A 55451-nucleotide genomic window follows, 5' to 3' on the forward strand; every position below is an offset into this window, starting at 1 on the left:
CGATGAATTCCTTATCGGCGCTTTAGGTAGAAAGGGCGGAACGAGAAGTCTCCCACGGTCCGTACTGGCTAGAGTCGGAATCGAGCTGTTAGTCCCGCCCACCCCTTCAAGTCTAAACATACAAGCGAGCTTGCTCGCGATGAGGTCGTGACATTCAACATTGATGTTGGCTGTCCGGGCGCTATCGCGAGCAGGCTCGCTCCTGCAGGTTACATGTCCGGCACGAGCCTTGTGCGACTTATCTGTCAGTCAATTTGGCCGGAATAGGCGATGTATCAACGTCGCCAGATGGTTAAGATCCCTTCATCTTTTTCCATTCCCAGAGGTTTTCATGCGTTTTTCCGAACTGCTCAACGCTGTCCGCAGCCAGCCGATGGAGCTGTCTATCCCGGCCTCATGGGCCCAGGGGCGAGCCAGTTTCGGTGGCCTGGTGGCCGCTTTGCAGTACGAAGCCATGCGCGCCCGGGTTCCGGCGGATCGACCGGTGCGTTCGTTGGCAATCACCTTTGTCGGCCCGGTTGAGCCCGAGGTGCCGGTCAGTTTTGACGTCGAGGTGCTGCGCGAAGGCAAGGCCGTCAGCCAAGTGCTGGGCCGGGTGATGCAGAAGGGCCAGGTGGTGACGTTGATCCAGGGCAGCTTCGGCGCCTCGCGACCTTCGGAAGTGGCGGTGGCCGCTGAACCGGCACCTGAAATGAAGCACTGGGACGAATGCCAGGAATTGCCTTTCGTCGAAGGCGTCATTCCGGAGTTCATGCGGCATCTGGCGATGCGCTGGAGTGTCGGCGGGCTGCCGTTCAGCGGTAGCACATCCCGGCAAATGGGTGGCTGGGTACGTTTGCGCGGCGACGTAAAGGAAGAGGCTATCGGCGAGGCGCATATCCTGGCGCTGGTGGACGCCTGGCCGCCGGCCCTGATGCCGTTTTTGAAGAAGCCGGCGATGGGCAGCACGCTGACCTGGACCATCGAATTCGTGCAGCCGCTGCTGGAACTGAGCACCCTGGACTGGTGCAAATACCTCGTCGAAACCGAATACGCCGCCGATGGCTACGGGCATGCCGCCGCAAAAATGTGGAGCGCGGATGGCCGGTTGATCGCCATGAGCCGGCAGACCGTGACTGTGTTCGCCTGATCAGTGACGGCGGTGGCGCTCACGCCAGGCGCGCCACCAGCCGCCGCTGAGGAAGAACCGTGGAAACGTCAGGAACTGCTCGACCAACAGGCGTGATACCGCATCCTTGCGATCACTGAAGGGTTCGGAGGCTTGGGTCTCCAGGTTGTGGCCGTGGCGTTGCAAGGCCAGCGCCGCAATCACACCGATTACGCCGATGGCGATATTTGCCAGGCTCAGGCTGAACACCCCGGTCACAATCAGCAGAAATGCCACGATGAACAGCGGCACCGCGATCAGGTGCAGCACCAGATTGGTCGGGTGCTGATGATTGTTCGGGTAGGCTCGCCATTGCCAGGCGGGTAGGTTGGGGTGACGTTTGCCCATGATGCCGATCCTCGATCCATGTTGAACACATGTGATTAAGAATAGGCCCGGTCTATGCTGGCGGCGAATCAAGGCTGGCTATTGGCTTGATAGGTGCCATGACTGGAATAGATGGTGCCAGTTCTGAAGCCTTCGCGAGCAAGCCCGTTCCTACATTTTGACCGTATTCCAATGAAAGAACGCGGTCACCTGTGGGAGCGGGCTTGCCCGCGAAGAGGCCCTCAAAGTTTGAGCTGACCTATCGCCTTGCTTAATTCCCCGGCCAACGCCGCCAGCTCATTGCTGGTGATCGCCGAAGTCACCGTCTGCTGCACCGTGTTCTCGGTCACGTCACGGATGCTCACCACCGCCCGGTTCATCTCCTCCGCCACCTGGCTCTGCTGCTCGGCCGCCACCGCGATCTGCGTGTTGCTTTCACGCATCTGCGCCACCGCTCCGGTGATCTCGGCCAATGCCGCGCCGGCCTCTTGGGCCTGTTGTACGCAGTCGTCGGCCTTGAACGAGCTCTCTTGCATGAAGTCCACGGCGTCCCGTGTGCCGGCCTGTAACGCCGAAACCATGAGGGTGATCTCATCCGTGGAGGTCTGCACGCGTTTGGCGAGGTTGCGTACTTCATCGGCGACTACCGCGAAACCGCGACCCATCTCGCCGGCCCGGGCCGCTTCGATGGCGGCGTTCAGCGCCAACAGGTTGGTTTGCTCGGCGATGCTGTGAATCACGTTGACCACGCCGTTGATTTTCTGGCTGTCCTCGGCCAGGCGTTGAATCATCTCGGCAGTCTGCTGGACGCCGGTGGACAGTCCGGCAATCGACCGCTGCACCCGTGTCACAACCGCCTGCCCGCTGCCGGCCAGGGTATCGGCCGATTGCGAAAGGTCACGGGTGGCACCGGCGTGTTGAGCGATGTGATAGACCGTTGCGGTCATTTCATTGATCGCTGTGGCGGCCTGATCGGTTTCACTTTGCTGGCCCAGCATGCCGTGGCGCACTTCATTCATGCTGGCCGCCAGCCGTGCGGCGCCGATGTCCAGTTGCCGGGCGGTGCTGGCGACGGTGTTGACCACCCGTTGATAACCGGCCTGCATGGCGTTGAAGGCGTTGGCCATTTGCCCGACTTCGTCGCTGCAAGCCAATGGCACGCTGGCCGACAGGTCGCCGGTTTTCTCCACGTGCAACATGACGTCTTTCAAGGTGTTGAGCTGGCTGAGCAGGAAGCGGATCAATAACTGCGATGCACCGAGCATTGCCAGCATCAGGATGAACACCGCCGACGCGTAGTTGGTGAAGCGCTCGCTGAACACCTGGCTCAGGCTCGGACCATGGGCAATCACGGCGACCTGCTGGCCGTCGGCACGGGTAAACACTTCGGCACCCATCAGCGGATTGTCACCGAACAGCGGCATCACGTTGATCTCGACCCAGCCATTGGCGTCGGCCAGTTCTTGCACGGGTTGCTCATTGAGCGTGGGCGCCTGTCCTCGGCTGAACGCAAGCAAGTTGTCGGCGTGGGGCAACGTTTGCCCGGCGGGCCAGGCTTCGAGCAATTGCGCCTGAGCCTGGGCCGAAGCCTGGGCTGCGTGACTGCGGGCCTGTTGTTCGAGCTGCACGGCGTACAGCACCAGCAAAAGCGTGGTGATGAAGGCGACAGCGTTGACCGCCCAGAATTTGTATTTCAGCGAGATATTGCTAAGCCAGGCACCCATGGAGGTCTTCTCTGATAGCGGAAACAGTTTTGGCAAGGTGCCAGCATTGTGCCGCTACTCAGAAATTCGAACCTTGATACACGTCAATGTGGGAGCGGGCTTGCTCGCGAAAGCAGGGTATCAGTCGACATCAATGGTGTTTGATAGTCCCCCTTCGCGAGCAAGCCCGCTCCCACAAGGGGCAGTGTTTACAAGGCGATGGTGGGCAGCCGATAAAACGCTCGTGCGCAGGCTGTCGTGTGTGTCGCCAGATCCTCCTGGCTTTCCCCGCGATGCAGTGCTACTTCGCGCAGCACTTCGGTCAGGTACGCCGGCTCGTTTCGCCCGTTTTTCGGCTTGGGGCGCAGGCTGCGCGGCAGCAGATACGGTGCATCGCTTTCGAGCATCAGGCGTCCGCGCTTGATCTCCTTGACCAGTGGGTGCAAATGCGTTCCCCGGCGCTCGTCACAGATCCAGCCGGTAATGCCGATGTGCAAGTCCAGGTCGAGATAGCTGAACAGTGCCTTCTGCTCTCCAGTGAAGCAGTGCACTACGGCGGCCGGCAGTCGGTCGCGGAAGTCGCGCAGGATTTCCAGCAGACGCTGGCTGGCGTCGCGTTCGTGCAGAAAAACCGGCAGCTGCAATTCGACGGCCATGGCCAGGTGTTCTTCGAGGACCTTCTCCTGTTGCGGGCGCGGCGAGAAATCACGGTTGAAATCCAGCCCGCATTCGCCCACGGCCACCACATTCGGCTCCAAGAGCAAGCTGCGCAAACGTCGGGCGCTGTCGGCGTTCCAGTCGCTGGCGCAGTGAGGGTGAATACCGGCGGTGGCGAACAGTCGCTGGGCGCTTTCGTCCAGTTGCTGGCACAGCTCAAGGGCCTGTTCACTGCCCTCGACACTGGTGCCGGTCAGCACCAGTTGGCACACGCCGGCCGCGTAGGCGCGGTCAAGTACGGCCTGGTGTTTGTCGGCAAAACTGGCGTTGGTCAGGTTGACGCCGATATCGATGAGTTGCATGGTGCTACCTCGGCCCAAAGGCCGGAAAGCATATCAGAGCCGTGGATTTATAAGAAAAACCAAGAACTACAACGGGTTAACGCTGTCTCTTGAGCCGCGGACCAGACCTGGTTGGTAGTTTTGCCATCATTGTGCCAGTCTTTCGCACGTTGCCAGCGCCTTGGGCGCTCTGTTTTTGTCGCCGCGCTTGATGGTTTTCGTCATTGAAGCGGGCCTCATATTCTTTCCGGAGAGTGGATGATTCGTCCCTCGATTTTGCTACTGCTGTGTTGTTCGCTGCTACTGCCGATGACGGCGGTCGCGCGTCTGCCCGGGCCGTTGCAAGCCGTACCGGCCAGCAAGGTGCGCGACCTTGCGGAAATACGCAGCAGTCGTGTGCTGCGGGTGTTGGTCAACCAGAGCCGCAACAGTTCCGGTGAAGTCCAGGGGCAGGCGATCGGGGTCGAGTACCATCGCCTGAGAGCGTTCGAGCAATACCTCAACGGCCACGCCCGTGACGGTCAGGAAATCACCCTCAAGATCATTCCCAAGGCCAAGGATCAACTGCTTGGCGCATTGCAGCGGGGGGAGGGCGATCTGGTGGCGCCAGGCGAGTTGCTCGAGCTGCAACCCGGCTTCGCCGTCAGTACCAGTGAGCCGATTGCCAGCAACATCCCGTTGGTCCTGGTGGGCATCAAGGGCGAACGCCGCTACACCAGGCTTGAACAGCTTTCCGGCAAGACCCTGGCATTACCCGCAGGCAGTGCCGCCGGGGATGCCGTCAGCCAGATCAATCAAAAGCTCGCCTTGCACAAACTGCCACCGGTCACAATCGAATGGGTCGATCCGAGCCTTGCCGTCGAGGATGTACTGGAGATGGTGCAGGGCGGGATCTTCCACCTGACCATCGTCGAGCAACCGATCGCCGAACGCTGGGGCAAGATCCTGCCCAGGCTGCGTTTCGACAAACAGGTACTCGTCAGTGATCCGGGAGAGGAATTCTGGTTCGTGCGCCGTGATGCCTCGATGCTGCGGGCCAGCATTGATCGCTTCCTCACCGTCTACAAAAAACCATCGGATCAGGACGCCGCGTTCCTGCGGATCTATCGTCGTCTCTATCAAGTGCACTATCCACTGGCCAAGGCGGACCGACAGCGCCTGGAAAAACTTCGCCCAGTGTTGCAAAAACACGCCGACGCCCAGGGCATGGACTGGCTGAACCTGGCGGCGCTGGCCTTCAAGGAGTCATCCCTGCAACCCGCCGCCCGCAGTGGCGGTGGCCCCACCGGTCTGATGCAGATCACGCCTTCTGCGGCGCAGCGGGTGGGGGTCAACAATATTCAGGACCTTGATGGCAATGTGCAGGCCGGGGCCAAGTACCTGGCGATGATCCGGCGCAAATTCTTTGCCAGTCCGAAACTCAACGAGCGCGAACGCATGGCCTTCGTGCTGGCGGCCTACAACATCGGGCCGGAGCGGGTGCAAGGAATGCGCGCCGAAGCCCGCCGGCGAGGCTTGAATCCCAACCAGTGGTTCTTCCAGGTCGAACGCATTGCCATGGAGCAAGTGGGTATGGGGCCTGTCAGTTATGTTAATAGCGTGAACAAGTATTACTTGGCGTTCGACCGGGAGCGGGAGTCGTTGGAGCCCCAGGGGCAAAAGGTTGTCTCACGCAAATGATCAACAAATCTGATTGTTATGACGGGTTTTTTGCGCTTTTAGAATGTGAATTACTGATTAATATAGCGGCCAACCAACACACACTGACAAGGAATGAAACAGCATGAGCACACTGATCAATAAGGTACTGTCTACACGCGCTGGCTACGGCCTGACCGTTCTGCGCATCGTGGTCGGCATTATTTTCGCCGCTCACGGTTCGCAGAAGCTCTTCGGGGCATTCGGTGGCTATGGTCTGGCTGGAACCGCGCAGTACATGGAAAGCATCGGACTGACGCCGGGTTACCTGATGGCGGCACTGGCGGGCGGCACCGAATTCTTCGCCGGCCTGGCCCTGATCATCGGCTTGCTGGTTCGCCCGGCCGCACTGGGCCTGATCTTCCTGTCGCTGGTCGCGATTTTTTCGGTGCACATCAGCAACGGTCTGTTCATGGCCAACAACGGTTATGAGTTCGCCCTGGCGTTGCTCGGTGGCAGTATCGCGGTATTGATCGAAGGTGCGGGCAAGCTCTCGGCGGACCGTGCCATCGCCGGTTGACCGCTCTGGTTCAACGAAAAGGCCCGCATTGTGCGGGCCTTTTTTGTTGAGCGTCATTCTTGACACTGTCCAGTCAGCTTCTCTAGGATGTTGCTCATGCGCCGATTTAAACAGCTACTTGCGGGGCGCCAGGTGACTCATCCAGTTGCCGATAGAAGCCGGAACAGGCTTCGAAATACCGCTAAAGCGCTGGTTCGGTGTTGCCTCTCACCTGCCATGCAGACTTTTGAGGCAGAGACACGACACAATGAATGCACTAAACCCCGTTGTACGTCCCGCGCCGATCACGGCACACCTGACCCAGCGCAATCCAAAAATCCTGCTTGGCGGCAAACATCAGCCGACGCTCTTGCGTTATCTCGATGGCTGGCCACGTCGTACCGGCGGTCCCGCTGCCTTCCTGATCCAGTTTGTCGAAGACGGTGAGTCGCTCGCTCGTTTCGCCAACGACAGTTTCGATCTGGCAGTGATTCAGTCCCCCAGCCTTGAAGATGCGCCTGAAGTGATCCGGCAACTGACCCGCGTTGCCCGGCAAGGGCTGATTACCCGGCTTTAACGCTTACGGGTACTCGATTGCCACGATGTACACACACTGCTCACCCGTCGGTGTCTGGACCCGGACTTCGGCGTCCAGTGCCTTGCCGATCAATGCGCGGGCCAGGGGCGAGTCGATGCTGATCAGGCCCTGTTTGAGGTCCAGTTCATCCGGCCCGACAATGCGGTAGCGCGACTCTTTGCCGTCCTCGTCTTCGATCGTGACCCAGGCGCCGAAATAGACCTTGTTCGGATCGCTGGGTTTTTCGCTGACAACCTTGAGCGCTTCCAGGCGTTTGGTGAGAAAACGCACGCGGCTGTCGATCTCTCGCAGCATCTTTTTGCCATAGGTGTATTCGGCGTTCTCCGAGCGATCACCCTGGGCCGCGGCTTCGCTGACAGCCTGGGTAACCTGGGGCCGACGTACATGCCACAACTCATGGAACTCGGCGCGCATCCGCGCTTCACCCTCGGGGGTGATCAGCGCGGTGCCAGCGGTGCGGGGAGGGCGGTAACGGCTCATGACAGCTTCTTGTGGTGAGGATGGCAGGAGTCTATCAACCCTCGCGCAGAACTGTCAGCGGGCTGGCGTTCAATGCCCGACGGGTGCCGAACACCCCGGCACCACCAATGAGCACGGCGCCCACCAGTGGGAGCAACAACAGCCATGGATGTGGATGCCACGGCAGGTCAAAGGCGTAGCGGTAGAGCACCCAGCTCACCACTTCCGAACCCAGCGCCGCCAGCAGGCCACTGACTGCGCCCAGCAAACCGAACTCGATACGCCGGGCCTTGACCAGCAATTGCCGCTCCGCCCCCAGCGCACGCAGCAACGCACCCTGGCGAATGCGTTCATCCAGCGTCGCTTGCAGGCCGGAGAACAGCACCGCCATCCCCGCCGCCAACACGAACAACAACACGTACTCCACCGCCAGGGTCACCTGGGCGAGGATGCTGCGCAGTTGCTCCAGCAAGGCTTCGACTTGCAGGATGGTCACCGCCGGGAAGGCGCGGGACAGGTCGACAATCTGTTGGTCGTGACCGGCTGCCAGATAGAAACTGGTCAGGTAGGTCGCTGGCAGATCCTTGAGGGTGCCGGGCTGGAAGATCATGAAGAAGTTCGGCTGGAAGTTGTCCCAGTTGATCTCCCGCAGGCTGGTGACCTTCGCCTCGCGATTGACTCCGCCAACGCTGAATACCAGGTGGTCGCCGAGCTTTATTTTCAAACTCTCGGCGACCTTGCCCTCTACCGACACGCCGGGAACATCGTCCGGCATCTGTTGGTTCCACCAATTGCCGGCCGTGAGTTTGTTGCCCGACGGCAGGTCCGCGGCCCAGGTCAGGCTCAGGTCGCGCTGGATCGCCCGGTCCCCGGCCGATTCCTTGGTGACGATTTGCTGCACAGGCTCGCCGTTGATGCTGATCAAGCGTCCAGGCACCACCGGGTACAGCGGTGCCGATTGCGCCGATACGGTGATCAGGTGATCGGTGAAGGCCTGTTTGTCCGCTGGCAGGATGTTCAGCGCGAAGTAGTTTGGAGCGTTTTTCGGCAGCTGGTTCTGCCAGGTGTCCAGCAACTCGCCGCGCAGCAGCGCAATCAGCGCCATTGACAGCAGAATCAGGCCGAACGCCAGGGACTGGCCCGCGGCAGCGAGTGGATGACGCAGCAGTTGGCCCAGTCCCAGGCGCCAGGGCAAGGACGCACGAGCAAGCATGCGCCGCAGGCTCTTCAACAGCAGCAACAACAAACCGCCCAGCACCAACGCTGCAATCACGCCGCCGCCGAGCAGGGCAAAGGTCAGCACCAGGTCCAGGCTCAGGCGCCACATGATCAGGGCGAGGGCGCCCAGCGCTGCGCCGTAGACCATCCAGGTGCTGGAAGGGATCGGCAGCATATCCCGGCGCAGCACGCGCAATGGCGGAACCCGGCCCAGAGCCGCCAGTGGCGGCAAGGCGAATCCGGCCAACGCCACCAGTCCGGTGCCGATCCCGGCAATGGCCGGAAACAGCCCGCCCGGAGGCACGTCGGTCGGCAACAAGTCATGCAGCAGGGCAAACAATCCCAGCTGTGCGAGCCAGCCGAGGAGGGCGCCGCTGATGCTGGCCAGCAGCCCGAGCACAGTCAATTGCAGGCTGAACAGCACCATGGTTTCCCGGCGCGACAGCCCGAGGCAGCGCAGCAAGGCACTGGCATCGAACCGTCGGGTGGCGAAGCGGGTTGCCGACAGCGCCACCGCCACGCCGGACAGCAACACCGCCACCAGGCTGGCCATGTTCAGGTAGCGTTCGGCTTTGCCCAGGGCGCCACCGATCTGTCGATTACCGTCGCGGGCGTCCTGCAAGCGCTGGTTGGCGGCAAGCCCCGGTTTGATCAGTTGCCGATACGTCTCGAGTGCCTGAGCGCTGCCTCGCCATAATTCGCGATAGCTGACCCTGCTGCCGGGCTGCACCACGCCGGTGGCTGCAAGGTCGTCGAGGTTGATCAGCACCCGCGGTGTCAGGCTGTAGAAATTGCCGGCTCGATCGGGTTCGTAAGTCAGCACCCGCGCCAGTTTCAGGGTTTTCATGCCGACATCGATGCTGTCGCCGATCTTCAGGTCCAGGGCGGTCAGCAGGCGTGCCTCGACCCAGGCTTCACCGGGTTGCGGTCCGCCACCGACTATTTGCGTGGCAAAGGGGGCGGGCGCGCTTTTCAATTCGCCGCGTAGCGGGTAGGTGTCATCGGCCGCCTTGATGCTGGACAGCTGAATGCTGTTGTCGGTGGCGATGACGCTGGAGAACTCCACCACTTGAGCGTGTTCCAGACCCAGTTCGGTGCCGCTTCTTATCTGTTCGGGGCGCGCAGGCGAACTGCCTTCGAGCAGCAGGTCGGCACCGAGGAATTCGGTAGCGCGCAGCATCATGGCGCCGTTCAGGCGCGCGCCAAAGTAACCGATGGCGGTGCTGGCGGCCACGGCCACCAGCAAGGCGAAAAACAACACGCGCAATTCACCGGCGCGGGCATCGCGCAGTAATTGGCGGATGGCGAGACTGAACAGGCGCAACAGCGGCAGGCGTGCCATCAAGGCTCCAGAGGGGCGACCAGCAGGCCGGCTTCAAGACGGATCAGGCGCCGGCAGCGATGGGCCAGGCGTTCATCGTGAGTCACCAGCACCAGGGTCGTGCCGCGCTCCTGGTTGAGCTCGAACAGCAAGTCGCTGATGCGCTCGCCGGTGTGGCTGTCGAGGTTGCCGGTCGGTTCGTCGGCGAACAGCACATCGGGCTCGGCGGCAAACGCTCGGGCAATCGCCACGCGTTGTTGCTCGCCTCCGGAGAGCTGGCGCGGCGAGTGAGTCAGGCGTTGGCCCAGCCCCACCCGTTGCAGCAATTGGGTGGCGCGTTCGCGGGCGTCTTTGCGGCCATCGAGCTCCAGTGGCAGCATGACGTTTTCCAGGGCATTGAGACTGTCGAGCAGCTGAAACGATTGAAAGACAAAACCCACGTGCTCGGCGCGGATGCGCGCACGCTGGTCTTCATCGAGGTTGCTCAGGCCTTGCCCGGCGAGTGTGACTTCGCCGCTGCTCGGCAGGTCGAGGCCGGCAAGCAGGCCCAGCAAGGTGGACTTGCCGGAGCCGGAAGCGCCGACGATGGCCAGGCTGTCGCCCTTGTTCAGTTCCAGGCTGAGTTGGTGCAGGATGGTCAGTTCACCTTCCGCGCTGGGAACCACTTTGCTAAGGTCCTTCGCGATGAGAATGCTTGCGCCCATGGAGAGTCCGATGCGTGTCTGGTTTTTGAGTGCTGGCCTGGCCTTGATGTGCATGGCCCAAAACGCAGCGGCGGGTACAGTCCTGATCGTTGGCGATAGTATCAGCGCCGGTTTCGGGCTGGATACCCGGCTGGGGTGGGTGTCGCTGCTTGAGCAACGGCTCAGGCACGAAGGTTTCGACGACAAAGTGATCAATGCGTCCATCAGTGGCGACACCAGTGCCGGAGGCCAGGCGCGCCTGCCCGCGCTGCTTGCAGAGCATAAACCGGAACTGGTGATCCTCGAGTTGGGCGGCAATGATGGTCTGCGCGGGATGTTGCCAACTCAATTGCAACAAAATCTTGCTTCGATGATCGACAGCTCCCGGGCCAGCGGTGCCAAGGTGTTGCTGCTCGGCATGCAATTGCCACCCAATTATGGTGCGCGTTACACCAAGGCGTTCGCCGAGGTCTACAGCAACCTGGCCGAAGAGAAAAAGATCCCGCTGGTGCCGTTTTTCCTCGATGGCGTAGGCGGTCATCCGGACTTGATGCAGGCTGACGGCATACACCCGGCGGCCGGGGCTCAGGACAAGTTGCTGGAAAATGTCTGGCCTACTCTAAAACCACTGTTATGACACTTTTCTAGAAGCAGGCTTTCGGCTAAGGTGGCGCCCCCGATTTGGAGCCCCCGATGCCGCGTCCCGCCTGGTCACTATTTGCCTATCAACTGATCGAGCCTGACGAACAGCTGGATCTGTTCGCCTGCCAGGAAGTGCGGGTGCATCTGGTGACCCGTCAGCTGGAGTTGGGCGGTTCGGCGGACCGGACCCTGTGCGGCAGTCTGTTGCCGGCGCAACCTCGCTGGTCGAGTGTTGATCGCCGTGTGTTTCAGGACCAGCGGCTGTGTTCGTTGTGCCGGGCCATTCTTGAGTCGCAGAAGCGGGGGACGTCGCCGATCTGGCCTGAATTGCGGTTTGAGCTTTGATCTGTCAAGAGTCGTGGCGGCCTTCGAGCCGACCTGTCTTTTGTTGGCCGTGTACATATCCGTTGCTGCGGTAACGGCGGCTTATGGTTTCGCCCTTGCGGCCCCTTGCTAAGGCTCGGGGTTCCTTCGCTCCGGTATTCATCAGGGCGCATCGCCTCCGGTCTGCTTCGCGACGACCTCCTCTCGATGTGTTCGACTTCGTCGAACGGCGCTGCGCGCCTGCCCCCTGATGAACACCTCCGCTCAGCCTTCCGAGGGGGCGGGTGGATCAAGATCAAGAGCTGCAGGCGAGCTAACGCTCGGCCTGATGAGTGGTGAAGAGCGTGGGGGTACGCGGCCCTGCTTTTGCTCTGCTCTTCTGTGGGAGCGAGCTTGCTCGCGATGGACGTCAACGATAACGCGTGCTGCCTGAATGCCCGCGTTGTCCTGGCGTTTTTCGCGAGCAAGCTCGCTCCTACAGGGAAACGCGTTCAGTTGTAATCAGCCCGGCCAGCAGGCCGCCGCTTTTGCTTTTGATCTTCTTGCCCCGGAGCGAGGCACCGAACGTCAGGGGCAAAAGCCCTTGGTTACTGGGGGCTTTTCCAGGTAGCCCGCCATAAGGGCGGAACCCTCAAAAATCCACACCGCCTGCCCTACAGCCTTCGCGAGCAAGCCCGCTCCCACACGGGATCGAGGATAATCTCAATATCGCCTTGCACTGCCTGTAATCGGGCGATCTCCCCGAAATAACGGACTGCAGTGTACAATCGCGTTCTTATACTCTCAGTTGATCATGCATAGGATTTTCCGGATGTTGTCGCGCTTTCCTGCCGTCACCCGCTGCCTGACTCTTGCCGCCCTCTTTGTGGCCGGTCCAGTCGCAGCATTGGAGCTTCCCCTGCCACCGCCCGGTGAGGACATCATCGGCCAGGTGCAGGTGATCAAGGCCAAGTACGAAGATACCTTCGCCGACCTTGGTACCGCCTACGATCTGGGCTACACGGAAATGGTCGCGGCCAACCCGGGTGTCGATGCCTGGTTGCCAGGCGCCGGTACGGAAATCATTCTGCCGACTCGCTTCATCCTGCCACCAGGTCCGCGTGAAGGCATCGTGATCAACCTGGCCGAGTACCGCCTCTACTACTACCCGAAAGGCAAGAACGTGGTGTACACGTTCCCGCTGGGTATCGGTCGTGAAGGCTGGGGCTCGCCGATTGCCCACACCAGCATCACCGCCAAGACACCGAACCCTACCTGGACGCCTCCGGCTTCGATCAAGGCCGAGCACGCAGCAGACGGTGATCCGCTGCCCAACGTCGTGCCGGCCGGCCCTGACAACCCGCTGGGGCCGTTCAAGTTCACCCTGGGCACACCGGGCTACCTGATCCACGGTTCGAACAAGAAGTTCGGTATCGGCATGCGCACCAGCCACGGTTGCTTCCGCATGTTCAACAACAACGTGCTGGAAATGGCGGGCATGGTGCCGGTCGGAACGTCGGTGCGGATCATCAACGACCCGTACAAGTTTGGTCTGAGTGGCGGCAAGGTCTATCTGGAGGCGCATACGCCGCTGGACGACAAGGGCAACCCGTCGGTGGTCGACAAGCACACCGCAGTCATCAATGCGATGCTCAAGCGTGAAGACATCACCAACAACCTGCGTATGAACTGGGATGTGGTGCGTGATGTGGTCGCCGCTGAAGACGGCCTGCCGGTTGAGATCGCTGTGCCGGGCAACGGCGTTGCACCGATGGTATCGAGCATGCCGATCGACCCGCTGCAGTAATGCTGGCAAAGAGCCCGTCGGCGCGGACAGCGTCGACGGGTTTTTTATTGCCTGGAGAAACGCCAGGCAATAAAAAAGCCGACCCAAAAAATGGGTCGGCTTGATAACAATCCCGAAGGATTATTACTTGCGGCTAGCTTTGTCCAGCATGCGCAGAGCACGCTCGTTAGCTTCGTCAGCAGTCTGTTGTGCTTTTTGAGCAGCAGCCAGAGCTTCATCAGCTTTACGGTAAGCTTCGTCTGCACGAGCCTGGGAGCGAGCAGCTGCGTCTTCAGTAGCGGTCAGACGTGCTTCGGTTTCTTTCGATGCGCTGCTGCAACCGGTAGCCAGAACTGCGGCCAGAGCCAGAGCAGAGAATTTCAGAACGTTGTTCATCGTGTTCCCCTTCAAGGACTTTCTATTAAGTAGCTATCTCCTCCGATTGAGGAAAGAGCCGGCGTACATACTACCCATTACTTGTAGTAAGTAAAACTGACGTGACGCAAGAAGCAAAAAAAATTGTAGGCGTTGATTCTTTTTCGAGCAACTTTTAACTGAATTGTTTAAAAAATATCCAGCTACAAGGCCCGTAGCTGAGCGAGCCAATGAGAAAAAGTTCCTGTGGTACAGCGCTGTTTTTCAGTCTGGCTAAAGTCCGCCTACATGGAATCGTCTACACTTTTGTTCGGCTTTTGTGTGGCGCCTCTCAATATCTTTCTCGATGTTCAGGTGACTTTAACAACGGGCGCTCGTCTTAAGTCTCAACATCCGGCAATGTACAGGCTATCGACCCGGAGTGATCTTCGGTCGAGCCAATCCTGCGTGACCCGGAGCAGCACCCGCCAACCCGCACGATGACGAGCGCACCTTGAGCATTTCTGCCAATGGTGCCTACTATTTGTACGTGCTCGGTAGCGCGAGATCGGTGCAGCTCTTCTCGGTGTCCACTCAGGCACGGGGTGGCGTAGATGTTCCTTCGCCGGAAAAACATCGGTAAGGTAGGGGTCGGAATTCCAGACCCGCGAGGAGTAGTGATGAGCGAGGCGTTGTCCATCCACCATGACCAGGCTGGTCATCAGTTCGAGACCAATGTGGACGGTCATCGTGCCTATCTGACCTATATGGATCTGGGGAAACAGACCCTGGATATCTATCGCACCTTCGTGCCCAACGCATTGCGTGGTCGCGGTATTGCGGCAGCCTTGACCGAGAAGGCGCTGGAGTACGCTGACGAAATGGGCTACACCGTCATTCCATCGTGCTCCTACGTCGAGCGCTACATGGAGCGTCACCAGCGGCATGCGGCCAAGCTGAGTCAGTGACCTTCAACAAAACGAACACATAAAAAAACGCCGGGTTCAGCCCGGCGTTTTTTTTTGTGTGTGCTTTTTGCGCCGCCAAACAGGCGATCAGCTGCGATCGCGTTTAGGCAGCACATCCTTGAGCTTGGCATGCATGCTGCGCAAGGTGTTTTCGGTGGCGGTCCAGTCGATGCAGGCGTCGGTGATCGACACGCCGTATTGCAGGTCGGCGAGGTCTTTCGGGATCGCCTGGGCGCCCCAGTTCAAGTGGCTTTCAACCATCAGGCCGATGATCGACTTGTTGCCTTCGAGGATCTGGTTGGCGACGTTCTCCATCACCAGCGGTTGCAGGGCCGGATCCTTGTTGGAGTTGGCGTGGCTGCAATCGACCATGATGTTCGGCTTGATCTTCGCCTTGTTCAGCGCCTGCTCGCAGAGCGCAACGCTGACCGAATCGTAGTTCGGTTTGCCGTTGCCGCCGCGCAGCACCACGTGACCGTAGGCATTGCCCTTGGTGGTCACGATCGACACGCCACCTTCCTGGTTGATACCCAGGAAACGGTGCGGGCTGGAAACCGATTGCAGGGCGTTGATCGCCACGGTCAGGCCGCCATCTGTGCCGTTCTTGAAGCCGACGGCCGAGGACAGCCCGGAGGCCATTTCACGGTGAGTCTGGGATTCGGTGGTGCGCGCGCCGATGGCCGACCAGCTGATCAGGTCCTGCAAGTATTGCGGGGAGATCGGGTCGAGGGCTTCGGTGGCGGTCGGCAGGCCTTTTTCGGCCAGGTCCAGCAGCAACTGGCGACCGATGTGCAAGCCGTCCTGGATCTTGAACGAGTCGTCCAGATACGGGTCGTTGATCAAGCCTTTCCAGCCGACGGTGGTACGTGGCTTTTCGAAGTACACGCGCATGACCAGATACAGGGTATCGGACACTTCGGCGGCGAGAACTTTCAGGCGCTCGGCATATTCGTGGGCGGCCTTGATGTCGTGGATCGAGCAAGGCCCGATGACGACGAACAGGCGATGGTCGGTGCCATCCAGAATGTTGCGAATGACTTCGCGGCCCTTGGTGACGGTGCGCAGTGCGGCGTCGCTCAGGGGAATATCGCGCTTGAGCTGATCGGGAGTGATCAGTGTCTCGTTGGAGGCGACGTTTAGGTCGTTGATCGGTAAATCAGCCATCGTTTACTCGTCAGGTCACGGGTGCCGGCCGCCAGCGAACCCGCGCGGCGGAGCACAGCAAATTAAGCGCGTCGGGGAGCTGAACCTTAGCGCGTTACACCGTGGCTCGACAATGGGCAGACGCCGGTTTGGTGGGGTTTCGCAGTCAGTTTCCCTGCCGCGAGGGGCAAACCGATCAAGAACGCCTCTATTCCAGCACCGGTTGCGCAAAAGCCTTGCGCACCGAATCGTGAGAGAACTCGTCGGCATGCTCCTGGACCCATTCGAGGGCCAGGGCCTGGATGTCCTGCAAGTCTTCGTGGGCCTCATGCAGGCGGCAGTAGCGTTCGATCTGGCACACTTGTTCGCCCATCCGGGCGCTGAACAGCGTTTGTTCATCGACGAAAGCGATGCCTACCAGATAACCGCGCTTGCGTCGCAGGCACCAGGCGACATAGCCCAGGTAGCGCATGTCCGGGTTCACGGTCGGCATGCGTACCTCCAGCGCCGTGCCGTGACGCCACGCGCGGTGATAATTGCAAGCCATGCCCCCGAGACTGATAGTGTGCAGCTGTCGTCGCGTAAGACACTCAGGTTTCAGCAACGTTAATTCGACGGGCACATCGTCAGGGTGAGGAATGAATCGTCCCATGAACACAGACTCCATGTGTCGGCCATCTGACATTGTTCCTCCCAGTATAGTGGTCGAATTGGAACTGACCGATTTTGACGCCGACCAACGGCTGCTGGCGATGAGCGGTGTATCGCTGGTCATTTTCACCAGTGTCGGCTGCGCCAGTTGCCGTTTTGCCCGCGAGCAATTGCCGACACTCGGCCTGGCAGTCGATCGACTGTGCTGGATCGATGCCGGCAACAACGGCGGGGTGGTCGAGCGTTACCAGGTTTTTCACTTGCCGGCGCTGTTTGTCGTTCGCGACGGTGAATTCTTTGGAGCACTGAAATCGCGCCTGACCCGCACCGAGCTCAATCGGGCCGTGCGCCAGGCGCTGAGTCGAACAGCAGAGGAGTTGCCATGATGGGAGCAGTTGCCAGGCCGACGATCGGCATTATCGGGACCGGCGCAATCGGCGGTTTCTATGGGGTGATGCTGGCGCGTGCCGGTTTTGATGTGCATTTTCTGCTACGCAGCGAGTTCTCCGCGGTGGCCGACCATGGCTTGCGAGTCGATAGCGCGCCCCACGGTGTACTGACGTTGAACCCGGTGCAGGCCTATTCGGACGCGCAAGACATGCCACCCTGCGATTGGCTGCTGGTGGGCGCGAAAACCACCAGCAACGCCGACCTGGCACCTGCCATCCTGCAGGCGGCGGCACCGAACGCCAAGGTACTGCTGTTGCAAAACGGCCTGGACGTCGAAGACAGCCTGCGCGCGTTGCTCCCCGATTCGCTGCATGTGCTTGGAGGGCTCTGCTACATCTGCGTCCATCGCGAGGCGCCGGGCGTCATTGACCATCAGGCGCTGGGCGCGGTGCATGTGGGTTATCACAGCGGTCCCGCCGATGGGCCGGCACGCAGCGCAATTGTCGAGGAGGGCGTCGGGCTGTTTCGCAGCGCCGGCCTCGATTCCCAGGCCATGGCGAATCTGCATCAGGCGCGTTGGCAAAAACTGGTCTGGAATATCCCTTACAACGGTCTCTCGGTTTTGCTGGGGGCGAGCACTACACCGTTGATGGCCGATGCCGACAGCCGCGAGCTGGTCAAGGCGCTGATGGCTGAAGTGGTGCAAGGCGCTGTTGCCTGCGGGCACGACGTACCGGCAGGCTATGCCGAGCATTTGTTCATGGTGACCGAAAAGATGCCCGACTACTGGCCGAGCATGTACCACGATTATTTGCACAAGCGACCGCTGGAACTGGCCGCGATCTACGCCCGGCCTTTGGCGGCGGCGAAGGCAGCCGGGTGTGAGATGCCACGCATCGAGGCCTTGTATCGCAGTTTGAGTTTCATTGATCGACGCAACACCTGAGTCGACCGACCTGAGGGGGAAGGGCATGCCAAAGGCAATTGACGACAAGCTGGTGCTGGCGATTTCTTCGCGGGCGCTGTTCGACCTGAGCGAAAGCCACAAGGTCTACCTGTCGAGTGGCGTCGAGGCCTACCGGCAATATCAGATCGAACACGAAGACGAAATCCTCGAGCCCGGCGATGCCTTTCCGTTGGTGCAGAAACTCCTGAACCTCAACAACAGCCTCGGCCGCGCCCGGGTCGAGGTGATTCTGGTGTCGCGCAACAGCGCCGACACCGGGCTGCGGGTGTTCAACTCGATTGACCACTACGGACTGGCCATTTCCCGTGCGGCCTTTGTCGGCGGGCGCAGTCCGTATCCCTACCTCAAGGCCTTTGGCTGCGACCTGTTTCTCTCGACCCACGCCGAAGACGTGCGCAATGCACTGGATGCCGGGTTCGCGGCAGCGACCATTCTGTCGGGCGGTGCCAGTCGTGCGGCCAGCGACGAGTTACGCATTGCCTTCGATGGAGACGCGGTACTGTTTTCCGATGAGTCGGAACGCATTTATCAGGCCGGTGGTCTGGAGGCGTTCCAGGCCAGCGAGCGTGAGGCCGCCCGCGAACCGTTGCGCGGTGGGCCGTTCAAAGGGTTTCTCGCGGCCCTCAACCTGTTGCAGCGTGAGTTCCCGGAGGACACCTGTCCGATCCGTACCGCGCTGGTCACTGCGCGATCGGCGCCAGCCCATGAGCGGGTCATTCGCACGTTGCGCGAATGGGACATCCGTCTTGACGAGTCGCTGTTCCTCGGTGGCCTGACCAAGTCGGCCTTTCTCGAAGCCTTCGCGGCCGACGTGTTTTTCGACGATCAGGCCGGTCACTGCGAGTTGGCCCGAGAAGTCGTCGCCACCGGTCATGTGCCCCATGGCATAAGCAACGAGCAAAAGGTTTAAGCCCACCGTTCAATGCGTTGCGCGGGACGTCGTAGTCGCCAAGGCACTGCTAAGCTGAATCAAATCTCCGCCATGTTGGCAGTCGAGGAGGTCATATGATTCGTTCGATGCTGTATGCCACTGACCTTGGTCTGTACGCGCCCGTGGTGATGCAGCATGCCCTGGAACTGGCCAGGACCTTCAATGCCAGTTTGTATGTCGTGCATGCGGTTGAACCCATGGGGTTGTTTGCCGAATCGGTGCTGCAAAGTTATCTCGATGAACAGGCGCTGAACGAGTTTCACAGCCAGGGCCTCAATACGGTGATTGCCAGTATCGAGCAGCGGGTGCTCGACAGTTTTCGTGAGGAGTTGGGGGATGAAGGGGAGCACGACCTGGAGCGGATTCAGGCAGTACGGGTGCTGCAGGGCGATCCGTCGCAGGTGATTCTGGACCAGGCGCAGAAACTCTCCGTGGATTTGTTGATCGTAGGTAGTCACAGCCATGGTGCTGGTGCGGAAACGCCTCTGGGGCGAACCGCCGCCCGTGTGTTGCAACTGTCCAAGGTGCCGGTCTATCTGGTGCCGCTGGTGCAACGTCGTCGTCAAGGGGATCTCTAGAACACGAATAATGGCAATTTGATAAAAAAGTTCTAGATTTATTCTTCGAGCCATTAATATAGTTATATACCGTCGCTGATGCCCGTGGCGTCTACCTGCTTTGAGGGATTCATATGAAGCTTCAACAATTGCGCTACATCTGGGAAGTGGCGCACCACGACCTCAACGTTTCCGCTACAGCCCAAAGCCTTTACACCTCTCAACCGGGCATCAGCAAGCAGATCCGTCTGCTGGAAGACGAACTGGGCGTCGAGGTTTTTGCCCGTAGCGGCAAGCACCTGACCCGTGTCACCCCGGCCGGCGAGCGCATCATCACCACCGCTGGCGAGATTCTGCGCAAGGTTGAAAGCATCAAGCAGATCGCCCAGGAGTTCTCCAACGAGAAGAAAGGCACCCTGTCGATTGCCACCACTCATACCCAGGCGCGTTATGCGTTGCCGCCGGTGATCAGCAATTTCATCAAGCAATACCCGGACGTGGCCCTGCACATGCATCAGGGATCGCCGATGCAAATCGCCGAAATGGCCGCTGACGGCACCGTGGATTTCGCCATTGCCACCGAAGCGCTCGAGCTGTTCGGTGATCTGGTGATGATGCCGTGCTACCGCTGGAACCGTTGCGTGGTCGTGCCTCAGGGCCACCCGCTGACCAAACTGTCGAAACTGACCCTCGAAGCACTGGCCGAATACCCGATCGTGACGTACGTGTTCGGTTTTACCGGCCGTTCGAAACTCGACGAAGCCTTCAGCCATCGCGGCCTGACGCCGAAAGTGGTGTTCACCGCCGCCGACGCCGACGTGATCAAGACCTATGTTCGCCTGGGTCTGGGCGTAGGCATCGTGGCCAAAATGGCTGTCGACACCAAGCTCGATAGCGACCTGGTGGTACTCGATGCCAGCGAACTGTTCGAGTCCAGCGTAACCAAGATCGGCTTCCGTCGCGGCACCTTCCTGCGGGGTTTCATGTGCGACTTCATCGAGAAGTTCGCGCCGCACCTGACCCGCGAAGTCATGGCCAAGGCCATTCAGTGCCACAACAAGCAGGAACTGGAAGAGCTGTTCGAAGGCGTCGAACTACCCGTTCACTGATAGCGTTTCCTGCCGGTCAAACCACCTCGGTGACAGCGAACTGTTGCCGAGCGCCCGCCACCATGATCTCCACCTCATCGCCCTCGAACTTGCCCAGCAGGCTTTTGCCCAGCGGTGAGCGCGGGGTGATGACGGTGATCAGTTGCCCCACCAGGTCGACCTTCAGCCCGGCGGCATCGGGAGCCAGAAACAGCCATTGTTCGCGACCCTTTTCGTCCTCCAGCCCGAGCAGCGCGCCCACTTCGATGCCCCGCTGATCGTCATACGGACGCAGGGCGAGGTTCTGGCAGAGGCTCAGTGACTTGCGAATTTCCTCGACCCGCCTGGCTTGCCCGGCCGCGAGATAGGACGCTTCCAGCCCCAGGGTGTCGTACTTGTTCTCGGCGATGTTTTCTTCGTGGGTCGCCGTTTCGTAGGCGGTTTGCGCGGCCCGTTCGGCGATGTCGAGATCGATCCGCAGCTTGTCGATAATCAGTTGGTGGACGGTTTGCTTATTCATGATCAATCGCAGAATTGCAGGACGTTGGCGCGGCTTTTTGCGCTGGGTGCAGTCCGGTCCTGTTGCAGCCAGAACTGACAGTTCGGGATGGCCAGGTTGCGACTGCTGCTGCGTGCCTGATCAAGACGTTGCTGCTGTTCGTTCTTGCGCAGGTTTTCTTCATATTGCTCGAACAGCGGGCTCTGTGGCGGAATGTTCGGCAACGGTTGAGCCGCTGAGGGTGGTTGGGCCAGCTGCTCAACCGCCGCCGCGACCGGGGCGAGTTGCTCGCTGAAAAGCAGGCGCGACGCGAGCCAGCAGGTCAACACAATGGCAATGAACCCGAGCCACATGCCGAGGGCGATACTGCCGGTCAGTTGCAGGGCGCTGAGACTGATCGGGAAGGATCGGCGCGGAGTGGGGCGATGGGGCATGGTTGCCTCTTGGCGAAAGGTCACTGGCGAGTGGCGATTGTCGCATGAAGAATAATCGCCGTCGGCTCTTCTGCACGGGGTAATTTATGCGGACAATCGGCGCCTTTGCCAACGGGAGCCTGGAATGCCTGAAATGAAAACCCGCTGGGATATTTTTTGCACCGTGGTCGACAACTTCGGCGACATCGGCGTGACCTGGCGACTGGCCCGGCAACTGGTGGCCGAACATGGGCTGGCGGTGCGTCTATGGGTCGATGACCTGCGAGCGTTCGAGCGCCTGTGCCCGGAAATCGACATCCACGCTGCGCAGCAGTGGCAGCACGACGTCGAAGTACGCCAATGGCCAGCCGAGTGGCAACCGACCGAAGCCGCCGATGTGGTGATTGCTGCATTTGCCTGCCAATTGCCTGGCGCCTATATGGAGGCCATGGCCGAACGGGAGAAGACGCCGCTGTGGATGAACCTGGATTACCTGAGCGCCGAGGACTGGGTCATCGGCTGCCATGGTTTGCCCTCGGTGAAGTACAAAAACGTGCAGAAGTTCTTCTTCTTCCCAGGATTTAAGAAGGGCACCGGCGGACTGCTGCGTGAGCAAGGGTTGCTGGAGCGGCGTCGGCAATTTCAGCAAAACCCGCAGGCTCAAAGAAAATTCCTGCAAGGTTTGGGTGTTGATCCTGCGCCCAGCGCGCAGCTGATCTCATTGTTTGCCTACGAAAACACCGGGCTGGCCAGTTGGCTCGATGCAATGGCCGGCGATTCTACTGCCACTCATCTGCTGGTGCCGGAAGGGCGGATTCTCGGCGACGTCGAGCGTTGGCTCGGTGTGCAGGGTTTGGCGGCCGGTGCCGTGCATGTGCGTGATGCCTTGACCGTGCAAGTGTTGCCATTCGTCCGGCAGGACCAATACGACCGGTTGCTGTGGTGCTGCGATTTCAATGCCGTGCGCGGCGAAGATTCCTTTGTGCGCGCCCAATGGGCTGGCCGGCCATTTCTCTGGCACATCTACCGGCAGGAAGAAGATATCCACCTGGACAAGCTCGAAGCCTTCCTCGAACTCTATGTAAAGGGGTTATCTGCGCCTGCGCGGGAGGCGATCAGCGGTCTCTGGCGGGCGTGGAACGCCGGTGAAAAAATGGCCGACCACTGGCAATTCACTCGTAAACACTGGCCAGAGCTGGAAAAACACGCCGAGGCGTGGTGTCTGGAGCAGGCCTTGCAGGCCGATCTTGCCACGGCGCTGGTACAGTTTTATGGAAATTGGATATGATACGCGGCCTAGATTTTTGTAAATCCCATCCAAATTCGGATATTCGCAATGAAAACTGGTAAAGAACTGAAACCCGGGACCGTGATTCGTCTCGAAAACGATCCTTGGCTGGTTCAGAAAGCTGAATTCACCAAGTCCGGTCGTAACAGCGCGATCATGAAGACCAAGCTGAAAAACCTGCTGACCGGTTACAAGACCGAGATCGTTTACAGCGCCGACGACAAACTGGACGACGTAATCCTCGACCGCAAAGAAGCGACCCTGTCCTTCATCAGCGGCGACACCTACACGTTCATGGACACCACCGACTACACCATGTACGAGCTGAACGCTGAAGACATCGAAGCCGTTCTGCCTTTCGTTGAAGAAGGCATGACCGATGTTTGCGAAGCGATCTTCTTCGAAGAGCGTCTGGTTTCCGTAGAGCTGCCGACCACTATCGTGCGTCAGGTTGACTACACCGAAGGTTCCGCTCGCGGCGACACTTCCGGCAAGGTGATGAAGCCTGCCAAACTGAAGAACGGTACCGAGCTGTCGGTTGCTGACTTCATCGAAATCGGCGACATGATCGAGATCGATACCCGCGAAGGCGGTTCCTACAAAGGCCGTGCCAAATAAGCACAGCTTCAGGAATGAAAAAGCCCGACCATTGAGTCGGGCTTTTTTTTGCCTTCGATTTCGGGTTCAACCAGAAACCCTGTGGGAGCGAGCTTGCTCGCGATGGCGTCCGACCATTCAACAAAGATGTTGCCTGACAGTCCGCTATCGCGAGCAAGCTCGCTCCCACAGTTTTTATTTCAGGTGTTCCTTGAGCTCTTGCGAAGCCTGCAACATCGCCGAACGTACCGCTGGCACCTGGCTCACCACGTTGAGCAAACCGTAGTCGTGGATCAGGCCGTTGTAGCGAACCGAGGTCACCGGCACACCGGCCTCGTCCAGCTTGCGGGCGTAGGCTTCGCCTTCGTCGCGCAATACGTCGGCCCCGGCGGTCTGCACCAGCGCTGGAGGCAACCCTTTCAACTGGGCGGTGGTCGCGCGCAGTGGGGAGGCGTAGATCTCGTTCCGTTGCTTGGCATCGGTGGTGTAGTTGTCCCAGAACCACTTCATCATGTTTTTGCTGAGGAAGTGCCCCTCGGCAAACTGGTTGTAGGACGCGGTTTCGAAGTTGGCATCAGTCACCGGCCACAACAGCACCTGAAACTTGATCGCCGGTGTGCCCTTGTCCTTGGCCATCAGCGCAACCACAGCCGCCATGTTGCCGCCGACACTGTTGCCGGCTACCGCCAGGCGCTGGCCATCGACGTTGATCTCTTTGCCGTGCTCGGCCACCCATCGGGTTGCGGCGTAAGCCTGGTTGATCGCCACCGGGTAATGCGCTTCCGGCGACGGCGTGTAGTTCACGAATACGGCCGCGGCACCCGAACCCGTCACCAGGTCACGCACCAGCCGCTCGTGGGTCGGGAAGTCCCCCAGCACCCAGCCACCGCCGTGGAAGAACATGAACACCGGCAGCTCGCCCTTGACCTCGGCCGGCCGGACGATGGTCAGGCTGATCGGTTGGCCGTCGACTTGAATGGTCTTCTGGCTGACATCGGCTTTTGGCAGCGTCAGCTTCACCCCGGCCTGCGCGCCCACCAGCACGGCGCGGGCCTCGGCGGGCGTCATTTGCTCCATCGGCTTGCCGGTTCCGGCGTTCAGAACGTCGAGGAACGCCTGGGTGTTGTGTTCAACCCCGGTACCTGCGAACGCGTTGCTGATGGACAAGGCGAGAAGGGTACCGGTCAAGACTTTGCTGAAAGTGTTCATGTTCGTTTCCTGTTCGGGCCTGGGTAGTCAGCGCTTAGACGGTTACGTGCAGACGCACATCAACGTTGCCACGGGTGGCGTTGGAGTACGGGCAGACCTGGTGGGCCGCATCGACCAGTGCTTGTGCATCGGCTTGTTCAAGACCCGGCAGGCTGATGTGCAGGTCGATGTCCAGGCCGAAGCCGCCAGGGATCTGGCCGATGCCGACATGAGCAGTGATCGAAGCGTCGTTCGGGATGCTGCGCTTGGTCTGGCTGGCCACGAATTTCAGGGCACCGATGAAGCAGGCGGAGTAGCCGGCAGCGAACAGTTGCTCTGGGTTGGTGGCTGCGCCGCCGGCACCGCCGAGTTCTTTGGGCGTGGCGAGCTTGACGTCGAGGATGTTGTCGCTGGAAACCGCACGACCGTCACGGCCACCGGTGGAGGTTGCGATTGCGGTGTAGAGAGTTTGCATGGTGAAAGCCTCGTTCAGGGTTTTGTTTGTTTTGCGCTAAATGTTTGCGCGCTAAGTAAGTGCGAAATAAATGTATCGCGCTAATGTTTAGTGCGCAAGATATTTTTTTCAAAGAAATTTGAAAAAAGACGCAAGGCTGTGGGGTGGTTTAGGTTGAAAGTATTGAACTAGAGCTATCGAGGGGGGATTTTTTCAGCAGAGATTTTTTCAGAAGCAGGTGGCGAGCCCGATCTTTCGGTACAGCACAAAACAAATGTGGGAGCGGGCTTGCTCGCGAAGGCGATAGATCAGTCGACTCTTGTGTTGACTGAAACACCGATTTCGCGAGCAAGCCCGCTCCCACAAGGGATTTGTGGTGGTTTGGAGGCTAGAGGCTGTCTTGCAGGTGGCGACGCAACTCCTGCAACTCCGCTTGCAGTTTTTGCAGGCGCTCCAGGGTCATCCCGCTGGCGCCTAGGATGCATTGGGGAATGTCCCGGGCCTTGTCGCGTAACGCTCGGCCCTGTTCGGTGAGTTCGACGATCACCACCCGCTCATCTTCGCGGCTGCGGGTTCGGCTGAGCAGGCCTTCGGCTTCCAGGCGCTTGAGCAGCGGCGTCAACGAGCCAGGATCGGTCAGCAACCGCGTGCTGATTTCACCTACGGTCAAACCGTCCTTTTCCCACAACACCATCATCGCCAGGTATTGCGGGTAGGTCAGGCCCAGCGCTTGCAGCAAGGGTTTGTAGACCTTGGTCATCATCAGCGAAGTGGAATGCAGGGCGAAGCAGGCCTGATTGTCCAGCAGCAGGTTGTCGCAGTTGTCCGGGGTGTTGCGCTCGGTGGTCATGTCGAAGCCTTGATCTGTGATCTGAAGAATCTAGCGGGCGAATCTTTAATGCGCCAGATAATTTTGATCAGTGCCGTTGCAAATGGGTTTGCAGCACCAGATCCCAGGGCGGAATCGGGCTGAAGCGGGTTTTCAGGTACTCCAGCAACAAGCGACTGCGGGAGTTGGGCTGCTGTTCCAGGCGCAAGGCGTAGATGCCGGCGCTTTCCGGTTTCGGCAGACCGCTGGCGCAGAACAGCGGCAGCAACTCACCCCGCAACAAGTATTCGCTGGCCAGCCAGGTCGGCAGGTGCGCGATACCCAGTCCGGCCAATGCGCCGCACACCAGCGCCTCGGCATTGTTGGCGCTCATGCGGATCCGCGCCGGCCGGTGCAAGTGCATTTGCCCGTCGCGCTCGAAACGCCAGGCGAAGGGCGGAGCCAGGCCATCCCAGTCGAGTCCGTCGTGTTCAATCAGCTGTGTTGGCTCGGTCGGCACGCCGCGACGCCGCAAATAATCAGGGCTGGCGCAGGCTATACGCACCATGCTCGCCAGTGGTGTGGCCACCAGCCGGGTATCGGCCAGTTGCCCGGCGCGCAGCACCAGATCGACCTTGCCGAGGTTCAGGCCCTGCATGTCGACGAAGCTGTCGATCAAGTGCAGCTGCACATCGAGCCCGGGGTAGAGCATCAGGAAGTCGGCAATCACCGGTGCCAGGTGCCGGCGACCAAAGGCTGCCGGCGCATCGATACGAATCAGGCCTTCCGGCGCGCTGCTCAGGGACACCGCCTCGGCCCGGGCCAGGCGCAATTCGGCGACGATTCGCCGTGCGCGCTCGGCAAAGGCCAATCCCGCCGGCGTGGCGCGTACCGCATGCGTGCTGCGCAGGAACAGCTGACTGCCGACCGCGCTTTCCAGGCTGTCGATACGCCGTGCCACGGCCGAAGGGGTCAGCGGATGACGGCGCGAGGCGGCGGAAAAACTGCCGGTTTCCAGCACGTCGAGGAACAAGGCCAGTTGGTCGGTCAGTTGATTGGGGTTCATGGCAGGTTTGTGCTTGTGCGAATTTGGCACAGCCATTGTGCGTTGCTATGCGTTTCCGTGCCAGAAGCAACTGCGTAGGATCAAAGGCCTGACGGCAACGGGGAAAATGCTGTGATTGAGTTCTTGATGTATCTGGTGTTCGGCGCTGCGTTGGGCACACTCGGCGGTTTGTTTGGCATCGGCGGCGGCCTGATCGCCATTCCGCTGCTGGGCGTGCTGTTCGGGCTCGATCAGCAGATTGCCCAAGGCACCGCGCTGGTGATGGTGGTGCCGAACGTGATGCTGGCGCTGTGGCGGTATCATCAGCGCAACCGGATCGAACTGCGCCACGCGTTACCGCTGGCCATCATGGGGTTCTGCTTCGCCTGGCTCGGGTCGATCTGGGCGGTGGGCATTGATGCGCAAACCATGCGCATAGGCTTTGTTGCGTTTCTGATCGCACTCTCGGCGTACAACCTCGTTCGCATGTTCGCCGCCAGCGCTCCGCCGGCTTCGCAGATGAACTACTCATGGCCCTGGCTGGGCCTGCTTGGCGCTGCATCCGGCACGATGGGCGGGCTGTTCGGCGTGGGTGGCGCGGTGGTGGCGACACCGGTGCTGACCAGCCTGTTCGGCACGAGCCAAGTGGTTGCGCAGGGGCTGTCGTTGGCGCTGGCCTTGCCGAGTACGGGGGTGACGCTGGTGACTTACGCCGCGCACCATCAGGTCAGTTGGGTGATCGGCTTGCCCTTGGCGGTCGGTGGGCTGATGAGCATCAGTTGGGGCGTGAAGGTTGCCCACGCATTGCCGGAGCGGCTGCTGCGCGGGCTGTTTTGCGGGTTCCTGGTGTTCTGTGCGGTGATGCTCGCCTTCAAAGTTTGAAGCCTTCGATGATGTGCTCGGCCAGGCACTCGGTGATGGGTGACGGGTTATGCAGGTTGCGCACGAGCATGATGCTGGCCTCGGGCAGCAGCGGCAGGTCCTGGGCCTCACCGAGGATGCGCATGTCCGCGGTGATCAGGCTTTCAAGTTGCGCCGTGACGGCCAGGCCGGCGCTGACCACGGCCATGATCGCCGACAGGCTGTCGCTGTTGTACGCCACCCGGTAATCGCGCCCCCGGGCATCCAGGGCATTGCAGGCCCACTGGCGGCAGAAGCAATCACTGTTGAACATCGCCAGTGGCAGCGGCGTCTGCTCGTGGGCGCTGTAGCATTGTGCCTCGGCCCAGACAAAGCGTTCCTTGCGCAACAACTGGCCGATTTCGCTGCCCGGTTCACGGGTCACGATGGACAGGTCGAGGTCCTGGCGCATCAGCAGTTGTTTTGAAGATTCGCAGTGCACTTCTATCTGAATCAGCGGGTAAGACTGGGCAAACCGGCGCAGAATCCCCGGGAGGAACCGCATCACATAATCGTCCGGCGTGCCGATACGCACCGTGCCGACCATGTCGGGCTCACGCAACGTATTGAAGACCTCGCTGTGCAGCTTGAGGATGCGTCGCGCATAGCCGAGCAGCACCTGGCCTTCAGCCGTCAGTCGCACCTGCCGCCCGTCGCGCTGGAACAACTGACGCTGCAGCACATCTTCTTCCAGTCGTTTCATCTGCATGCTGACGGCGGACTGGGTGCGGTTGACCAATTCCCCGGCGCGGGTAAAGCCGCCCTGGTCGGCGATGGCGACGAAGGTGCGCAAGACTTCGGTATCGATACTCGGGTAGGCGGACATCCATCAATCTCCGAGATATGTGACATCAGAAACATTCGTTGGATTGATCTTAGACCCGGCGCGAGACTGGAGCCATCCAAACGGAGGGCAACAAGATGAAAGGTCAGCATGAGTTCCAAGGATCAGAAAAACACTCGATTCACGTGATATCCGATCTGCTGCACAAGGTCGGCCGCTGGTACGAATTGCATCGCGAGCGCGAATTGCTGGCGAGCTTGAGCGACGAAGCACTCAAGGACATCGGCATGAGCCGTGCGGATGTGGAGAACGAGTCGATCAAGCCGTTCTGGAATGACCCGATGCATAAATGATGAATGCCACGCTACACAAACCCCTTACCGGTGAGGTAGGTTGCGAGCAGACAAGGAGGCACCCATGCCCGCAACGTTGTCCTTTACCCTCAAACAGGCTCGGCGTCTGGCGCTGGCCGCCCAAGGGTTCAACGGGCGGTCGCCGCCAGCGGCGATCAAGGCTGTTGCGCTCAATCGCCTGATTGAACGGCTGGGCATTTTGCAGATCGATTCGGTCAATGCATTGGTGCGCTCGCACTACCTTCCGCTGTTTTCCCGCCTCGGTAACTACTCCTCCGATTTGCTCGACCAGGCTGCCTGGAGTCAGGGCCGGCGTCGTACGTTGTTCGAGTATTGGGGGCATGAAGCCTCGTTGTTGCCACTTTCCATGTTCCCGCTGATGCGCTGGCGCATGCAGCGTGCCAGACGTGGCGAGGACATTTATCAGCAGCTGGCGCGCTTCGGTCGTGAGCAACAGGACACAATTCGCCGGGTGCTGGCGTCTGTCGAGGAGCAGGGCGCGCTGGGGGCCGGCAGCCTGTCGACCCGTCAGGAACGGGCCGGCCCCTGGTGGGACTGGAGCGCGGAAAAGCATGCGCTGGAATGGTTGTTCGCTGCCGGTGAAGTGACCGTTGCCGGACGGCGCGGATTCGAAAGGCTCTACGATCTGCCGGAGCGGGTGATTCCCTCGGCGGTGCTTGCGCACCCCGTCCTGAGTGAAGACGAGGCCCAGCGCAGCCTGTTGCGGCATGCGGCAACGGCCTTGGGGGTCGGTACGGAGAAGGATTTGCGTGACTATTTCCGCTTGAACCCTGCGGACAGTCGTCCACGTTTGGCCGAGTTGGTCGAGGCCGGGGAATTGCTGACCTGCGAAGTGCAGGGCTGGCGACAACCGGCCTATTGTCTGCCCGAGCCAAAAGTGCCGCGTAAAGTCGTGGCCAGTGCCTTGCTCTCGCCGTTCGATTCGCTGATCTGGGAACGCAGCCGGACCGAGCGGCTGTTTGATTTCCGCTATCGGCTGGAGATCTACACGCCGCCGGACAAACGGGTGTACGGCTATTACGTCCTGCCGTTTTTGCACAACGAACGGATTGCCGCACGAGTCGATCTGCGCGCCGAACGGGGGGCGGGCCGTTTGGCGGTGCATGCGGTGCATGAGGAGGAGGCGGGGCTGGATGACGAGGGGATGTTGGCGTTGGCGGTCAATCTGCGGCAGATGGCGGATTGGCTGGGGCTGGCACAGATTCAGCTGAATTGCCCGCGGGCGAGTGCGGCGAGGTTGCGGGTGGCACTGGCACAGATTGAGGGTGGCTGAGCTGGCCTCTTCGCGAGCAAGCTCGCTCCCACAGGGGAGCGCGGTCCAATGTGGGAGCGAGCTTGCTCGCGATGGCGGTCTATCAGAGAAGCAAAATCTAGCGCCGAACCTGCTTCAAGGTTTCAGCAATCAAAAACGCCAGCTCCAGCGACTGATCGGCATTCATCCGCGGGTCGCAGTGGGTGTGATAACGATCCGACAAGCCATCCTCGGTGATCGGCCGCGCACCACCGATGCACTCGGTCACGTTCTGCCCGGTCATTTCGATGTGGATACCCCCGGCATAACTGCCTTCGGCTTCGTGTACCTGGAAGAACTGCTTCACCTCGCCAAGGATCTGAGCAAAGTCGCGGGTCTTGTAGCCGCTGCTGGCCTTGATGGTGTTGCCGTGCATCGGGTCCGAACTCCACAGCACCTGCTTGCCTTCGCGCTGGACGGCGCGGATCAGCTGCGGCAAGTGATCGCCGACCTTGTTTGCGCCCATCCGCGCGATCAGGTTCAGGCGACCCGGATCGTTCTGCGGGTTGAGCACGTCGATCAAGCGAATCAGGTCGTCCGGGTTCATGCTCGGGCCGACCTTGACCCCGATCGGGTTGTTCACCCCGCGCAGGAATTCGACGTGGGCGCCGTCCAGCTGACGGGTGCGGTCGCCGATCCACAGCATGTGGGCCGAGCAGTCGTAGTAGTCGTTGGTCAGGCTGTCGCGACGCACGAAGGCTTCTTCGTAGTTCAGCAGCAGCGCTTCGTGGGCGGTGAAGAAACTGGTTTCGCGCAACTGCGGCGAGCTGTCCATGCCGCAGGCGCGCATGAATGCCAGGGTTTCATCGATACGGTCGGCCAAGTGGCTGTACTTTTCCGCCAGCGCCGAGTTGGCAATGAAGTCCAGGTTCCACTTGTGCACCTGGTGCAGATCGGCAAAACCGCCCTGGGCAAATGCACGCAACAGGTTCAGGGTGGCGGTGGACTGGTGATAGGACTGCAGCAGGCGTTCCGGGTCCGGCACGCGGCTTTTTTCGTCGAAACCGATGCCGTTGACGATGTCGCCACGGTAGGCGGGCAAGGTCACGCCATCGATGGTTTCGTCATTGGCCGAACGGGGCTTGGCGAACTGCCCGGCCATGCGTCCGACCTTGACCACCGGACAGCCGGCGGCAAAGGTCATCACGATCGCCATCTGCAACAACACCTTGAAGGTGTCGCGGATTTTCGCCGCGGAGAATTCGGCGAAGCTTTCGGCGCAGTCGCCACCCTGCAACAGAAACGCGCGGCCCTGGGTCACCTCGGCAAACTGACGGCGCAACTCCCGGGCTTCACCGGCAAACACCAGTGGCGGATAGCTGGCCAGGGTCTGCTCGACCTGCTGCAAATGCGCGGCGTCGGGGTATTGGGGTTGTTGCTGGATCGGCAAGGCGCGCCAGCTGTCGGGGCTCCAGGGTTGGCTCATCACGGTCTCTAGTGTTTTCGCTCGGACCTCCATGTTATCAGCAAATTAGTGCGTGACCTGTTCCCGTCGCTTCGCCGACAATCTCGCCTTTGCCGCTCTCTACACGCGGTGTTATTGCGTTGCCGGCCCCGGTGACGATCAGGAGATGAAATGACTGAGGAGCGCGTCGAGCATCTGCTCGCCGAGGTACAGGACGAGTTCGGCGTGATTCGTGTGCTGGAAGTGGCCGATTACCGTTTTCTCGAGTTCGGTGATGCCATCGAGCAAAGCTGCGTGTTCACGGCCGATCCGAGCTGGCTCGAGTATGACTACACCCGGGCGATGCTGATTGGTGCGCTGTGCCACCAGCAACCGGAAAGTGCGCTGTTTCTCGGCCTCGGTGCCGGGACGCTGACCCAGGCCTGCCTCAAGTTCCTGCCGCTGGAAGATGTCGAAGCCATCGAACTACGCCCGGACGTACCGCGCCTGGCTATTGAATATCTGGGGCTGGATGACGATCCGCGCCTGTACATCCGCGTTGGCGATGCGCTGGAACTGCTGGACACCGCTGAGTCGGCCGACCTGATTTTCGTCGACCTTTATACCGATGTCGGTCCGGGTGTCGGTCATCTGGCCTGGAGCTTCCTGGAAAACTGCCAGAAGCGATTGAATCCGGGTGGCTGGCTGGTCATCAATCAGTGGGCGACCGACGATGGCAAACCCCTGGGCGCCGCCTTGTTGCGCGGTTTGTATCACCGACATTACTGGGAGCTGCCGGTGAAGGAGGGCAACGTGATTCTGATCGTGCCGTCGGAGCTGGACCAGGAACTGGACATGGACGGCCTGATCGCCCGCGCCGAAGCGCTGGCGCCGCGGTTGGGGTACTCGCTGGATTCGTTGATCAAGTGCATTCGTCCGGCGACATGATTAATTGATTGTCTGGACGGGCCCCTTCGCGGGCAAGCCCGCTCCCACAAGTTTTGCGCAAATCCCTGTGGGAGCGGGCTTGCCCGCGAAGGGGCCTTCAAAACCACTGCAAAAGCTAAACCCCTTTGAACACACCCGGCCGCCGCTCCACCATCGACCGCACACCTTCCTTGACGTCCTCGCTAGCCATCAACTTCTTGACTAGCTGCGGCAGCGCCTGTGCCGCCGCGGTTTCTCCTTCATACCGGGCCTGTCGCGCAGACATCAGCGTCGCCTGTACCCCAAGCGGTGCCTGACGGGCGATCCGTTCGGCCAGTTCAATCGCCCGGGGCAGCAAGTCCTCACTGGCCATGACCTCCTGCACCAGACCCAGGTGCAATGCATCACGGGCGTCGAATTCATCTCCGGTCAACAACCAGCGCATGGCATTGCCCCAGCCGGCCACTTGATGCAGGCGCAGGGTCGCACCGCCGAACGGGAAGATTCCGCGTTGCACTTCCATCTGCGCGAACCGGGTGTTGCTGGCGCACAGGTTGATGTCGGCGGCCAGCATCAACTCGATGCCGATGGTCAGGCAATAGCCCTGGGCGGCGACGATTACCGGTTTGCTGACCCGGGGACCCGCGAATACCGCCCACGGATCGCAGCCGCCGGGTGGAACCTGCCAGCCATCTGTCAGTGTGACGCTGGCATTGACCAGGTCGAGCCCGGCGGTGAAGTGTTCGCCATGAGCGAACACCACCGCCACTCGCGCCTCGCTGTCGGCTTCGAACTCGCCATAGGCCAGGCTCAACGCGTTGAGCAGGTCGAGATCGAAGGCATTGCGCTTGGCCACCCGATCCAGACCGATCAGGAACACATGACCATGCCGTTCGCGGCTGACTCGACTGGAGCTGGGCTGATTCATGGAGCGGTCCTCGGGGTGGGAAAGGCGTGCCAGACCGGCGGTCTGCACGGTAAAGGGTGAACCGTTTTAGCGCCATCACCCGCAAGGCCGGGCCTTTGAAAAATAGACGGCTGACCGATTATTCGCAAAGCCTGTTACACAACGGTGTATCCGGTGGATTTCCGATAAAAAAAGCTCCCTTTTTGGGCGAATTCCGGTATAGTGCGCGCCGGCCTTTAACCGGGCCGCGTTTAGGTAGCGCAATTCCCCGAAGCCAGCTTCGGCTGCACGTCCGCCCAGCGGACTCTTCCTTGACGATTCTTTTCATTCATTCGTTTTCGCAAATCCCCGCCGACAAAGCTGCCAGGGCGACTCTTGAGTCTCAACACGGCATGTGCAGCTTTGGAGCATGGGTCTTTGCGGATGCACTTAGAGGCAGACCCATGACCCAGGAAATCGGCGGCTTCGCCGCTCTTGAACTTCATCCAAATATTGTCGCTGCAGTAGTCGCTACCGGCTATGAAGAGCCTTCGGCCATTCAGCAGCAGTCGATCCCGATCATTCTCGCCGGTCACGATATGATTGGTCAGGCGCAAACCGGTACCGGTAAAACCGCTGCCTTTGCCCTGCCAATTCTGCACCGCATTGATCCGTCCAAGCGCGAGCCGCAAGCTCTGATCCTGGCCCCAACTCGTGAGTTGGCGCTACAAGTTGCAACCGCTTTCGAAACCTACGCCAAGCAAATGCCGGGCGTGACTGTTGTGGCTGTCTACGGCGGCGCGCCGATGGGCCCACAACTGAAAGCAATCCGTAATGGCGCACAAATCGTTGTCGCCACTCCGGGCCGTCTGTGCGACCACCTGCGTCGCGACGAAAAAGTACTGGCGACCGTGAACCACCTGGTTCTCGACGAAGCCGACGAAATGCTCAAGCTGGGCTTCATGGACGACCTGGAAGTCATCTTCAAGGCCATGCCGGAAACCCGTCAGACCGTACTGTTCTCGGCCACCTTGCCTCAATCGATCCGTGCCATCGCCGAACGCCACCTGCGCGATCCGAAGCACGTCAAGATTCAGAGCAAGACCCAGACCGTTACCGCGATCGAGCAGGCTCACCTGCTGGTTCACGCTGACCAGAAGACTTCGGCCGTTCTCAGCTTGCTGGAAGTGGAAGATTTCGACGCCCTGATCATGTTCGTGCGCACCAAGCAAGCGACCCTGGACCTGGCCAGTGCCCTGGAAGCCAAAGGCTACAAAGCCGCTGCGCTGAACGGTGACATCGCCCAGAACCAGCGTGAGCGCGTGATCGACTCCCTCAAGGATGGCCGTCTGGACATCGTTGTGGCGACCGACGTTGCCGCTCGTGGCCTGGACGTTCCGCGCATCACTCACGTGTTCAACGTTGACATGCCGTACGATCCAGAGTCCTACGTTCACCGTATCGGCCGTACCGGCCGTGCCGGTCGCGAAGGTCGTGCACTGCTGCTGGTGACTCCGCGTGAGCGCCGCATGCTGCAAGTGATCGAGCGTGTAACCGGTCAAAAGGTTGCTGAAGTTCGCCTGCCGGACGCTCAAGCCGTTCTGGATGCGCGCATCAAGAAGCTGACCAACAGCCTGTCGCCGCTGGTGGCTGAAGCCGAATCGACCCACGGTGATCTGCTCGATCGCCTGACCGCCGACATCGGTTGCAGCCCGCGTGCCCTGGCCGCAGCCCTGCTGCGCAAGGCTACCAACGGTCAAGCGCTGAACCTGGCCGCTATCGAGAAAGAGCGTCCACTGGTGCCGAACAATGCACCACGTGGCGATCGTCCAGAGCGTTCCGGTGATCGTCCTGAGCGTGGTGACCGCGAGCGTCGCGCTCCGATGCCACTGGGCGAAGGTCGTGCACGTTGCCGTACCGCGCTGGGCGCGCGTGACGGTATCGCCGCCAAGAACCTGCTGGGCGCCATCCTCAACGAAGGTGGCCTGGCGCGTGAAGCGATCGGTCGCATCCAGGTGCGTGACAGCTTCAGCCTCGTCGAGCTGCCGGAAGATGGTCTGGAGAAGTTGCTGACCAAGCTGAAGGACACTCGCGTTGCCGGTAAGCAGTTGAAGCTGCGTCGCTACCGCGAAGATTGATCCGCTCTCGGGCTGATTGATCGAACATGAAAAATCCCCGACTGGTTCGGGGATTTTTTTTGCCTGCAGTTCAAGCCCGGCTGAAGAGTGGCGGTGCCCCCTTCGCGAGCAAGCCCGCTCCCACAGACGACCGCGTTACTTCAGAAAGAATGCGATCAAATGTGGGAGCGGGCTTGCTCGCGAAGCGGTCTGTCTGTCAGCCGAAGCGGTAAATATCCATGCCCAGCGCTCCCATGGTGAACCCTTGGTGAGCAACGCTGAACTGCCCGCCAGCGGCGCGGGCAAAGTACAACGGCAATAAGTGCTCATCACTCGGATGATTGCGTACAGCGTTTGGCGCCTGCGCGCGATAGTCGTGCAGCGCGGCTTCGTCGTTCGCTGCGAGTTTGTCGATCATCCAGTCGCGAAACGCCAGGGCCCAGGGCTCAACGCTCTCGGGGCCGGCATGCCAGTCCAGTTCCCGCAGGTTGTGAGTGATGCTGCCGGAGCCGATCAGCAGGACGCCATGCTCGCGCAGGCTGGCCAGCGCGTGGCCAACACGGGTCTGCAGGGCAGGACCGCCACGGGTGGGCAATGAAACCTGGACAATCGGGATGTCTGCCTGCGGATACATCAGCGATAAAGGCACCCAGACGCCATGGTCGAAAGGCCGATTGCTGTCGATACGTGCAGCAAAGCCAGCGGTTTTCAATAATTCGGCAACCTCGGCGGCGAGTCGTGGGTCACCGGGAGCCGGGTACTGGACTTCGAACAGGGCTTTGGCGAAGCCCCCGAAGTCATGCCAGGTTTCCGGTTGTGGATTACCGCTGACCAGCAGCTCATTGCTTTCCCAGTGCGCGGAAACAATCACGATGGCCTTGGGCTTCGGTATCTCGGCGGCCAGGCGGGCAAGTGCCGGCCCGCTGGCGCCGGGTTCCAGGGCGAGCATGGGGGAGCCGTGGGATATGTACAAGCTGGGGAACATGAATGAGCTCCTGAGAGTTAAGATGCAACATCTTCAGTCAGATCATTAATCTAAATCTAATATAAGTTTTAGAGTGTTTTGATCGAATTTTCGGGGTTATTTATGCAGCCGGAGTTTTGGCACAAGAAATGGGCGGCGAACCAGATCGGCTTTCATCTGCCGCAGGTGAACCCTCATCTGAAGCGGTTCTGGCCGGCGTTAAGCCTTGAAGAAGGCACACGCGTGTTGGTGCCGTTATGTGGAAAAAGCCTGGATTTGCTATGGCTCGCCCATCAAGGCCATGAGGTCTTGGGGGTCGAACTGTCGGAAAAAGCCATCGAGGAGTTTTTCAGCGAACATGGCTTTGATCCGGCCATCAGTGAGCAGGGGCCGTTCAAGGTTTATCGGGCAGGTTCCATTGAGCTGTGGTGCGGCGATTTCTTCGAGCTGACGGCAGGCGATGTGGCCGACTGCTCCGCGCTTTATGATCGCGCGGCGTTGATCGCGCTGCCGACGGAAATGCGAGAGCGCTACGCCGCCCATTTGAAGCGGATATTGCCGAAGGAGTCCCATGGCCTGGTGATTACCCTGGACTATGACCAGGCGCAAATGCCCGGCCCGCCGTTTGCTGTGCTCGATGATGAGGTGCGGCGGTTGTTCGGGGACTCATGGGCGCTGAAGATCCTGGAAGATCAGGATGTGTTGAGCGAGAGCGGGAAATTCCTGGAGGCGGGTGTCACGCGGCTTGAGGAGCGGGTGTATCGGGTTTCCAGTCGGTAGGAGCGGTTAGCTGCACTGGCTCCTTCGCGAGCAAGCCCGCTCCCACATTTGACCGCGATCCTCTGTGGGAGCGGGCTTGCTCGCGAAGAGGTCCTAAAAAACACCGAAATATTCCAGCAGACAAAAAAAAGGCCCGCATCGCTGCGGGCCTTTTGCTTTGCTGTGGAGTGTATCAGCCGCGACGACGAGCCAGAGCGTCGATGCGCTCTTCCAGCGGCGGGTGGCTCATGAACATGCGAGCGAAGCCTTGCTTGATGCCACCGTTGATGCCGAAGGCGTTCAGGGTGTCGGGCATGTGCACCGGCAGCCCTTGTTCCGCCCGCAGGCGTTGCAGGGCGCCAATCATCGCGGCGGTGCCGGCCAGGTTTGCACCGGCTTCGTCGGCACGGAATTCACGCTTGCGCGAGAACCACATGACGATGGCGCTGGCCAGGATGCCCAGAACCAGTTCGGCGAAGATGGTCGCCACGTAGTAGGCAATACCCTGGCCTTCTTCGTTCTTGAAGATCACCTTGTCGACGAAATTGCCGATGATCCGTGCGAAGAACATCACGAAGGTGTTCACCACGCCCTGGATCAACGCCAGGGTGACCATATCGCCATTGGCCACGTGACCGATTTCGTGGGCCAGGACGGCTTTCACTTCATCCGGCGAGAAGCGCTCGAGCAATCCCTGGCTGACCGCGACCAATGCGTCGTTCTTGTTCCAGCCGGTGGCGAAGGCGTTCGCCTCGTAGGCCGGGAAGATACCGACTTCGGGCATCTTGATCCCGGCTTCGCGAGACAGTTGCTCGACGGTTTGCAGCAGCCATTGCTCGTGACGGGTGCGTGGCTGGGTGATGATCTGGGTGCTGGTGCTCATCTTCGCCATCCACTTGGAGATGAACAGCGAGAACAGCGAACCTGCGAAACCAAAGACCGCACAGAAGATCAGCAGCTGATTGAGGTTAAGGTCAACCCCATTGGCCGCCATGAACCCGTTGAAGCCGAAAAGGCTCAGGGTGATGCTGGCAATCAGCACGACCGCCAGGTTAGTGGCCAAGAACAGCAGGATGCGCATCATGGTTGTAGAAATCTCCTCATGCTAAAGATGTGGCGTACTGCGGGGTATATAAGGTGCTGCACCGGGGTATTCAACCGGGTGACTATTTCAAACTGTGTCCTACGGCAACAGTCTAGCTGCTTGCAGGGCATTTCCGACAAGTATGCGGGAAGTGTTTGTCAGTCAATTCATGTCGAAGGCCCCGCCTTTGTTAGGCGCGAGCAGGCAAGGCGCGATCCGGCAGCGGTCAAGGCGACTGTCAGTGGCGCAATGCAAACAAATGTTGCCGGATGAATCACCGTGCGACGTTCGGGAACGCCGCGCGGTGACAGATCGCTTACTGGCGGTAGGACTTGAGGAAGCCGCCAATGCGTCCGATGGCCATCTCCAGGTCATCGACACGGGGCAGGGTCACGACGCGGAAGTGGTCTGGCCATGGCCAGTTGAAAGCGGTGCCTTGAACCACCAGCAGCTTCTCGGAGAGCAGCAGGTCGAGGACGAATTTTTCGTCGTTATGGATCGGGCAGACCTTGGGGTCGATCCGCGGGAATGCATACAGCGCCCCCATCGGCTTGACGCAGCTCACGCCCGGAATGTCGTTGAGCAACTCCCAGGTGCGGTTGCGTTGCTCCAGCAGGCGGCCTTGGGGCAGCACCAGGTCATTGATGCTCTGATAGCCACCCAGGGCGGTCTGGATCGCATGCTGGCTCGGCACGTTGGCACACAGGCGCATGTTGGCCAGCATGTCGATGCCTTCGATGTAGCTCTGGGCGTGGTGTTTCGGGCCGGAGATGGCGATCCAGCCGGAACGGAAACCGGCCACGCGATAGGACTTGGACAGGCCGTTGAAGGTCAGGCAGAGCAGGTCCGGCGCCAGGGAGGCGGTGCAGATGTGCACGGCGTCATCGTAAAGGATCTTGTCGTAGATCTCGTCGGAGAACACCACCAGATTGTGCTGGCGGGCCAGTTCCAGCATGCCCAGCAGGACTTCTTTGGAGTACACCGCGCCGGTCGGGTTGTTCGGGTTGATGATCACCAAGGCCTTGGTGTTCGGGGTGATCTTGGCCTTGATGTCGGCCAGGTCTGGCCACCAGTTGGCTTGCTCGTCGCACAGGTAATGCACCGGGTTGCCGCCCGATAGGCTCACCGCTGCGGTCCACAACGGATAGTCCGGCGCTGGCACCAGCACTTCGTCGCCGTTGTTGAGCAGGGCCTGCATCGACATCACGATCAGTTCGGAAACGCCGTTGCCCAGGTAGATGTCTTCAATGCCGACGCCTTCCACCTGCTTTTGCTGGTAGTACTGCATGACGGCCTTGCGCGCACTGAACAGGCCCTTGGAATCGCTGTAGCCCTGGGCGGTCGGCAGGTTGCGGATCACGTCCTGGAGGATTTCATCCGGTGCTTCGAAACCAAAGGGCGCCGGGTTGCCGATGTTCAGCTTGAGGATGCGATGGCCTTCCTCTTCCAGGCGCTTGGCGTGCTTGAGCACCGGGCCGCGAATGTCGTAGCAGACGTTGGCGAGCTTGTTCGATTTGCTGACCTGCATGGCGATGTGTTCCCGAAAATGAACGATCCAGACGGCGTTTGGGCAGCCGTGCTGGGAATCCTGCGTATTCACACAGGCCTGACGCCTTGAGATGCAGCACCCATATTTCCGTTTGAATGCGCGTGGTCTGGCTGCCAGACTGGCGTTTGACGAGGCGCAATCATACGTGCCGCCCGATCCGTGGAAAAGGTACAGATCGGGCTTTTTCAGCCGCTGAGGTGTGATGATGGAAAAGTTGGAAAAAACCCTGGAAGAATGGAAGGCGATGCTCGACCCGGAGCAGTACAACGTGTGTCGCCTCAAAGGCACCGAACGACCGTTTTCCGGCAAGTACAACGCCACCAGGACCGACGGGATCTACCACTGCATCTGCTGTAACGAGCCGCTGTTCGACTCCAAAACCAAGTTCGACTCGGGTTGCGGCTGGCCGAGCTTCTACGCGCCTATCGGCGACAGCGCCATGACCGAAATCCGTGATGTCAGCCACGGCATGATCCGCACCGAAGTTGTCTGCGCCAAATGCGACGCGCACCTGGGGCACGTTTTTCCCGACGGCCCGCGGCCAACGGGCCTGCGTTACTGCATCAATTCGGTGTGCCTGGACCTGGTGCCGCGCGTGTAATGGGAGCCCTGTAGGAGCGAGCTTGCTCGCAATGGTCGTCAACGATAACGCGGGAAGCCTGGTGCCCCGAGTTGTTCTCTGGTCCATCGCGAGCAAGCGCGCTCCTACAGTGGATTGGCGTTCGATAATTTAAATTGCACGCAATTCAATTGCTCGCTATTTTGTTGTCTCTTCCATTCAATCGGAACCTCAAACATGAGCGACAACCTGCTGAGCGTTCCTTGCACCACGATCAAGGGTGAGCAAAAGACCCTGGCGGATTTCGCCGGCAAGGCCGTGTTGGTGGTCAACACGGCCAGCAAGTGCGGTTTCACTCCGCAGTACAAAGGCCTGGAAGAGCTGTGGCAGACCTACAAGGACCAAGGCCTGGTGGTGCTCGGCTTTCCCTGCAACCAGTTCGGCAAGCAAGAGCCGGGCAATGAAGGGGCGATCTCCGAGTTTTGCGAGCTGAACTTCGGTGTCAGCTTCCCGCTGTTCAAAAAGATCGACGTCAATGGTGCCGATGCCCATCCGCTGTTCGTGCAATTGAAAAAGCGCGCACCGGGGGTGCTGGGTTCCCAGGGCATCAAGTGGAACTTCACCAAGTTCCTGATCGGCAAGGACGGGCAACTGGTCAAGCGCTTCGCTCCGGCGACCAAGCCGCAGGACCTGACCCGCGAGATCGAAGCCCTGCTCAAATGAACACCTTGTCAGTCGATTCCCTGAAGCTCGACAGCCAGTTGTGCTTCAAGCTGTACGCGGCATCCCGGGCGGTGATTCGCGGCTACAAGCCAATGCTCGATCAGTTGGGCCTGACTTACCCTCAGTACCTGGCGATGCTGGTTTTATGGGAGTGGCAGGAAGCGACCCCAGAGCAACCGACCGTCAAGGCATTGGGCGAGCGTTTGGCTCTGGATTCCGGCACGCTGACACCCTTGCTCAAGCGCCTGGAACAACTGCAACTGGTGCAGCGTCAGCGTTCGGCGCGCGATGAACGTGAAGTGCACCTGAGCCTGTCGCCAGCCGGCACGGCCTTGCGCGACCAGGTCGGGCCACTCAAGGCGCGCCTGTTGTGCGACAGCGGGGTCGATCTGAATCGACTCAACGAATTGCGCGATGGCCTCGATCACCTGTTGGGGCAGATCAAGGCGCTGTCATAGCGGGGATCCACAGGTCCAGCAGGGCGGCCAGTTCTTCGCGCCGGAAGGGTTTGGCCAGGTAGTCGCTCATGCCCGCGGCACGACAGCGTTCACGCTCCTCCGACATGGCGTTGGCCGTCAGGGCAACGATGGGCAGTTGTGGCCAGCGTCCGCTGCGGCGGATTTGCCGGCTGGCTTCATAGCCGTCCATTACCGGCATGTTGCAGTCCATCAGCACCAGGTCGAAATCCCGTTGCTCGAGTTGATCCAGTGCCTCGCCACCATGAGCGGCGGTGGTGACCTCGCAACCGAGTTTGCCGAGCATGCCCTTGGCCACCAACTGGTTGACCGGGTTGTCCTCCACTAACAGCACGCGCCCGCGGCGTTGCGGGCATTGTGTGTCGAGTCGGGCCTCGTTGACCGGATGGGTTTGCGGTTGCAGGATCCTGCGCAACGTTTGAAGTAGCATACTGCGGGCCAAAGGGCGGGCCTGCTGTTGCAAGGGGGCGAGTGCGTTGACCTCTTCGCTGGGCATGAAGTTGCCATACGCGGTGATCAGCAGGATCGGCGCGCTGAGGGTGGGGCGCAAGCTGAACAGGCATTCGGGGCAGTCGGTGATGAGCACGTCGGCTGCCAGGCCAAGCAATGGGTCATCCATGGAACGCCGTTCATAGTCCAGCCCCCAGACAGGCAACAGGCTGTTCAACAGTTCCCCCAGTCCGCTGCTGGCGGCCGTGATGGCAATGACTTTGCCCCTGAGTGAAACAACTGGCATTGCACGGGTATGGCTGGGCAATGGCAACTCCGCGCAGAACTGGCTGCCAAAACCCGCCTCGGAGCTGATGGTCAGGCGCCCCTGCATGGCTTCGCAAAGGTTATAGGTCAGGGCCAGGCCCAGCCCGGTGCCGCCAAATTGACGGGTAATACCGGCACCGGCCTGGGTGAAAGGCTGGAGGATCTTGACCTGGGCCTCCTGAGGGATGCCGATGCCGGTGTCGCAGACTTCGATCCTGACGCCGTCGCCGAACGTCGACAGGCGCACGTCGACCCGCCCGAAACGGGTGAACTTGAGGGCGTTGGACAGCAGGTTACTGACGATCTGCCGCACCCGGGTCGGATCGCCGAGCACCAGTGCCGGGAAATGCGGATCGATCAGGCAGGTCAGTTCGACGCTCGGGGCGGCGTTCTGCGACAACAGGTTGGCGGTGTCTTCGATCAGCGAACCCAGGTCGAAGGGGATGTGTTCGAGTTCGAGTTGACCGGCATCGAACTTCGACAAATCGAGAATATCGTTGAGCAATTCCACCAGCACTTTGCCCGAGTCATGGGCGATCGACAGTTGCTGCTGTTGTTCGGCATTGAGCGGTCCGTCGAGGGATAGCGCGATCATCCCGAGCAAGCCATTGAGGGGCGTGCGGATTTCATGGCTCATGTTGGCCAGGAACACCGAACGGGCTTCGGCCATATCGAGGGCGGTACTGCGGGCGACTTCCAGTTCCTCGTTGGATTGGCTCAGCCGGTCGTTGATCGCCTTCAGTTCGGCTGTGCGGGCCGTGACGATGTTTTCCAGTTGGCCCAGGTACTCGGTCAGGCGGTTTTCCGCGTTGCGCCGCTGCTGGATTTCGGTGGCGATGTTCCTGAATTGCTGGTTGGCAACCTTGACCAGCACGCCGATCTCATCGTTGGCGTGCCCGGCGGGACACTCCAGCGAGGTCGGCTCGGTGCTGCTCGGGTCGCGACCGCTGAGTTCACGGATGACCCGCACCAGGGGTTTGGTCAGCATCACATAGAACAGCGCCAGCAGGATGCCGGACAGCAGCAGGCTGCGGGCGAAGCCATTGAGCAGGGTCACTTCGGCCCGGCGCAGGAACCGGTTGCCGAAGGCGTAAGTATCGACTTTCAGGCGCAGCGTACCCAGGGATTCGTTGGGTAAATGATCCAGGTAAAGCCGGTCTTCGAATTGTCGGCTGGCGCCGAACAGGAAGTCACTGAGCATCCGGTAACCGTTTTCCACACCGGGTCGCTTGACGTTGGCCAGTACGGTGCCGTTGTTGTCGATCAGCTTTGCGCTAATGATCGCTGGCGAGCGCAGCAGGCCCAGGGTCAGTTCCTTGGCGAGTTCGGCGTCGATGTTGTAGGCGATTCGCGAGGCCGGGTTGTGGCTGATTTCCAGCAATGAAAGGATTTCACGATTGATGGAGGCGTCTTCACTGGCATAATCGATGCCTATTTGCAGCAGGCTGAGCAGCGTGCCCAGAATGAAACCGACCAGCACGGTAAGCCGGGCTTGCTTGAATGACAGCCGGTTGGTGAATTTGATGTCCATGGGGGGGTGAACCACTTCCGTTTCCTTTCGCTGCTCAAGCATAGTCGATCATGCCTGCCTGCTGATGTTCTCGCGAGGGCTGTACCGCGGGGGTAGCCGCTTGTGTGACGCTGTGTTTCGTCGCTGTATCACCATCATTACTGTGAACGTGCCCGAGGAGAAGTCGTGGATTCCCGATTGAATGCTTTTCTTGAACGCGCCGATGCCGTTCTGGCCCGTATCGAGCCGTTGCTGCCGGCGCCACGGCCAGCCATCGACTGGACGCAATGCCTGGCCGCGCGCTGGCAGCGTGAGTCGCGCGGCGGTTATCTGATGCCGCTGGAGGTCAGCCTCGACATGCGTTTGTCGGACCTGATCGGCGTCGACCGGCAAGTCGAGCAGCTTGGGCGCAATACCCGGCAATTCCTTGACGGCATGCCGGCCAACCATGCCTTGCTCTGGGGTTCGCGCGGCACCGGCAAGTCGTCGTTGGTGCGCGCTTTGCTGGCCGAACACGCTCACGCCGGTTTGCGCTTGATCGAGATTGAACGCGATCACCTGGCAGACCTGCCGCGGGTGGTCGAACAGATCGGCAAACTGCCCCAGCGTTTCGTGCTGTTTTGCGATGATCTCTCGTTCGAGTCGGGCGAGGGGGATTACCGAGTGCTCAAGAGCGTCCTTGATGGCTCGCTGGAACAGGCGCCGGACAACGTTTTGTTGTACGCCACGTCCAACCGTCGCCACCTGGTGCCGGAAAAGGAAAGTGACAACGAAAACTGGAAACGGGTCGACGGCGAACTGCATCCAAGCGAGGCGGTGGAAGACAAGATCGCACTGTCGGATCGCTTCGGCCTGTGGCTGTCGTTCTATCCGTTTACCCAGGAACACTTCCTCGACGTCGTCGAGCACTGGATCGGCCAGTTGGCCGGCAAGGCCGGACTGGCGTGGCAGCGCACCGAAGAGCTGGACATTCTGGCGGTACGCTGGGCCACCGGCCGAGGCAACCGCAATGGGCGTTGCGCTTATCAATTTGCCCGTTACTGGGTCGGGCTGAAACTGTTGGAGCACAAGGCATGATCGATTTACAAAAGAGCGGCCAGGGCCTTGAAGGCTACGGCATGCTACATGCGCAGCTGGAATCATTGCTGGCGGATGAGCGGGACTTCATCGCCAATGCCGCACAGTTCTCGGCGTTTCTGTTCAATCAACTCGATGATTTGAACTGGGCCGGTTTCTACCTCAACCGTAATGAAGAACTGGTGCTGGGCCCGTTTCAGGGGCAGATCGCTTGCGTGCGGATTCCGTTCGGTCGTGGCGTTTGCGGGGCGGCGGCAGCCACCCTGCAGACTCAACGAGTCGAAGATGTGCACGCGTTTCCCGGTCACATTGCCTGCGACAGCGCCTCGAACAGCGAACTGGTGGTGCCGTTGGTCAAGGACGGCCGATTGATCGGTGTGCTCGACCTCGACAGTCCGAAACTCGCGCGTTTCACCGCGCAGGACCAGGCTGGAATCGAACAGCTGGCGGCGATTTTCCTGCGCCTGACCGACTGCTGATCAAGACGCCAGGCCGGCCTTGGTCAGCAGGCCCGACGCGTCCACCGCATCGATCTGCTCAGGGGCCAGGAAGCGCCTGGCGTACTGCAAATAGACCTGTGCCTTGATGAACAGCCCGAACAGCTCCGGGTCGATGTGGGCATCACGGCACATGAACGCCATGATGCCCAGCGCCTCGCTCAAGGTCTTGGCTTTTTTGTAGGGGCGGTCGGCGGCCGTCAACGCTTCGAAAATATCGGCAATCGCCATCATCCGCGCCGGCAAGCTCATTTCTTCTCGCTTCAAGCGTTTCGGATACCCGGTGCCGTCCATTTTTTCGTGGTGCCCGCCGGCTATTTCCGCGACGCTGCGCAAGTGCTCGGGGAACGGCAGATGGTTGAGCATCAGTATCGTCTGAACGATGTGGTTATTGATGACATACCGCTCCTCGCTCGTCAGGGTGCCCCGGACAATGCTCAGGTTGTACAACTCGCCCCGGTTGTATTTGTGGGGCGGAACGTCGAGCTTGAAGCCTAGGGGATTGTCTTGTGGTATCGCTTCGTTTTCGCTGCGTTCGAACAGGTGCTCGGGTTTGTCCGCCAGTAACGGTTCGCTGACGGGCAGGTTGGGGGCGGGCGTTCGGGCCTGACGCCGGTTTTCTTCCCAGGACACGCCCAGCCGGTCATCCAGGGTCCGGGTCCAGGTTCGTTCAGCCAGGCGGCGCAGGCGTTGCAGGTCAGCGTCGGCCATGGCTTCGCCGCCGAGGTTGCAGCGGGCAACGAAGGCGAAATCGTCATCGAGCCCGGCCAGGCTGGCATTGCGCAGTTCCGCCAACGGTTGCTCGTCACCGCCCAGGGCAATGCCCCGCCAATAGCTGATCCAGGCATCGCACTTGAGTACCTCGAAGCGGGTACGGATTTCGTGGATACGATCGGTCAGGGTTTCCAGCTTCGTGGCTTTGTCGACGACATATTCCGGGGTGGTGACCTTGCCGCAATCGTGCAGCCAGGCGGCGATGTGCAGTGCCTCCCATTCATCTTCGGTCGGCTGATAGGCGCTGAAGGCGGGCTCCTGGCTCGCTGCCGCCGCTTGGGCGAGCATCAGGGTCAGTTCCGGCACGCGCTGGCAATGGCCGCCGGTGTAGGGGCTTTTGGCGTCGATGGCGCCGGCCAGCAGTTGAATGAAGGCGTCCAGCAGCTGTTTTTGCCGGGTTTGCAGGCGCTGGCTTTCGATGCACACGGCAGCCGCGCCGGACACCGCCTGGAGAAACGCAATGCGGTCCGGCCGCAGCTTGTCCAGATCGCTCTGCTCGCCGCTGTCGGCTAAGAGTAACACCAGCAGACCCACGGTTTCGTTGTGGCGATTGTGCAGGCGGATCCCGATCAGATGGACCCGAGGACTTTCCAGCGCGAGCAGGATTTTCTGCAGATCACCCGCCTGCTCGAACCCCAGGTTGCTGACGACATTGTCGACGTTGGCCAACTGGTGCAGCCATGGGGGGCTTTGCGGGTTCTCGAGCGAGTGTCCGCGGATGTCGAAGGCTTGCAGGTTTTCGGTGGTGTTATTGATGACCAGTCCGTGGGGTTCCATGTGCGAGCCATCACCTTCGCGCAGATAGATCAGGCCGGCCTGGGCCTGGCCGATTTTCACGGTTTCAAACAACACCCGTTCCAGCAGCGGGGCGAAACGGGTTTCGGCGCTGAGGCTGTCAGTGATCTGGAAGAAGCTCGCCAGGGTGTCTTTCATTCGTGCCATCGACACACTCAACTGGTCGACTTCGAGCACCGGCGAGCGACGAGAAAGCGGAAAATTGAAATCGAAACTGCGAATCGCATCGGCCTCCTGCACCAGGGCGCGCAAGGGTTTGACCAGGATTCTTGATGTCAGCCAACCCAGCGGCACGCATAACAGCAAGGTTGCCAGGGTAATGAGCGCACCCTGCCAGCGCATCCGGTAAGCGTCGACGAGCAACTCGTCTTCCGGTACCAGCAGCGCCAATTGCAGGCCTTGGGGGCCGCCTTCCTGCATGCTGCTGCGGGCCACGATCCACTGCCGGCCGTTGGCGTTCAGGCGACTGCCCCGAGGGGGACTGTTGAGCAATGCGTCCAGGCCGGGGCTCAGGTCCGCCGCCTTGACCAGGCGGGACGTCTGATCATCGATGATCAGCTTGCGGCTGTCGGGGTAGGCAATGGCATTGCCTTCGGCGTCGAACAGCACGATTTCGGTACTGGGGGTCACGACGTGCTTGGCCAGGGTCGCGCTGAGTTCGGCCAGAGTCAGGTCGGCGGCCAGGATTGCCTTGTCGCCGCTGCGGCGTGCCAGCGTCGTGCCGATGTTGTGGGTGGAAAAGAAGATATAGGGTTCGGTCGTGATCTGGTCGTTGTCGCCGCGGGCGCTGGTAAACCAGGCGCGGTTGCGTGGGTCGTACGTGTCGTTCAGGTTGTCCTGACGGCTGACAAGTGCCAGGTTCCGGTCGAAAAATAACGACTGGGAGTGGGGCTGGCCGCTGCTGTCGTGCTCGATGCTCCAGACTTGGAAAACCGCCGTGTCCGGAGCCTTGACCAGGGCTTTGACCTCCGGGGTGCGTAGCGGGCGGACCATGAAGAAGTCACCATTGTCGTAGCCCAGGTACAGTGAAGCCAGGTTGGGGTTGTCCTCGAGTGACTGGCTGAACGGTTCGAGCAGTGCCAGGCGCTGTTCCAGATCAGGGGACTGGCCCGCCGGGTTGAGTGCCAGCAGGCTCAACAGATGACGAATGGGGTCATAGATAGCGTGCAGGTCCAGGCGGACATCCTGCTCAATGCGGTTGAAGAGTTTTTCGCTGCTGGACAAGATGATCTGTGTGGTTTGCCGGTAGTTGAAAAGCCCCAGCACCGCCCCGGTCAGCAACAGCAAAAAGGTGAACATCACGCTGATATGGACATGCAGCGGAAACCGGCGTGGATCCGTGCGCAGTGGGTCAGGCATTGCGGGTTTCTCCATGATGGTCAACACACCGCTGAGGGACCAAGCATAGTTAAGGCTCTGGCAGTTTGCCTTCGTCGTAATGCTCGATCTGACGTAGCAACGCGTCCTCCAGTTCGAGCATGGTGCGCTCCATGGATTTGCAGCATCCGACCACTTTTTCGCGATTGGAATCCTCATGGCAGGCGGCTTCGAGTGCCTCGCAGCGATCGATCAGGCGGGAGGCCTGTACTATCCGGGCTGCGCCTTTGATTTTGTGGGCAATGTCCTGCAGCGCTTGCGTATCCCCAGAGCTGGATAGCGACAGCAGCGTTGGCAGATCCTGACGGTTGCTGTTCACCAACTCGTTCAGCAATCGTCGGTTCAATATGGGGTTGCCCCCGGTCAGCAGTTTCAACCCGTGAAGGCTGAACGCCGGGGCTACATGGGTTGGTTCAATGCCTTGCACCCATTGACTCAAGGCTCCGAGGCTGAGGGGTTTGAACAGGCAGTCGTCCATTCCGGCCTGTTTGCAGCGTTGTATTTCTTCCGGTTGGGCGTTGGCGGTAAAGCCGAGAACGGTGCAGGGAGGACGATGGAGTTGTCGCTCATGCTGGCGAATGGCACGGGCAAGCTCATAACCGTTCATGACCGGCATGTTGCAATCGGCGATCACCAGATCAAAAGGCTGGTCCTTCCATGCCTCCAATCCCTCCTGTCCATCGGCCGCGACGGTAAATCGATGCCCAAGAAACTCCAGTTGCTGGCACGTGAGCAATCGATTGGCCGAGTGATCGTCGACTACCAGAACATTCAATGGGCTTGTGGCGACGACAACCTGGGTTTCGACCGCATGGGCCGACTGTTGCAGCGGCAACGTTTCCAGCTGCAGCAACACCTCCACTTGGGTACCGATGCCCGGCTCGCTGCGCAATTGCAGGCTGCCGCCCATCATCTCGCAGAGATTGCGACTGATCACCAGCCCCAGCCCTGCGCCTCCCCTGGCCGATTGCATGGCGTGGTCGGCCTGAGCGAAGGGTTCGAACAGGCGTTGTTGATCCTGTTCGCTGATCCCGATACCACTGTCGTGAACCTGCACCCGCATCTGCACATGCTCAGGTTGCGTTGCCGGGTGCAGGTCGACAATGACCCGGACCTGGCCTTGCTCGGTAAACTTGATGGCATTGCTGATCAGGTTGGACAGCACCTGTTTGAAGCGCAATGGGTCCAGCAACACATCGAAGGTCGGGTTCGCCGATGAAAACTCCAGCAGCAGCTCGAGTTCCTTCTGTCGGGCCAGACCTTCGAAAATCCGCACGACCGAGGTCACAAGTTCACCAAGGTCAACCCGCTCCGGAGTCAGGCTCAAACGTCCTGATTCGATTCTGGCGATGTCGAGGATGTCGCCGATCAATTCCAGCAACCCTTTCGCCGAGTTGTACGCGACATCGATGGCCGGACGCTCCGGGTGCTGATGATCAAGACGCTTGAGTGTCAGTTCAAGCATGCCGATGATTGCATTCATCGGCGTGCGGATCTCATGGCTCATCGTGGCCAGAAACGTGCTTTTGGCCCGGTTGGCGTTATCGGCGCGTTCTTTCGCGCAACGCAGATCATCGAGCAGTTGCCGCCGTTCGCTGATGTCGATCCAGCCACCGATAATGCCTTGCACTTTTGCGCTGGAATCCCGATAGGGAAGAATCCAGTGATAGATCGTCAGCCGCCGGTCACCAATGTGCAGCTCGCGATCGACGATCAACGGTCTGCCCTCGGCCACCACGCGCTGGTAGTCGGCCTGGTACTCCCGGGCTTCGAACACATTGCTCATCGATCCCTGCATGACGCTTTTGCCAATGACATCTTCACGCCGGGCGCAGAACGCTTGCAGGTAACTGTCGTTGCAACTTTGCAGCAGCCCCTGGCGATCACGTACGTAGATCGGATGGGGCGTGCCATTGACCAGCGATCGCATGAACTCGAACTGGTCGTTCAGTGCACGCTCGGCGGCCTTGCGCTGCTTGATCTGGCGTCGCATGTAGTCGTTCCACGCAATGGAAATCAGCAATAGCACGCCGGCACCGATGACGATTTGGTAGAACAGTCTTTGATAGTTGCGCCAGGTGCTTTGCGAGGACGCCGAATAGCCGCGCCAGCGACTGTTGATGATGCCCAGTTCTTCCGGCGAGATGCTCAGCAATGCCTTGTCGAGAATGGCGTTCAGCTCTTTGGCGCCCCGAGCGGTGGCAAGGGAAAACGCTGCCTGCTCGGTGCCGATGGTGGTGCTGATTTGCAATGTGTGCTCGAACAGCCGCGAGGAAATAAAGTAATTGGCAATGACCAGTGAGTTCACCGCGCCCTCTGCCTGGCCTTCGGCGAGTAACTCCACGGCGCTGAAGGTGTCCGGGGTTTCGATCAAATTGATTCGGGGAAACTCTCTGCGCAGGTAATTGATGATTGGATTGCCGCGGGCAATGGCCAGGCGCTTGTCCTGTAACTGCGCGAGGTTGGTCGAGCTGTCGGCGGCTTTGCGGGTCAGCAGGACGTAGGAATTTTCCAGAAAGGGGCGGGTAAAGTTCAGCTGGGTTTGACGTTCGGCACTGGGGAGCAACGCGGCGATCACATCTACCTTGTTGTCCTTGATCTGTTTGATCATCTCGTCATCGCTTCGACTGCTCCGGATATCGAAGCGCAAGCCGGTACGCAGCCTGATAAGCTCAAGCAAATCTGCGGTGACCCCGCGAAAATTGCCATTGCTATCGAAAAATGTCAGTGGCGCAAAGGCTTCGTTGACGACAACGCGCACAACCGGGTGGTGGCTCAGCCAGCGTTCTTCGCGGTCAGTGAGTTGCAGTTTTTGATCGGTCAGCAGAATGTCGCTACCGGCGCTCCAGCGTTTGGCGATGTTTTCTCGTTCACTGGAGGGGATGGCCGTGATCATGGCGTTGATGATGCCGAGCAGCTCAGGGTTGTTCCGGTTGACGGCGAAGCTGAAGCCAAAGGCTTCATGTTTGCCGAAGTTGGCCATGCGGATGTTGTTCAGATACCCCTTGTTGATCATGTAGTGAGTTGAAATGGTGTCACCGAGAAACACGTCCGCCTGATCGAAAGCAACGGCATTGATCGCATTCTGGTAGGACGGATAAGACGTGATGATCGCCTTCGGATACAACGCCTTGACTTCCGCCAGCGGCAAGTAGTGATACACCATGCTCAGGCGCAATCCGGCCAGGCCATCGGTGAGGGATCGTGTTTCCCCTTCGCGGGTGACCAATACGGGTTGGTCGACGGCATAGGGTATGGACAGTGCAATGTCGGCGTTGCCAGCTTCGAATCCATTGGCGGTGCCGAGCAGATCGACTTCGCCATTTTCCAGCGCAGTGATCGCGGCCCCTCGGGAATCGAAACGCTGAACCGTGACAGGCAGACCGGTTACTTTTTCCAGGAGGCCGGCGTAATCGGCGGTAAAACCTTCATAGTCCTGACCACTGGTGGTCAGGTCGAATGGAGGATAGTCCGGGGCCGACGTACCGAGCGTCAGTTGGTTTTTTTGTTTTATCCATTGTCGCTGGGATTCATCCAGCCGAACCTCCAGCGCTCCGACCTTCGAGCGGCTGAGCAGCGTGTAGTTTTCATTGCCCGGTGCCCCGAACAACGAGGTGCTCACGCATAGACCTGCGGTCAATTGAATCAGATAGACCTTCAAACGTCTGGGCATCCAGGTTCTCACACGAGTGCGTTACGTTTTGCCATCTCGATCAGTTCAACCAGGGATTTGGCTTTGAGTTTCTGCATGAGGCGCTTTTTGTAGGTGCTCACGGTCTTGTTGCTCAGAAACATGCCCTTGGCGATTTCCTTGTTTGTGCGGCCTTGGGCAAAAAGTTGCAAGACCATCAGTTCCCGGTCGTTTACGGATTTGAACAGTTCCAGTTCCATGCAGCGTGTTTCATCTCCGCGGATGGGGTTCAAAGCCTCGCTCGGAAAATAGTTGTAACCTGCAAATACCGCTTTTATGGCGCTGACCAGTTCACTGATGTCCTCTTGTTTGCAGACATAGCCGGATGCACCCGATTGCATGCAACGAATACCGAAAAGTGTCGGGCATTGTGCTGTCAGTACCAGGGTTTTAAGAGGGGTGCTCATTGCATTGAATCGGGATAGCACTTCCAGGCCATCCAGTTTTGGAATGCTGATGTCGAGAATGACCAGGTCCGGCATGCATTCGCGAACCATCTGCATGGCATCGACCCCATTGTCAGTTTCGCCGACGACTTTGTAACCTTCATGTTCCAGTAACATTCGAACGGCAAGGCGGATAACCGGGTGATCGTCGACAATAAAAACGGAGTTCATAATCAAGTCCCATGCGAGCTCAAATAAAGCGCGCACCATAGCTCAGATACTTGGAGGGACGCATGAACTGACCAGTCTGTAGCAGCAATATAGGAAAAATCCTACATATGAAAAAGAATGGGACTACGTATTAACTAGGTTTCTTATTAGGAAGGCTGAAAGAAGTCCAACATTCGGGTGTGCTTTAAATGGAAGTTGTTTGTAAGCTTTTCAATGTGTGGTTGTCCGTTTTTATATGTTTTTTTTCTATAGTGGTGCTGAGGTCAACAAGTCTCTAAATTCAGATTGTTTCAGCGGTTTTATCAAGTAACCCAATAATGGCAGCCCCTGTTCAGAGGCCGTTTTTTCAAGCTCATCCAGTTCAGATGTCGTCAGGCTACTGAGAATGATCGCCTGCCTGATCAACCCTCGCTGGCTGGCGAACCGGACCAGATCGAGTCCCGTCAGGTCGGGCAGGCATTGATCGCATAAAAGGATGTCGAACGGTTGGTCGGCCCCGAGCAGTTGCTGCAGGGCGCCTTTGGCGCTGTCGGTGGTCGTCAGCCGGGTGAAGCCATAACTTTCCAGCAGGCATTGAGTGGCTATCAGTTGGAAGGGATGGTCTTCCACCACGAGGATGCGTAGATCGTCTTCGGCCATGGCGCGCACTTCATCTGTCGAACGGAAGGGAGGGCGATTGTTTCGCGAGGGTACCGGGCAAGCGATCAGTTTGCTCGCCATGTGCTGTAGGGCGATTCGACGAAACTTGAGTGCAGTTGGATGCTGAAGGGGGTATCAGCCATAACGAATGCCGTAATGGCTGATCAATCGATACACCTCAGTGGCTGGCGCGGCCGGTCATTTCCAAGGCCATGTCACTGGCATAGCTGTCGGTCATTCCGGCGATGAAATCAATCATGCGCAAAAACGAAGTGTGCAACGGGCCGTGAGGATCGGGTGCATTGTTGCCCAGCAGGTCAAGGATGCGGCGGCTCTTGAACGACGGCGTACGCCCATTGTGCTGCTCCAGCGCGGCACCGCAAAAGGCGTTGAGCAGGATTTCCAGCGTGGTGTAGGCGCCGATCTCATGCAGGGTCTTGCGCTTGTCCTGGAAGATTTTCTTGCGGGCCATGTCCTTGGCATTGAGCACGCAACGCTTGGCGGGGCCGTGCATGTGTTCCACCAGATCGCCGGGCAGAGTACCGGCCAGCAGCGCATCCTGTTGCTCGACGAAGGCGCGGGCCGCGGCATTGGTCAAGTGCTCGATGGCTTTACCGCGCAGGATAGCCAGTTTGCGTCGGCGCGAATCGTCGGGACCGAGCTGGCGATAGGTCTCCGGCAAGTCATCGCCCACCAGGCCTAACAGCAGGGATTCGACTTCGGCGTATTCCAGCAACTCCATTTCCAGGCCGTCTTCCAGGTCGATCAGCGCATAGCAGATGTCGTCGGCGGCCTCCATCAGGTACACCAGCGGGTGCCGCGCCCAGCGTTGCTCCTCCAGTTGTGGCAGGCCGAGTTTATGGGCGATCTGCTCCAGCAGTGGCAGCTCGCTCTGATAACAGCCGAACTTGTGTTTCTTGTAGCCCAGCGAGTCGGCGTGCCTGGCCGTCCATGGATACTTCAGGTACGTGCCCAGCGTTGCATAGGTCAGGCGGGTGCCGCCGTCGAACTGGTGATACTCAAGTTGGGTGAGTACCCGAAAGCCTTGGGCATTGCCTTCGAAATTCAGGAAGTCATTGCGCTCGGCTTCACTCATTGCATCCAGCCAGCCACGGCCGGCGGCTTGCTGGAACCAATGGCGGATCGCGTCTTCACCGGAATGGCCGAACGGCGGGTTGCCGATGTCGTGTGCCAGGCAGGCCGATTGCACCACCATCCCCAGGTCGCTGGGTTCGCACCATTCGGGCAGGGTCCTGCGGATGGTTTCGCCGACGCGCATGCCCAGTGAGCGACCCACACAACTGACTTCCAGCGAGTGGGTCAGGCGCGTATGAATGTGATCGTTGCTGGACACCGGATGGACCTGGGTCTTGCGCCCGAGACGGCGGAAAGCCCCCGAGAAAATGATGCGGTCGTGGTCTTTGTGAAAAGGGCTGCGGCCGAGTTCTTCCGGGCTGTGCAAAGGTTTTCCGAGGCGTTCGCGGGTAAGCAGGGTATGCCAATCCAAGGCGGGTCACTCCGTCAGGTGTCTGATGGCCTAGCTTCCCGTTTCGCGCCATGACCTGCAAGCGGAACTACAACCCGGCGGCGTTGATATCGAGGCCTCCTTGCAAGATCATTTTCTGGAGGGTGCCTGTTGACCGGGTAGGCGCACAGGATTGCACCCCTCGATAGAGGAGCGCATCCCGTCGACTTTGCAAGCATGCAGCCAGAAAGAAACTGATCAGTCTTTGCGCGAAGAGCCCTGCATGATCAGTTTGATCAGCGGCCCCAGTGTGGTGCCGAGGCGGATCAGCCGGGTCAGACTGCTGAGGCCACCCCCGTTTTTCGCACCCTTGCCGGTCAGAAAGCCCAGCAAGGTGACGGCGGCCACGCCCCAGAGTGGCGCGTGCTTGATGCCGAAGCCGTCCTGCAGGTTTTGCGTCATCCCGCGCACCCGTTGCAAGGGCTGCAGCAGTTGCGAGGATTCGTGGCGGATTTCCTGGCGGTGCATTTCCATGCGCAGGCGGATCAGGGCCTTGCGCATTTCCGTGCGTGAGCTGTTTTGTGGCAATTCAGGCAGGTTCATGGCAGCAGGCGCTCCCGATCGTTGGCCAGCTCTTCCAGGGTGCCATGGAAGGGCGAGGACTCATCGAAAATCGCCGCTCTCAAGCGCATTCCACAGAATATGGCGGCGAGGGAGTAGAACACACAGAGCCCGATGATGGCGGTCAGGCGA

The 55451-nt window shown here is 59.8% G+C and carries 55 protein-coding genes (1 of these 55 running past the window's edge); 26 read left to right on the forward strand and 29 right to left on the reverse strand.

What is annotated here, in order from left to right:
• Positions 1-331: 331 nt before the first annotated feature.
• Positions 332-1129 carry an acyl-CoA thioesterase gene (locus KGB29_RS16975; protein WP_154860256.1) on the forward strand — a complete coding sequence of 266 codons (798 nt, stop codon included), beginning with the start codon at positions 332-334 and terminating at the stop codon, positions 1127-1129.
• Here KGB29_RS16975 and KGB29_RS16980 read toward each other — a convergent pair whose 3' ends face one another.
• The 3 genes from KGB29_RS16980 to KGB29_RS16990 form a co-directional block, all read right to left on the reverse strand.
• Complete coding sequence (locus tag KGB29_RS16980; RefSeq protein ID WP_057713798.1) at positions 1130-1495, reverse strand: Mpo1-like protein; 366 nt, start codon at positions 1493-1495, stop codon at positions 1130-1132.
• Positions 1496-1716: 221 nt separating this feature from the next.
• Positions 1717-3198 (reverse strand): methyl-accepting chemotaxis protein, encoded by a 1482-nt coding sequence (locus tag KGB29_RS16985; RefSeq protein ID WP_218543326.1) that lies wholly within the window; start codon positions 3196-3198, stop codon positions 1717-1719.
• Positions 3199-3386: 188 nt separating this feature from the next.
• Entirely contained in the window at positions 3387-4196 is an 810-nt protein-coding gene (locus tag KGB29_RS16990) for a TatD family hydrolase (protein ID WP_218543327.1), read from the reverse strand.
• A 237-nt stretch (positions 4197-4433) separates the two neighbouring features.
• Between KGB29_RS16990 and KGB29_RS16995 the strand changes: the two genes are divergently transcribed.
• From KGB29_RS16995 to KGB29_RS17005, 3 genes are all read left to right on the forward strand, one after another.
• The gene (locus KGB29_RS16995) at positions 4434-5855 is read left to right on the forward strand and encodes a transglycosylase SLT domain-containing protein (RefSeq protein WP_218543328.1); all 1422 of its coding nucleotides are present in this window, start codon (positions 4434-4436) and stop codon (positions 5853-5855) included.
• Between the two features lie 103 nt (positions 5856-5958).
• Positions 5959-6393, forward strand: a complete 435-nt coding sequence (locus KGB29_RS17000; RefSeq protein ID WP_008049052.1) for a DoxX family protein — start codon at positions 5959-5961, stop codon at positions 6391-6393.
• Positions 6394-6640: 247 nt separating this feature from the next.
• Positions 6641-6949, forward strand: coding sequence for a hypothetical protein (locus KGB29_RS17005; protein ID WP_057713803.1), 309 nt, complete (start codon positions 6641-6643; stop codon positions 6947-6949).
• A 3-nt stretch (positions 6950-6952) separates the two neighbouring features.
• On the opposite strand, the gene greB is transcribed toward KGB29_RS17005, so the two are convergent.
• Genes greB through KGB29_RS17020 form a run of 3 tightly spaced genes read right to left on the reverse strand, consistent with a single transcriptional unit; the run spans position 6953 to position 10672 of the window.
• Complete coding sequence (gene greB, locus KGB29_RS17010; protein WP_057713804.1) at positions 6953-7450, reverse strand: transcription elongation factor GreB; 498 nt, start codon at positions 7448-7450, stop codon at positions 6953-6955.
• Positions 7451-7484: 34 nt separating this feature from the next.
• Entirely contained in the window at positions 7485-9989 is a 2505-nt protein-coding gene (locus tag KGB29_RS17015) for an ABC transporter permease (RefSeq protein WP_090457083.1), read from the reverse strand.
• Complete coding sequence (locus KGB29_RS17020; protein WP_046043370.1) at positions 9989-10672, reverse strand: ABC transporter ATP-binding protein; 684 nt, start codon at positions 10670-10672, stop codon at positions 9989-9991. The genes KGB29_RS17015 and KGB29_RS17020 overlap by 1 nt, the downstream gene beginning before the upstream one ends.
• 10 nt (positions 10673-10682) lie before the next feature.
• Here KGB29_RS17020 and KGB29_RS17025 point away from each other — a divergent pair, with 10 nt between their 5' ends.
• From KGB29_RS17025 to KGB29_RS17035, 3 genes are all read left to right on the forward strand, one after another.
• A complete protein-coding gene (locus KGB29_RS17025) occupies positions 10683-11288 on the forward strand; it encodes an arylesterase (RefSeq protein WP_154860250.1) in 606 nt (201 codons plus the stop codon).
• A gap of 56 nt (positions 11289-11344) precedes the next feature.
• Positions 11345-11638 carry a hypothetical protein gene (locus KGB29_RS17030; RefSeq protein WP_003226812.1) on the forward strand — a complete coding sequence of 98 codons (294 nt, stop codon included), beginning with the start codon at positions 11345-11347 and terminating at the stop codon, positions 11636-11638.
• Between the two features lie 790 nt (positions 11639-12428).
• Positions 12429-13403 (forward strand): L,D-transpeptidase family protein, encoded by a 975-nt coding sequence (locus tag KGB29_RS17035; protein ID WP_154860249.1) that lies wholly within the window; start codon positions 12429-12431, stop codon positions 13401-13403.
• A gap of 123 nt (positions 13404-13526) precedes the next feature.
• Here the strand turns inward: KGB29_RS17035 and oprI are convergent, their stop codons facing one another.
• A complete protein-coding gene (gene oprI, locus KGB29_RS17040; RefSeq protein WP_003199355.1) occupies positions 13527-13778 on the reverse strand; it encodes an outer membrane lipoprotei OprI in 252 nt (83 codons plus the stop codon).
• Between the two features lie 638 nt (positions 13779-14416).
• Here oprI and KGB29_RS17045 point away from each other — a divergent pair.
• A complete protein-coding gene (locus KGB29_RS17045; RefSeq protein ID WP_007973562.1) occupies positions 14417-14704 on the forward strand; it encodes a GNAT family N-acetyltransferase in 288 nt (95 codons plus the stop codon).
• 87 nt (positions 14705-14791) lie between these two features.
• Here KGB29_RS17045 and KGB29_RS17050 read toward each other — a convergent pair whose 3' ends face one another.
• Positions 14792-15868 carry a 3-deoxy-7-phosphoheptulonate synthase gene (locus KGB29_RS17050; RefSeq protein ID WP_007973561.1) on the reverse strand — a complete coding sequence of 359 codons (1077 nt, stop codon included), beginning with the start codon at positions 15866-15868 and terminating at the stop codon, positions 14792-14794.
• Between the two features lie 187 nt (positions 15869-16055).
• Positions 16056-16499, reverse strand: coding sequence for a PilZ domain-containing protein (locus tag KGB29_RS17055; RefSeq protein WP_218543329.1), 444 nt, complete (start codon positions 16497-16499; stop codon positions 16056-16058).
• Here KGB29_RS17055 and KGB29_RS17060 point away from each other — a divergent pair.
• The 5 genes from KGB29_RS17060 to cysB all read left to right on the forward strand — a co-directional run bounded on the left by KGB29_RS17060 (position 16498) and on the right by cysB (position 20452).
• A complete protein-coding gene (locus KGB29_RS17060; protein ID WP_218543331.1) occupies positions 16498-16884 on the forward strand; it encodes a thioredoxin family protein in 387 nt (128 codons plus the stop codon). The genes KGB29_RS17055 and KGB29_RS17060 overlap by 2 nt on opposite strands.
• Positions 16881-17834, forward strand: coding sequence for a putative 2-dehydropantoate 2-reductase (locus tag KGB29_RS17065; RefSeq protein WP_218543333.1), 954 nt, complete (start codon positions 16881-16883; stop codon positions 17832-17834). The genes KGB29_RS17060 and KGB29_RS17065 overlap by 4 nt, the downstream gene beginning before the upstream one ends.
• A 25-nt stretch (positions 17835-17859) precedes the next feature.
• The gene (locus KGB29_RS17070) at positions 17860-18765 is read left to right on the forward strand and encodes a 5'-nucleotidase (protein ID WP_046043378.1); all 906 of its coding nucleotides are present in this window, start codon (positions 17860-17862) and stop codon (positions 18763-18765) included.
• Positions 18766-18860: 95 nt separating this feature from the next.
• Positions 18861-19364: a universal stress protein gene (locus tag KGB29_RS17075; RefSeq protein ID WP_057713811.1), complete on the forward strand. Its 504-nt coding sequence runs from the start codon at positions 18861-18863 to the stop codon at positions 19362-19364.
• Positions 19365-19477: 113 nt separating this feature from the next.
• Complete coding sequence (gene cysB / locus KGB29_RS17080; protein ID WP_015094029.1) at positions 19478-20452, forward strand: HTH-type transcriptional regulator CysB; 975 nt, start codon at positions 19478-19480, stop codon at positions 20450-20452.
• A 16-nt stretch (positions 20453-20468) separates the two neighbouring features.
• On the opposite strand, the gene KGB29_RS17085 is transcribed toward cysB, so the two are convergent.
• The gene (locus tag KGB29_RS17085; protein WP_218543335.1) at positions 20469-20951 is read right to left on the reverse strand and encodes a GreA/GreB family elongation factor; all 483 of its coding nucleotides are present in this window, start codon (positions 20949-20951) and stop codon (positions 20469-20471) included.
• A gap of 2 nt (positions 20952-20953) precedes the next feature.
• A complete protein-coding gene (locus KGB29_RS17090) occupies positions 20954-21364 on the reverse strand; it encodes a hypothetical protein (protein ID WP_218543338.1) in 411 nt (136 codons plus the stop codon).
• A 124-nt stretch (positions 21365-21488) separates the two neighbouring features.
• On the opposite strand from KGB29_RS17090, the gene earP reads away from it, so the two are divergent.
• Together earP and KGB29_RS17100 are read left to right on the forward strand one after the other, a co-directional pair.
• Entirely contained in the window at positions 21489-22631 is a 1143-nt protein-coding gene (gene earP / locus KGB29_RS17095) for an elongation factor P maturation arginine rhamnosyltransferase EarP (RefSeq protein WP_218543340.1), read from the forward strand.
• A gap of 48 nt (positions 22632-22679) precedes the next feature.
• Positions 22680-23249 carry an elongation factor P gene (locus KGB29_RS17100; protein ID WP_007943632.1) on the forward strand — a complete coding sequence of 190 codons (570 nt, stop codon included), beginning with the start codon at positions 22680-22682 and terminating at the stop codon, positions 23247-23249.
• A gap of 174 nt (positions 23250-23423) precedes the next feature.
• Here the strand turns inward: KGB29_RS17100 and KGB29_RS17105 are convergent, their stop codons facing one another.
• From KGB29_RS17105 to KGB29_RS17120, 4 genes are all read right to left on the reverse strand, one after another.
• Complete coding sequence (locus KGB29_RS17105; protein WP_218543342.1) at positions 23424-24437, reverse strand: alpha/beta hydrolase; 1014 nt, start codon at positions 24435-24437, stop codon at positions 23424-23426.
• A gap of 34 nt (positions 24438-24471) precedes the next feature.
• Positions 24472-24891, reverse strand: coding sequence for an organic hydroperoxide resistance protein (locus KGB29_RS17110; RefSeq protein ID WP_046031808.1), 420 nt, complete (start codon positions 24889-24891; stop codon positions 24472-24474).
• 367 nt (positions 24892-25258) lie between these two features.
• Positions 25259-25720, reverse strand: a complete 462-nt coding sequence (locus KGB29_RS17115; protein ID WP_154947041.1) for a MarR family winged helix-turn-helix transcriptional regulator — start codon at positions 25718-25720, stop codon at positions 25259-25261.
• Between the two features lie 67 nt (positions 25721-25787).
• Positions 25788-26744 carry a LysR family transcriptional regulator gene (locus tag KGB29_RS17120; RefSeq protein WP_218543344.1) on the reverse strand — a complete coding sequence of 319 codons (957 nt, stop codon included), beginning with the start codon at positions 26742-26744 and terminating at the stop codon, positions 25788-25790.
• Between the two features lie 111 nt (positions 26745-26855).
• On the opposite strand from KGB29_RS17120, the gene KGB29_RS17125 reads away from it, so the two are divergent.
• Positions 26856-27605: a sulfite exporter TauE/SafE family protein gene (locus tag KGB29_RS17125; protein WP_154947039.1), complete on the forward strand. Its 750-nt coding sequence runs from the start codon at positions 26856-26858 to the stop codon at positions 27603-27605.
• On the opposite strand, the gene KGB29_RS17130 is transcribed toward KGB29_RS17125, so the two are convergent.
• Entirely contained in the window at positions 27595-28449 is an 855-nt protein-coding gene (locus tag KGB29_RS17130) for a LysR substrate-binding domain-containing protein (RefSeq protein WP_057713818.1), read from the reverse strand. The two genes, KGB29_RS17125 and KGB29_RS17130, sit on opposite strands and share 11 nt — an antisense overlap.
• A gap of 95 nt (positions 28450-28544) precedes the next feature.
• On the opposite strand from KGB29_RS17130, the gene KGB29_RS17135 reads away from it, so the two are divergent.
• Both KGB29_RS17135 and KGB29_RS17140 read left to right on the forward strand, forming a co-directional pair.
• Complete coding sequence (locus KGB29_RS17135; RefSeq protein WP_008049076.1) at positions 28545-28760, forward strand: DUF1127 domain-containing protein; 216 nt, start codon at positions 28545-28547, stop codon at positions 28758-28760.
• Between the two features lie 64 nt (positions 28761-28824).
• Positions 28825-30054, forward strand: a complete 1230-nt coding sequence (locus KGB29_RS17140) for a winged helix-turn-helix domain-containing protein (protein WP_218543346.1) — start codon at positions 28825-28827, stop codon at positions 30052-30054.
• A 97-nt stretch (positions 30055-30151) separates the two neighbouring features.
• Here KGB29_RS17140 and KGB29_RS17145 read toward each other — a convergent pair whose 3' ends face one another.
• A complete protein-coding gene (locus KGB29_RS17145) occupies positions 30152-31498 on the reverse strand; it encodes a class II 3-deoxy-7-phosphoheptulonate synthase (protein ID WP_057713820.1) in 1347 nt (448 codons plus the stop codon).
• A 150-nt stretch (positions 31499-31648) separates the two neighbouring features.
• Here KGB29_RS17145 and KGB29_RS17150 point away from each other — a divergent pair, with 150 nt between their 5' ends.
• Positions 31649-32404 (forward strand): spermidine synthase, encoded by a 756-nt coding sequence (locus KGB29_RS17150; RefSeq protein WP_057713821.1) that lies wholly within the window; start codon positions 31649-31651, stop codon positions 32402-32404.
• 115 nt (positions 32405-32519) lie between these two features.
• Here the strand turns inward: KGB29_RS17150 and KGB29_RS17155 are convergent, their stop codons facing one another.
• A complete protein-coding gene (locus KGB29_RS17155) occupies positions 32520-33311 on the reverse strand; it encodes a crotonase/enoyl-CoA hydratase family protein (protein WP_150812294.1) in 792 nt (263 codons plus the stop codon).
• A 422-nt stretch (positions 33312-33733) separates the two neighbouring features.
• Between KGB29_RS17155 and KGB29_RS17160 the strand changes: the two genes are divergently transcribed.
• Entirely contained in the window at positions 33734-35407 is a 1674-nt protein-coding gene (locus KGB29_RS17160) for a DEAD/DEAH box helicase (protein ID WP_007973525.1), read from the forward strand.
• A 196-nt stretch (positions 35408-35603) separates the two neighbouring features.
• Here KGB29_RS17160 and KGB29_RS17165 read toward each other — a convergent pair whose 3' ends face one another.
• The gene (locus tag KGB29_RS17165; RefSeq protein ID WP_218543348.1) at positions 35604-36371 is read right to left on the reverse strand and encodes a DODA-type extradiol aromatic ring-opening family dioxygenase; all 768 of its coding nucleotides are present in this window, start codon (positions 36369-36371) and stop codon (positions 35604-35606) included.
• A 102-nt stretch (positions 36372-36473) separates the two neighbouring features.
• Between KGB29_RS17165 and KGB29_RS17170 the strand changes: the two genes are divergently transcribed.
• Positions 36474-37130, forward strand: coding sequence for a thiopurine S-methyltransferase (locus tag KGB29_RS17170; RefSeq protein ID WP_218543376.1), 657 nt, complete (start codon positions 36474-36476; stop codon positions 37128-37130).
• Between the two features lie 172 nt (positions 37131-37302).
• On the opposite strand, the gene htpX is transcribed toward KGB29_RS17170, so the two are convergent.
• On the reverse strand, positions 37303-38193 hold the full coding sequence (htpX, locus tag KGB29_RS17175) for a protease HtpX (RefSeq protein WP_007973520.1): 891 nt from the start codon (positions 38191-38193) through the stop codon (positions 37303-37305).
• 316 nt (positions 38194-38509) lie between these two features.
• Positions 38510-39721, reverse strand: a complete 1212-nt coding sequence (locus tag KGB29_RS17180) for a pyridoxal phosphate-dependent aminotransferase (protein ID WP_007973513.1) — start codon at positions 39719-39721, stop codon at positions 38510-38512.
• A 226-nt stretch (positions 39722-39947) separates the two neighbouring features.
• Here KGB29_RS17180 and msrB point away from each other — a divergent pair, with 226 nt between their 5' ends.
• The 3 genes from msrB to KGB29_RS17195 all read left to right on the forward strand — a co-directional run bounded on the left by msrB (position 39948) and on the right by KGB29_RS17195 (position 41482).
• Positions 39948-40343 carry a peptide-methionine (R)-S-oxide reductase MsrB gene (gene msrB, locus KGB29_RS17185; protein WP_154947036.1) on the forward strand — a complete coding sequence of 132 codons (396 nt, stop codon included), beginning with the start codon at positions 39948-39950 and terminating at the stop codon, positions 40341-40343.
• Between the two features lie 195 nt (positions 40344-40538).
• The gene (locus KGB29_RS17190) at positions 40539-41024 is read left to right on the forward strand and encodes a glutathione peroxidase (protein WP_218543350.1); all 486 of its coding nucleotides are present in this window, start codon (positions 40539-40541) and stop codon (positions 41022-41024) included.
• A complete protein-coding gene (locus KGB29_RS17195) occupies positions 41021-41482 on the forward strand; it encodes a MarR family winged helix-turn-helix transcriptional regulator (protein ID WP_218543352.1) in 462 nt (153 codons plus the stop codon). The genes KGB29_RS17190 and KGB29_RS17195 overlap by 4 nt, the downstream gene beginning before the upstream one ends.
• On the opposite strand, the gene KGB29_RS17200 is transcribed toward KGB29_RS17195, so the two are convergent.
• On the reverse strand, positions 41466-43829 hold the full coding sequence (locus KGB29_RS17200; protein ID WP_218543355.1) for a response regulator: 2364 nt from the start codon (positions 43827-43829) through the stop codon (positions 41466-41468). The two genes, KGB29_RS17195 and KGB29_RS17200, sit on opposite strands and share 17 nt — an antisense overlap.
• 123 nt (positions 43830-43952) lie before the next feature.
• Between KGB29_RS17200 and KGB29_RS17205 the strand changes: the two genes are divergently transcribed.
• Positions 43953-44843, forward strand: coding sequence for an ATP-binding protein (locus KGB29_RS17205; protein WP_057713827.1), 891 nt, complete (start codon positions 43953-43955; stop codon positions 44841-44843).
• A complete protein-coding gene (locus KGB29_RS17210; RefSeq protein WP_057713828.1) occupies positions 44840-45322 on the forward strand; it encodes a GAF domain-containing protein in 483 nt (160 codons plus the stop codon). The genes KGB29_RS17205 and KGB29_RS17210 overlap by 4 nt, the downstream gene beginning before the upstream one ends.
• Here KGB29_RS17210 and KGB29_RS17215 read toward each other — a convergent pair whose 3' ends face one another.
• The 7 genes from KGB29_RS17215 to KGB29_RS17245 form a co-directional block, all read right to left on the reverse strand.
• Positions 45323-48268 (reverse strand): HD domain-containing phosphohydrolase, encoded by a 2946-nt coding sequence (locus KGB29_RS17215; RefSeq protein WP_218543356.1) that lies wholly within the window; start codon positions 48266-48268, stop codon positions 45323-45325.
• 49 nt (positions 48269-48317) lie between these two features.
• Positions 48318-51959, reverse strand: a complete 3642-nt coding sequence (locus KGB29_RS17220) for a transporter substrate-binding domain-containing protein (RefSeq protein ID WP_218543357.1) — start codon at positions 51957-51959, stop codon at positions 48318-48320.
• An 8-nt stretch (positions 51960-51967) separates the two neighbouring features.
• Positions 51968-52594 carry a response regulator transcription factor gene (locus KGB29_RS17225; RefSeq protein ID WP_057713831.1) on the reverse strand — a complete coding sequence of 209 codons (627 nt, stop codon included), beginning with the start codon at positions 52592-52594 and terminating at the stop codon, positions 51968-51970.
• Positions 52595-52840: 246 nt separating this feature from the next.
• Positions 52841-53233, reverse strand: coding sequence for a response regulator (locus KGB29_RS17230; protein ID WP_150812301.1), 393 nt, complete (start codon positions 53231-53233; stop codon positions 52841-52843).
• Between the two features lie 178 nt (positions 53234-53411).
• Positions 53412-54740 (reverse strand): deoxyguanosinetriphosphate triphosphohydrolase, encoded by a 1329-nt coding sequence (locus KGB29_RS17235; protein WP_008049102.1) that lies wholly within the window; start codon positions 54738-54740, stop codon positions 53412-53414.
• 216 nt (positions 54741-54956) lie between these two features.
• Positions 54957-55301 (reverse strand): hypothetical protein, encoded by a 345-nt coding sequence (locus KGB29_RS17240; RefSeq protein WP_057713834.1) that lies wholly within the window; start codon positions 55299-55301, stop codon positions 54957-54959.
• On the reverse strand, positions 55298-55451 hold the 3' end of the coding sequence (locus KGB29_RS17245) for a phage holin family protein (RefSeq protein WP_057713835.1). 236 nt of this gene lie beyond the right edge of the window; the window shows 154 of its 390 coding nt (coding positions 237-390); its start codon lies beyond the right edge, outside the window — the gene reads right to left on this strand; the stop codon is at positions 55298-55300. The genes KGB29_RS17240 and KGB29_RS17245 overlap by 4 nt, the downstream gene beginning before the upstream one ends.

The organism is Pseudomonas sp. BF-B-30, from assembly GCF_019956305.1.
GTDB classification, from domain to species: domain Bacteria; phylum Pseudomonadota; class Gammaproteobacteria; order Pseudomonadales; family Pseudomonadaceae; genus Aquipseudomonas; species Aquipseudomonas jessenii.

What these genes read in the sequence shown, in the direction of transcription:
- KGB29_RS17140 (WP_218543346.1), top strand. Translation starts at nt 28,825, where the DNA reads ATGCCCGCAACGTTGTCCTTTACCCTCAAACAGGCTCGGCGTCTGGCG.
- KGB29_RS17150 (WP_057713821.1), top strand. Translation starts at nt 31,649, where the DNA reads ATGACTGAGGAGCGCGTCGAGCATCTGCTCGCCGAGGTACAGGACGAG.
- KGB29_RS16990 (WP_218543327.1), bottom strand. Translation starts at nt 4,196, where the DNA reads ATGCAACTCATCGATATCGGCGTCAACCTGACCAACGCCAGTTTTGCC.
- KGB29_RS17225 (WP_057713831.1), bottom strand. Translation starts at nt 52,594, where the DNA reads ATGAACTCCGTTTTTATTGTCGACGATCACCCGGTTATCCGCCTTGCC.
- KGB29_RS17085 (WP_218543335.1), bottom strand. Translation starts at nt 20,951, where the DNA reads ATGAATAAGCAAACCGTCCACCAACTGATTATCGACAAGCTGCGGATC.
- KGB29_RS17130 (WP_057713818.1), bottom strand. Translation starts at nt 28,449, where the DNA reads ATGTCCGCCTACCCGAGTATCGATACCGAAGTCTTGCGCACCTTCGTC.
- KGB29_RS17210 (WP_057713828.1), top strand. Translation starts at nt 44,840, where the DNA reads ATGATCGATTTACAAAAGAGCGGCCAGGGCCTTGAAGGCTACGGCATG.
- KGB29_RS17005 (WP_057713803.1), top strand. Translation starts at nt 6,641, where the DNA reads ATGAATGCACTAAACCCCGTTGTACGTCCCGCGCCGATCACGGCACAC.
- KGB29_RS16985 (WP_218543326.1), bottom strand. Translation starts at nt 3,198, where the DNA reads ATGGGTGCCTGGCTTAGCAATATCTCGCTGAAATACAAATTCTGGGCG.
- KGB29_RS17035 (WP_154860249.1), top strand. Translation starts at nt 12,429, where the DNA reads ATGTTGTCGCGCTTTCCTGCCGTCACCCGCTGCCTGACTCTTGCCGCC.
- KGB29_RS17240 (WP_057713834.1), bottom strand. Translation starts at nt 55,301, where the DNA reads ATGAACCTGCCTGAATTGCCACAAAACAGCTCACGCACGGAAATGCGC.
- KGB29_RS17065 (WP_218543333.1), top strand. Translation starts at nt 16,881, where the DNA reads ATGATGGGAGCAGTTGCCAGGCCGACGATCGGCATTATCGGGACCGGC.
- KGB29_RS17230 (WP_150812301.1), bottom strand. Translation starts at nt 53,233, where the DNA reads ATGGCCGAAGACGATCTACGCATCCTCGTGGTGGAAGACCATCCCTTC.
- KGB29_RS16980 (WP_057713798.1), bottom strand. Translation starts at nt 1,495, where the DNA reads ATGGGCAAACGTCACCCCAACCTACCCGCCTGGCAATGGCGAGCCTAC.
- KGB29_RS17200 (WP_218543355.1), bottom strand. Translation starts at nt 43,829, where the DNA reads ATGCTTGAGCAGCGAAAGGAAACGGAAGTGGTTCACCCCCCCATGGAC.
- KGB29_RS17170 (WP_218543376.1), top strand. Translation starts at nt 36,474, where the DNA reads ATGCAGCCGGAGTTTTGGCACAAGAAATGGGCGGCGAACCAGATCGGC.
- KGB29_RS17055 (WP_218543329.1), bottom strand. Translation starts at nt 16,499, where the DNA reads ATGGGACGATTCATTCCTCACCCTGACGATGTGCCCGTCGAATTAACG.
- earP (WP_218543340.1), top strand. Translation starts at nt 21,489, where the DNA reads ATGCCTGAAATGAAAACCCGCTGGGATATTTTTTGCACCGTGGTCGAC.
- KGB29_RS17060 (WP_218543331.1), top strand. Translation starts at nt 16,498, where the DNA reads ATGAACACAGACTCCATGTGTCGGCCATCTGACATTGTTCCTCCCAGT.
- htpX (WP_007973520.1), bottom strand. Translation starts at nt 38,193, where the DNA reads ATGATGCGCATCCTGCTGTTCTTGGCCACTAACCTGGCGGTCGTGCTG.
- KGB29_RS17105 (WP_218543342.1), bottom strand. Translation starts at nt 24,437, where the DNA reads ATGAACACTTTCAGCAAAGTCTTGACCGGTACCCTTCTCGCCTTGTCC.
- KGB29_RS17050 (WP_007973561.1), bottom strand. Translation starts at nt 15,868, where the DNA reads ATGGCTGATTTACCGATCAACGACCTAAACGTCGCCTCCAACGAGACA.
- KGB29_RS17135 (WP_008049076.1), top strand. Translation starts at nt 28,545, where the DNA reads ATGAAAGGTCAGCATGAGTTCCAAGGATCAGAAAAACACTCGATTCAC.
- KGB29_RS17045 (WP_007973562.1), top strand. Translation starts at nt 14,417, where the DNA reads ATGAGCGAGGCGTTGTCCATCCACCATGACCAGGCTGGTCATCAGTTC.
- KGB29_RS17000 (WP_008049052.1), top strand. Translation starts at nt 5,959, where the DNA reads ATGAGCACACTGATCAATAAGGTACTGTCTACACGCGCTGGCTACGGC.
- KGB29_RS17195 (WP_218543352.1), top strand. Translation starts at nt 41,021, where the DNA reads ATGAACACCTTGTCAGTCGATTCCCTGAAGCTCGACAGCCAGTTGTGC.
- KGB29_RS17190 (WP_218543350.1), top strand. Translation starts at nt 40,539, where the DNA reads ATGAGCGACAACCTGCTGAGCGTTCCTTGCACCACGATCAAGGGTGAG.
- KGB29_RS17015 (WP_090457083.1), bottom strand. Translation starts at nt 9,989, where the DNA reads ATGGCACGCCTGCCGCTGTTGCGCCTGTTCAGTCTCGCCATCCGCCAA.
- KGB29_RS17030 (WP_003226812.1), top strand. Translation starts at nt 11,345, where the DNA reads ATGCCGCGTCCCGCCTGGTCACTATTTGCCTATCAACTGATCGAGCCT.
- KGB29_RS17070 (WP_046043378.1), top strand. Translation starts at nt 17,860, where the DNA reads ATGCCAAAGGCAATTGACGACAAGCTGGTGCTGGCGATTTCTTCGCGG.
- KGB29_RS16995 (WP_218543328.1), top strand. Translation starts at nt 4,434, where the DNA reads ATGATTCGTCCCTCGATTTTGCTACTGCTGTGTTGTTCGCTGCTACTG.
- KGB29_RS17145 (WP_057713820.1), bottom strand. Translation starts at nt 31,498, where the DNA reads ATGAGCCAACCCTGGAGCCCCGACAGCTGGCGCGCCTTGCCGATCCAG.
- KGB29_RS17155 (WP_150812294.1), bottom strand. Translation starts at nt 33,311, where the DNA reads ATGAATCAGCCCAGCTCCAGTCGAGTCAGCCGCGAACGGCATGGTCAT.
- KGB29_RS17160 (WP_007973525.1), top strand. Translation starts at nt 33,734, where the DNA reads ATGACCCAGGAAATCGGCGGCTTCGCCGCTCTTGAACTTCATCCAAAT.
- greB (WP_057713804.1), bottom strand. Translation starts at nt 7,450, where the DNA reads ATGAGCCGTTACCGCCCTCCCCGCACCGCTGGCACCGCGCTGATCACC.
- KGB29_RS17110 (WP_046031808.1), bottom strand. Translation starts at nt 24,891, where the DNA reads ATGCAAACTCTCTACACCGCAATCGCAACCTCCACCGGTGGCCGTGAC.
- msrB (WP_154947036.1), top strand. Translation starts at nt 39,948, where the DNA reads ATGGAAAAGTTGGAAAAAACCCTGGAAGAATGGAAGGCGATGCTCGAC.
- KGB29_RS17215 (WP_218543356.1), bottom strand. Translation starts at nt 48,268, where the DNA reads ATGCCTGACCCACTGCGCACGGATCCACGCCGGTTTCCGCTGCATGTC.
- KGB29_RS17075 (WP_057713811.1), top strand. Translation starts at nt 18,861, where the DNA reads ATGATTCGTTCGATGCTGTATGCCACTGACCTTGGTCTGTACGCGCCC.
- KGB29_RS16975 (WP_154860256.1), top strand. Translation starts at nt 332, where the DNA reads ATGCGTTTTTCCGAACTGCTCAACGCTGTCCGCAGCCAGCCGATGGAG.
- cysB (WP_015094029.1), top strand. Translation starts at nt 19,478, where the DNA reads ATGAAGCTTCAACAATTGCGCTACATCTGGGAAGTGGCGCACCACGAC.
- KGB29_RS17100 (WP_007943632.1), top strand. Translation starts at nt 22,680, where the DNA reads ATGAAAACTGGTAAAGAACTGAAACCCGGGACCGTGATTCGTCTCGAA.
- KGB29_RS17025 (WP_154860250.1), top strand. Translation starts at nt 10,683, where the DNA reads ATGCGTGTCTGGTTTTTGAGTGCTGGCCTGGCCTTGATGTGCATGGCC.
- KGB29_RS17120 (WP_218543344.1), bottom strand. Translation starts at nt 26,744, where the DNA reads ATGAACCCCAATCAACTGACCGACCAACTGGCCTTGTTCCTCGACGTG.
- KGB29_RS17165 (WP_218543348.1), bottom strand. Translation starts at nt 36,371, where the DNA reads ATGTTCCCCAGCTTGTACATATCCCACGGCTCCCCCATGCTCGCCCTG.
- KGB29_RS17115 (WP_154947041.1), bottom strand. Translation starts at nt 25,720, where the DNA reads ATGACCACCGAGCGCAACACCCCGGACAACTGCGACAACCTGCTGCTG.
- KGB29_RS17090 (WP_218543338.1), bottom strand. Translation starts at nt 21,364, where the DNA reads ATGCCCCATCGCCCCACTCCGCGCCGATCCTTCCCGATCAGTCTCAGC.
- KGB29_RS17020 (WP_046043370.1), bottom strand. Translation starts at nt 10,672, where the DNA reads ATGGGCGCAAGCATTCTCATCGCGAAGGACCTTAGCAAAGTGGTTCCC.
- oprI (WP_003199355.1), bottom strand. Translation starts at nt 13,778, where the DNA reads ATGAACAACGTTCTGAAATTCTCTGCTCTGGCTCTGGCCGCAGTTCTG.
- KGB29_RS17180 (WP_007973513.1), bottom strand. Translation starts at nt 39,721, where the DNA reads ATGCAGGTCAGCAAATCGAACAAGCTCGCCAACGTCTGCTACGACATT.
- KGB29_RS17220 (WP_218543357.1), bottom strand. Translation starts at nt 51,959, where the DNA reads ATGCCCAGACGTTTGAAGGTCTATCTGATTCAATTGACCGCAGGTCTA.